At 38.7% G+C, this 57,671-nt stretch carries 48 protein-coding genes and 1 pseudogene (1 of these 49 running past the window's edge); 16 read left to right on the top strand and 33 right to left on the bottom strand.

The window, feature by feature from the left end; all coding sequences use genetic code 11:
• On the top strand, positions 1 to 172 hold the 3' end of the coding sequence (locus tag RFH42_RS13305) for an SWIM zinc finger family protein (RefSeq protein WP_308976197.1). Its footprint begins 1,991 nt before the window's first position; 172 of the gene's 2,163 nt are visible here — the last part of the coding sequence; its start codon lies off the left edge, out of view; it ends in the stop codon at positions 170 to 172.
• 98 nt (positions 173 to 270) lie between these two features.
• Positions 271 to 4,020 carry a DUF4132 domain-containing protein gene (locus tag RFH42_RS13300; RefSeq protein WP_308976196.1) on the top strand — a complete coding sequence of 1,250 codons (3,750 nt, stop codon included), beginning with the start codon at positions 271 to 273 and terminating at the stop codon, positions 4,018 to 4,020.
• Between the two features lie 72 nt (positions 4,021 to 4,092).
• Here RFH42_RS13300 and RFH42_RS13295 read toward each other — a convergent pair whose 3' ends face one another.
• Positions 4,093 to 5,235 (bottom strand): MFS transporter, encoded by a 1,143-nt coding sequence (locus tag RFH42_RS13295; protein WP_308976194.1) that lies wholly within the window; start codon positions 5,233 to 5,235, stop codon positions 4,093 to 4,095.
• Positions 5,236 to 5,338: 103 nt separating this feature from the next.
• On the opposite strand from RFH42_RS13295, the gene RFH42_RS13290 reads away from it, so the two are divergent.
• From RFH42_RS13290 to uca, 6 genes are all read left to right on the top strand, one after another.
• Positions 5,339 to 6,151, top strand: coding sequence for an AraC family transcriptional regulator (locus RFH42_RS13290; protein WP_308976193.1), 813 nt, complete (start codon positions 5,339 to 5,341; stop codon positions 6,149 to 6,151).
• Positions 6,152 to 6,327: 176 nt separating this feature from the next.
• On the top strand, positions 6,328 to 7,563 hold the full coding sequence (locus tag RFH42_RS13285) for a beta-ketoacyl synthase N-terminal-like domain-containing protein (protein ID WP_308976191.1): 1,236 nt from the start codon (positions 6,328 to 6,330) through the stop codon (positions 7,561 to 7,563).
• 29 nt (positions 7,564 to 7,592) lie between these two features.
• Positions 7,593 to 8,039: a protoporphyrinogen oxidase HemJ gene (gene hemJ / locus RFH42_RS13280; RefSeq protein ID WP_308976190.1), complete on the top strand. Its 447-nt coding sequence runs from the start codon at positions 7,593 to 7,595 to the stop codon at positions 8,037 to 8,039.
• A 213-nt stretch (positions 8,040 to 8,252) separates the two neighbouring features.
• Positions 8,253 to 9,863, top strand: a complete 1,611-nt coding sequence (locus RFH42_RS13275) for a purine-cytosine permease family protein (protein ID WP_308976189.1) — start codon at positions 8,253 to 8,255, stop codon at positions 9,861 to 9,863.
• A gap of 217 nt (positions 9,864 to 10,080) precedes the next feature.
• On the top strand, positions 10,081 to 11,919 hold the full coding sequence (atzF, locus tag RFH42_RS13270) for an allophanate hydrolase (RefSeq protein WP_308976188.1): 1,839 nt from the start codon (positions 10,081 to 10,083) through the stop codon (positions 11,917 to 11,919).
• Between the two features lie 2 nt (positions 11,920 to 11,921).
• Positions 11,922 to 15,527 (top strand): urea carboxylase, encoded by a 3,606-nt coding sequence (uca, locus tag RFH42_RS13265; protein WP_308976187.1) that lies wholly within the window; start codon positions 11,922 to 11,924, stop codon positions 15,525 to 15,527.
• A 214-nt stretch (positions 15,528 to 15,741) separates the two neighbouring features.
• On the opposite strand, the gene RFH42_RS13260 is transcribed toward uca, so the two are convergent.
• Positions 15,742 to 17,064, bottom strand: a complete 1,323-nt coding sequence (locus RFH42_RS13260) for an MFS transporter (protein WP_308976185.1) — start codon at positions 17,062 to 17,064, stop codon at positions 15,742 to 15,744.
• 454 nt (positions 17,065 to 17,518) lie between these two features.
• On the opposite strand from RFH42_RS13260, the gene RFH42_RS13255 reads away from it, so the two are divergent.
• Positions 17,519 to 18,253, top strand: a complete 735-nt coding sequence (locus RFH42_RS13255) for a hypothetical protein (RefSeq protein ID WP_308976184.1) — start codon at positions 17,519 to 17,521, stop codon at positions 18,251 to 18,253.
• 679 nt (positions 18,254 to 18,932) lie between these two features.
• Here the strand turns inward: RFH42_RS13255 and RFH42_RS13250 are convergent.
• From RFH42_RS13250 to RFH42_RS13240, 3 genes are all read right to left on the bottom strand, one after another.
• A complete protein-coding gene (locus RFH42_RS13250; protein ID WP_308976182.1) occupies positions 18,933 to 20,033 on the bottom strand; it encodes an acyltransferase family protein in 1,101 nt (366 codons plus the stop codon).
• 190 nt (positions 20,034 to 20,223) lie between these two features.
• Positions 20,224 to 20,694 (bottom strand): copper resistance protein NlpE N-terminal domain-containing protein, encoded by a 471-nt coding sequence (locus RFH42_RS13245; protein ID WP_308976181.1) that lies wholly within the window; start codon positions 20,692 to 20,694, stop codon positions 20,224 to 20,226.
• 199 nt (positions 20,695 to 20,893) lie between these two features.
• Entirely contained in the window at positions 20,894 to 21,547 is a 654-nt protein-coding gene (locus tag RFH42_RS13240; protein ID WP_308976180.1) for an HAD-IA family hydrolase, read from the bottom strand.
• A gap of 87 nt (positions 21,548 to 21,634) precedes the next feature.
• Between RFH42_RS13240 and RFH42_RS13235 the strand changes: the two genes are divergently transcribed.
• Positions 21,635 to 22,402 carry a hydroxymethylpyrimidine/phosphomethylpyrimidine kinase gene (locus RFH42_RS13235; protein WP_308976179.1) on the top strand — a complete coding sequence of 256 codons (768 nt, stop codon included), beginning with the start codon at positions 21,635 to 21,637 and terminating at the stop codon, positions 22,400 to 22,402.
• 58 nt (positions 22,403 to 22,460) lie between these two features.
• On the opposite strand, the gene RFH42_RS13230 is transcribed toward RFH42_RS13235, so the two are convergent.
• The 15 genes from RFH42_RS13230 to RFH42_RS13160 form a co-directional block, all read right to left on the bottom strand.
• Positions 22,461 to 22,943, bottom strand: coding sequence for a methylated-DNA--[protein]-cysteine S-methyltransferase (locus tag RFH42_RS13230; protein ID WP_308976178.1), 483 nt, complete (start codon positions 22,941 to 22,943; stop codon positions 22,461 to 22,463).
• Between the two features lie 29 nt (positions 22,944 to 22,972).
• Positions 22,973 to 23,290, bottom strand: a complete 318-nt coding sequence (gene sugE, locus RFH42_RS13225; protein ID WP_308976177.1) for a quaternary ammonium compound efflux SMR transporter SugE — start codon at positions 23,288 to 23,290, stop codon at positions 22,973 to 22,975.
• Positions 23,291 to 23,522: 232 nt separating this feature from the next.
• On the bottom strand, positions 23,523 to 24,320 hold the full coding sequence (locus RFH42_RS13220) for a copper resistance protein B (RefSeq protein WP_308976176.1): 798 nt from the start codon (positions 24,318 to 24,320) through the stop codon (positions 23,523 to 23,525).
• Complete coding sequence (locus RFH42_RS13215) at positions 24,310 to 26,265, bottom strand: multicopper oxidase domain-containing protein (RefSeq protein WP_308976175.1); 1,956 nt, start codon at positions 26,263 to 26,265, stop codon at positions 24,310 to 24,312. The genes RFH42_RS13220 and RFH42_RS13215 overlap by 11 nt, the downstream gene beginning before the upstream one ends.
• 48 nt (positions 26,266 to 26,313) lie before the next feature.
• Positions 26,314 to 26,778 carry a hypothetical protein gene (locus tag RFH42_RS13210; protein WP_308976174.1) on the bottom strand — a complete coding sequence of 155 codons (465 nt, stop codon included), beginning with the start codon at positions 26,776 to 26,778 and terminating at the stop codon, positions 26,314 to 26,316.
• A 336-nt stretch (positions 26,779 to 27,114) separates the two neighbouring features.
• Positions 27,115 to 27,801 (bottom strand): ribulose-phosphate 3-epimerase, encoded by a 687-nt coding sequence (gene rpe / locus RFH42_RS13205; protein WP_308976172.1) that lies wholly within the window; start codon positions 27,799 to 27,801, stop codon positions 27,115 to 27,117.
• Positions 27,802 to 27,905: 104 nt separating this feature from the next.
• Entirely contained in the window at positions 27,906 to 28,937 is a 1,032-nt protein-coding gene (locus RFH42_RS13200) for a M48 family metallopeptidase (RefSeq protein WP_308976171.1), read from the bottom strand.
• An 18-nt stretch (positions 28,938 to 28,955) separates the two neighbouring features.
• Complete coding sequence (locus RFH42_RS13195) at positions 28,956 to 30,056, bottom strand: YjgN family protein (RefSeq protein ID WP_308976170.1); 1,101 nt, start codon at positions 30,054 to 30,056, stop codon at positions 28,956 to 28,958.
• A 53-nt stretch (positions 30,057 to 30,109) separates the two neighbouring features.
• A complete protein-coding gene (gene fghA, locus RFH42_RS13190; protein WP_308976169.1) occupies positions 30,110 to 30,940 on the bottom strand; it encodes an S-formylglutathione hydrolase in 831 nt (276 codons plus the stop codon).
• Between the two features lie 12 nt (positions 30,941 to 30,952).
• Complete coding sequence (locus RFH42_RS13185; protein WP_308976168.1) at positions 30,953 to 32,377, bottom strand: C13 family peptidase; 1,425 nt, start codon at positions 32,375 to 32,377, stop codon at positions 30,953 to 30,955.
• Between the two features lie 130 nt (positions 32,378 to 32,507).
• On the bottom strand, positions 32,508 to 33,305 hold the full coding sequence (locus RFH42_RS13180) for a class I SAM-dependent methyltransferase (RefSeq protein WP_308976166.1): 798 nt from the start codon (positions 33,303 to 33,305) through the stop codon (positions 32,508 to 32,510).
• A complete protein-coding gene (locus tag RFH42_RS13175) occupies positions 33,299 to 34,123 on the bottom strand; it encodes an undecaprenyl-diphosphate phosphatase (RefSeq protein WP_308976165.1) in 825 nt (274 codons plus the stop codon). The genes RFH42_RS13180 and RFH42_RS13175 overlap by 7 nt, the downstream gene beginning before the upstream one ends.
• Positions 34,124 to 34,131: 8 nt before the next feature.
• On the bottom strand, positions 34,132 to 34,800 hold the full coding sequence (gene tsaB / locus RFH42_RS13170) for a tRNA (adenosine(37)-N6)-threonylcarbamoyltransferase complex dimerization subunit type 1 TsaB (RefSeq protein ID WP_308976163.1): 669 nt from the start codon (positions 34,798 to 34,800) through the stop codon (positions 34,132 to 34,134).
• A gap of 114 nt (positions 34,801 to 34,914) precedes the next feature.
• A complete protein-coding gene (locus RFH42_RS13165) occupies positions 34,915 to 35,466 on the bottom strand; it encodes a gamma carbonic anhydrase family protein (RefSeq protein ID WP_308976162.1) in 552 nt (183 codons plus the stop codon).
• A 37-nt stretch (positions 35,467 to 35,503) separates the two neighbouring features.
• Complete coding sequence (locus RFH42_RS13160; RefSeq protein ID WP_308976161.1) at positions 35,504 to 36,139, bottom strand: CoA pyrophosphatase; 636 nt, start codon at positions 36,137 to 36,139, stop codon at positions 35,504 to 35,506.
• 132 nt (positions 36,140 to 36,271) lie between these two features.
• Here RFH42_RS13160 and RFH42_RS13155 point away from each other — a divergent pair, with 132 nt between their 5' ends.
• On the top strand, positions 36,272 to 36,820 hold the full coding sequence (locus tag RFH42_RS13155) for an NUDIX hydrolase (RefSeq protein WP_308976159.1): 549 nt from the start codon (positions 36,272 to 36,274) through the stop codon (positions 36,818 to 36,820).
• Positions 36,821 to 36,892: 72 nt separating this feature from the next.
• Here RFH42_RS13155 and filF read toward each other — a convergent pair whose 3' ends face one another.
• The 6 genes and pseudogenes from filF to filA form a co-directional block, all read right to left on the bottom strand.
• Positions 36,893 to 38,797 carry a putative pilus system protein FilF gene (gene filF, locus RFH42_RS13150; protein ID WP_308976158.1) on the bottom strand — a complete coding sequence of 635 codons (1,905 nt, stop codon included), beginning with the start codon at positions 38,795 to 38,797 and terminating at the stop codon, positions 36,893 to 36,895.
• Positions 38,798 to 38,820: 23 nt separating this feature from the next.
• Complete coding sequence (gene filE, locus RFH42_RS13145) at positions 38,821 to 40,233, bottom strand: putative pilus assembly protein FilE (RefSeq protein WP_308976156.1); 1,413 nt, start codon at positions 40,231 to 40,233, stop codon at positions 38,821 to 38,823.
• Positions 40,234 to 40,235: 2 nt separating this feature from the next.
• Positions 40,236 to 41,900 carry a putative pilus system OmpP1/FadL family transporter FilD gene (gene filD, locus RFH42_RS13140; protein ID WP_308976154.1) on the bottom strand — a complete coding sequence of 555 codons (1,665 nt, stop codon included), beginning with the start codon at positions 41,898 to 41,900 and terminating at the stop codon, positions 40,236 to 40,238.
• Positions 41,901 to 41,912: 12 nt separating this feature from the next.
• A pseudogene (gene filC / locus RFH42_RS13135) lies at positions 41,913 to 42,975 on the bottom strand (putative pilus system protein FilC).
• 41 nt (positions 42,976 to 43,016) lie between these two features.
• Entirely contained in the window at positions 43,017 to 43,850 is an 834-nt protein-coding gene (gene filB / locus RFH42_RS13130; RefSeq protein ID WP_308976153.1) for a putative pilus system C39 family peptidase FilB, read from the bottom strand.
• A 264-nt stretch (positions 43,851 to 44,114) separates the two neighbouring features.
• On the bottom strand, positions 44,115 to 45,002 hold the full coding sequence (gene filA, locus RFH42_RS13125; protein WP_308976152.1) for a putative pilus system protein FilA: 888 nt from the start codon (positions 45,000 to 45,002) through the stop codon (positions 44,115 to 44,117).
• Positions 45,003 to 45,258: 256 nt separating this feature from the next.
• Between filA and RFH42_RS13120 the strand changes: the two genes are divergently transcribed.
• The gene (locus RFH42_RS13120) at positions 45,259 to 46,632 is read left to right on the top strand and encodes an anthranilate synthase component I family protein (RefSeq protein ID WP_308976151.1); all 1,374 of its coding nucleotides are present in this window, start codon (positions 45,259 to 45,261) and stop codon (positions 46,630 to 46,632) included.
• Here the strand turns inward: RFH42_RS13120 and hisC are convergent.
• The 7 genes from hisC to RFH42_RS13085 all read right to left on the bottom strand — a co-directional run bounded on the left by hisC (position 46,629) and on the right by RFH42_RS13085 (position 53,724).
• Entirely contained in the window at positions 46,629 to 47,720 is a 1,092-nt protein-coding gene (gene hisC, locus RFH42_RS13115; RefSeq protein ID WP_308976149.1) for a histidinol-phosphate transaminase, read from the bottom strand. The genes RFH42_RS13120 and hisC overlap by 4 nt on opposite strands.
• A 133-nt stretch (positions 47,721 to 47,853) precedes the next feature.
• A complete protein-coding gene (hisD, locus tag RFH42_RS13110) occupies positions 47,854 to 49,158 on the bottom strand; it encodes a histidinol dehydrogenase (protein ID WP_308976148.1) in 1,305 nt (434 codons plus the stop codon).
• Between the two features lie 211 nt (positions 49,159 to 49,369).
• Positions 49,370 to 50,074 (bottom strand): ATP phosphoribosyltransferase, encoded by a 705-nt coding sequence (hisG, locus tag RFH42_RS13105; protein WP_308976147.1) that lies wholly within the window; start codon positions 50,072 to 50,074, stop codon positions 49,370 to 49,372.
• Positions 50,071 to 51,330 (bottom strand): UDP-N-acetylglucosamine 1-carboxyvinyltransferase, encoded by a 1,260-nt coding sequence (murA, locus tag RFH42_RS13100; protein WP_308976146.1) that lies wholly within the window; start codon positions 51,328 to 51,330, stop codon positions 50,071 to 50,073. Before murA ends, hisG begins: the two co-directional genes overlap by 4 nt.
• A 6-nt stretch (positions 51,331 to 51,336) precedes the next feature.
• Positions 51,337 to 51,588 carry a BolA family iron metabolism protein IbaG gene (gene ibaG / locus RFH42_RS13095; protein WP_308976144.1) on the bottom strand — a complete coding sequence of 84 codons (252 nt, stop codon included), beginning with the start codon at positions 51,586 to 51,588 and terminating at the stop codon, positions 51,337 to 51,339.
• 221 nt (positions 51,589 to 51,809) lie between these two features.
• The gene (hpf, locus tag RFH42_RS13090) at positions 51,810 to 52,145 is read right to left on the bottom strand and encodes a ribosome hibernation-promoting factor, HPF/YfiA family (RefSeq protein ID WP_308976143.1); all 336 of its coding nucleotides are present in this window, start codon (positions 52,143 to 52,145) and stop codon (positions 51,810 to 51,812) included.
• A 127-nt stretch (positions 52,146 to 52,272) separates the two neighbouring features.
• Positions 52,273 to 53,724, bottom strand: a complete 1,452-nt coding sequence (locus RFH42_RS13085; RefSeq protein ID WP_308976142.1) for an RNA polymerase factor sigma-54 — start codon at positions 53,722 to 53,724, stop codon at positions 52,273 to 52,275.
• A 513-nt stretch (positions 53,725 to 54,237) separates the two neighbouring features.
• Here RFH42_RS13085 and RFH42_RS13080 point away from each other — a divergent pair.
• The 4 genes from RFH42_RS13080 (at position 54,238) to RFH42_RS13065 (ending at position 57,496) form a co-directional block, all read left to right on the top strand.
• Complete coding sequence (locus RFH42_RS13080) at positions 54,238 to 55,128, top strand: amino acid ABC transporter substrate-binding protein (protein WP_308976141.1); 891 nt, start codon at positions 54,238 to 54,240, stop codon at positions 55,126 to 55,128.
• Between the two features lie 89 nt (positions 55,129 to 55,217).
• Positions 55,218 to 56,060, top strand: a complete 843-nt coding sequence (locus tag RFH42_RS13075; protein WP_308976140.1) for an amino acid ABC transporter permease — start codon at positions 55,218 to 55,220, stop codon at positions 56,058 to 56,060.
• A 1-nt stretch (position 56,061) separates the two neighbouring features.
• Positions 56,062 to 56,739, top strand: a complete 678-nt coding sequence (locus RFH42_RS13070; protein ID WP_308976139.1) for an amino acid ABC transporter permease — start codon at positions 56,062 to 56,064, stop codon at positions 56,737 to 56,739.
• Positions 56,740 to 56,752: 13 nt separating this feature from the next.
• Positions 56,753 to 57,496 carry an amino acid ABC transporter ATP-binding protein gene (locus RFH42_RS13065; protein ID WP_308976138.1) on the top strand — a complete coding sequence of 248 codons (744 nt, stop codon included), beginning with the start codon at positions 56,753 to 56,755 and terminating at the stop codon, positions 57,494 to 57,496.
• Positions 57,497 to 57,671: the final 175 nt, after the last annotated feature.

Below are 57,671 nucleotides of genomic sequence, written 5' to 3'. Positions count from 1 at the left end.
CTATCGTCAACAATTTGAAGATTTAGGCTTACAGCTCATTGCTCAACAATTTGATCAATTGCTTAAAACCAATAACTTAGCACACGGTCTACTCCAAAGCCGACATTTGTTGATTCAATTACAACGGCTACAATATCGATTTGAGTTGGAGAGTCAAACTATGTCGTTCTAGGTGAATTCTGCCCTAGGCAATGACACGTATTCATTTAAAATTAATTTACTTTTTAAAAACTACAACGGCTTGCCCCAGCTGCTTATGAAGGATCTTATATGTCAAATACGTTATTTACATCGATTGTTAATTTGTTTAAAAATTTTACTGAACCTCAAGGCAAGTTGTTACAACAAATTGTTGAACCCTTGGCTAAGATAGATGAAAGCCTAGCTGAAGACAGTATGGCGTTTATTGTGAATGGTGAACATGTCGATGTATTAATGCGTTTACAGCAGCTACCTGATGACAAAGCAGGACTAATTTTAGGTAAACCTGGGACTTTTGGCTATTACTGGGGACAAGTCACTTTAACTAAAGCTGAGGAGGCACTAGCCAAAAGCTCAAGCCGTGCACGCAAAACTTTATATGAAAAAATTTTTGACACTCTGAGTAATGAGCAAATCATTCGCCTAGGCAAATGGATGGCTGCTGCGACCCAACAACGCAATTTAGACCAGATCTGCCCATCGCTTCCAGAATGGTTCCACTACTTTGCAATTGATGGCCTAGTGACTTCACTGGCAAACCGTTCTTTTAGTGAAAAAGATCAAAGAAAAACCTTATTGCAACACTGGAGCATAGCTAAATTAGAAGCATTACTCGCTGAAGAAGATTCAACACTTGTTCCTCATCTACTTGATTTTATTTTTGAACGTCGGAGTAGTCGTAGCTATTATAATGACGACCTAGAAGTCATCTATAAGCTGGCGGATTGTAAGGAATATATTCAAACGCATTTAACTCAACTACAGCAAGCAGCACCTAACTATGGTGTCGAAGGTCAAGAAAATGTCTTGCAATACCTACAAACAAATAAAGATCTTTTAGTCCAAAGTGCAGAAGTGATGGTGCAATTAAGTATTTGTAGTTCCAAAAGAACACGCGATACAGCAACCAGCATGTTAAGCCTGTTACCAGAAACCGAAACCCAGCATTACTTGGCCCACTACCTAAGCTCAGGCAACAGTAAGCAACGCAGCAATGCGGCTGACTTACTGGCACGTCTTTCACCAAGTAGTGTGAATATCTTAGAACAAGCGCATGCAGCAGAAAAACTAAAATCTGTACAACAAATCATCATGTCAGCCTTACAACGCTTGAAATCTGTAGATGCTGCATCTGGACAAGAAGAACTACACATTCCTGCATGCACTCCACTAATGACAACCACAATTCCGGAAAGTTTCTCTGAAACTGTTGCACAAAATTATCAACAAGTTTTAGAAAAATCTCGTGAATCTGCTGAAAGAGAAATCGAAGAAAATAAATTAGAGAAGAGCGGTTACAAATCAACTTGGGCGCAGCGTAACTATAAAGATTTACAGAAAGTTAAGCCCGAATCTTTGGCCCGTGTGGTCAGTTACTTAAATGGTGAACAAGGTCTGAAGTCTTTTGATAGCGACTTTAAAATCATTACCTATCAAAACTCACTAAAAAATTTAGAGCAGTTCAATCTTAACTATGCAGTACGTTTGTTCGCACTGAATGGTCGTCACTACATCAATTGGGATTCACTTTTCGCACTCATCAACCATGAGGAGCTTGCTCAACTTGAACTACGTCACATTGAACAAGCACTTGCAAACAACAACTTTACCAATAGTAAGCGAATGATTGCTGAAGGCATGTTAATGGAAGCCTGGAATGATCTAAATGATTATATTCAAGATGCTGACAAAATCTGGCCTTTCTTTGCTGAAAACATGGACTTTTTAACTGAGGCTATGGGACTTGCACCATCAAAATCAGATAATAAATATCGTGAGCTTGAACCAGCAAGTGCAATCAACGTACTTAATACATTCCCTGTACTCCCCCAACAGTTCGTACCACGTTTACTTGAACTTGCTTTAGGGGAAAATAAACGCCTACGTTTTGACGCACAGCGCGCGCTTGAACGTCTAACAGGTATTCACTTACGTGCAATAGAAGCCTTAGACTCAGGCAAACAAGAAATTCGTATTACTGCAATTGAATGGTTAGCGCGCCTACAAGTTCAAGATGCAATAAAACCCCTCAATGCACTACTCAAAAAAGAGAAAAAAGAAATTGTTCGCGCAGCTTTACTCACTGCACTTGAACAACTCGGCCAAGACATTAGTGCCCACCTTGCACCTAAAGTGTTACTCAAAGAAGCGGAACAAGGTTTAAAAGGACGTTTATCGGCAAGTTTTACTTGGTTTGATCTTAACGCTCTCCCTGCATGTACTTGGCAAGATGGTAAAGCAGTTAATCCAGAAATTATTCAATGGTGGTTAATCTTGGCTGAAAAGCTCAAAGATCCAAAACCAAATGCCTTACTACAACGCTACATGCAACTCTTGAGTGAAAAAAGCCAGCAACAATTGGCCAATCATGTATTGCAAAGCTTTATTCATCAAGACACCCGTGGACCTAGCCTAGAAGAAGCAACGGAAATTGCAGTGAAAGAAGGCCCAGGGCGCCTAAGCAACTATCAGGATTGGTATAAACGTTATCCTCAATATTATGCAGAATATGCAAATGTTACTTTAGAGCAAGTCGTTGATGAGTTAAAACGTCAGCATTTGGCCACTTACCTTGGTTCTGCAATCAAGAGTAAAGGAATGCTCGCATTAACTTTTGCAGCTCAAGGCAGCACAGCTGTAAAACAATTACAAGATTATATGAAACAGCATTATCAGCGCCGCGCTCAAATTGAGGCCATGATTCATGCACTCTCAATCAGTAATGATCCGCTTGTCATTCAATTGTTATTGTCCTTATCTCGTCGTTATCGTACTGCCTCAGTACAAACACTTGCTGGTGAGTTGGTTGCTGAGATCGCTGAACGTAATCATTGGAGTAGTGATGAACTCGCAGACCGTACAATTCCAACTGCGGGCCTTGATGACCAAGGTATCTTGCAGCTCGAATATGGCAGCCGTCATTTTACGGCCTACGTTGATGACAAAGATAAATTCGTCCTAAAAAATGAAGATGGCAAAGTCGTTAAGGCGCTACCCGCAGCACGTCAAAACGATGATGCAGCACTGATCAAAGAAGCAAAAGCACTATTGAGCAACAGTAAGAAGGAGTTAAAACAAGTTATTGACCTACAAACACTGCGTCTTTATGAGTCAATGTGTGGAGAACGCCAGTGGTCTGTAGCTGATTGGCAGGAATATTTGTTTGCTCACCCAATCATGAATCGTCTAATTCAACGTTTAGTTTGGTTAGAGATTGCAGCAGATGGTACAGCACAGCATTTCCGTCCAAGTGATGATGGTAGCCTACTAAACCTCGATGATGATGAAATTGAGTTAGCGAGTGACAGTCACATACAGATTTCCCATGCCGTTTTAGTTGGAGCTGAACAGGCTGAGCAATGGTCAGATCATTTCAAAGACTACAAAGTTAAACCACTGTTTGAGCAAATGAACCGTAGCTTACCTACATTTAATAACCCTAAAACAGATGTGATTGAAGACCGTAAAGGTTGGTTAACCGACACCTTTACCCTACGTGGTGTCGTCAACAAAATGGGCTATCAACGCACCTCTATTGAAGATGCAGGCTCTTTTGATAGTTACAGTAAAGCCTTTAAGTCACTTAACTTAGAAGTACAAATTGGCTTTAGTGGCAGTTATGTTCCTGAAGAAAATATTCCTGCTGTACTCTATGACCTTCGTTTTGCTCGACCTGGCCAAAGTTATTGGAATCGCACCGATATTCTCATAGAGGACGTACCTAAAATTTTACTGGCCGAATGCTATGCTGATTATCTTAAATTGGCCGATGCGTGTAGTGGTTTTGATCCAGAGTGGCAAAAGAAAACACCTTGGTAAAATTTTCTTTTAATCAATTTTTCTCAAGCCATCATGTTTATACATGATGGCTTTTTTATTACTTACTTTCATCTATGAATATTGATATTTAAAGCGTCGATATAACAACACAATAATCAATGCCACACTCAGCAACAAGGTCCAAGCTAAATGCTGTCCCCAGCCAGCAAAAATCAGGCTCACTCCCAATAAACTATAATAAAACAGTCCCAATAAGGCCCCTGCTCGTCCAGCAGAGTTTTGATATTGTGTTAAAGCACTTGCTAATAAGTTAGGAATTGCAATTGCATAACCCATTAATATTAAAAGTGCAGAAACTGAAAACCAAGCTTGTTGAATTTTAATCAAAATCAATGCCAATAGTGCTGCGACAACAGAAATCAGTGCGGCTAAACAAAGAAGCTTCTGCTCACTATAACCTTTCTTTAAGCCATATTGATTTAAGCCAGCCCCTGTAGCGACACCTAAACTTAAAAGTAACCCACTGTATCCAAAGTCTTGTACTGACAACTGCATTTGTTGAAAATGAAATGGTGCCAATTGATAATAGGCAAATACGTTTAGATTAAATAAAGCAATTAATATTGCTGTGTTCAATATATGTTTATCGCAGAGCATACGCCCAAGTAATGTAACAAATGGCATTGAATTTTGTTGTGCAGGACGAGTTTCAGGGAGCCCCCAAACACACCAAAACAGCAAAATAACAGCAACAATGCTCAAACAACTAAATACAGCACGATAATCATAAAGCAAAGTCAATTGAGCAGAAACCAGCATACCCAAAGCTGGGCTAATGGCCATGAATATTCCCACTACAGCAAAGAACTGAGCCAAAGCTTGGCCACTAAACCGATCACGTATAATCGTTTGTGTTGCAATAGATGCGACAGCAATAGCAAATGCTGCAATTAAGCGCACTATAAGCAACTGAATAAATTCAACACTATAGTAAGCTGCAATTGTCGCGAACAAATAAAGACTCATTCCAACCAAAACTGTTGGTCGCCTCCCGTAACGATCACAGCAATATCCCCAAAACACGATACCAAATGCAAAAGCGACAAAGTACAATGAGAGCGTTAAGCTACTCTGCTCTGCACTCACCTGATAATACGCCTGAATTTCAGTCAAAATTGGACTGTACATGGTCTCAACCCACTGTGGCATCATCAATAAAATACAAAGCAATATGCTGAATTTATTCCACAACATTCCCAGTTCTACTCCACATATCTTAATAAATGGCAGATTAGTAGAAGGAATATTGTATTCATATCATAATTAAGATCATTAAATATCAAAAAACGGACAAGTTATGGCATGGCTTGAAGCTGATGCAGTTTTTAATCCTGATCAAATCAGCAATAAAGTGATTGGTATTGCTGCAAAACTTTCTTCACATGATTCTGGTGTTCATCAGCACAGCAAAGGTCAATTGCTCTACGCTCAACATGGTTGTATAAAAATCACCTTAACCGAGCAATTATGTTTTCTTCCTGCTGGCTGTATTGCTTGGATTCCGCCACATACGCCGCATCGTGCTGAAATGCAAAAAGTCACTGGCTATCGCTCTATTTATTTAGACACTCAACAAATCACTTGCCTTCCAGCACAAATCTGTGTTTTTGTCGCAACAACTTTATTGACCGAACTACTCGAACGCATAGCTCATAGTGACTTTAACAGCGATTGGTCAGAAGGAGTTTTACACCATCTGCTCCAACTCTGTCTCCACGAATTAGTCCATGCTCAGAAAAAACCTGTCATTCTTAAGTTTCCTCAAGATCGTCGTCTTAGCCAACTTACAGAAGATGCCTATTTACTCACGCTAAAACAGCTAGCCTTACATGTAGGGGCAAGCGAAAAGACGCTCTCGCGCATTTTTTTAAAAGAAACGGGGCTAAGTTTTACGCAATGGAGAAATCAATGGCGTTATCTACGTGCTTTAGAACTTTTACCCCTCTATAAAAAAATTAGCCCTGTGAGCAAGGCATTGTGCTTTTCAAGTGATAGCGCTTTTATTCATTTTTTCAAATCAATTACAGGAATCACGCCTTCAGCTTATTTGCATGGAAGCATTTCACAAACTGTACTGCCTACAAATTTGGAAAAATATGCGCATATTTAGACAGTCAATTAATTGGGAATTTCGTGCTGTAATGCTGTGCTGTCTTTAGTTTGAGCTAAAACAATCACTGTTATTCATTGACCACAGAAACAATATCTTTCGCCATTGCGGTCAATGTCAAAACACGTTTAAATGGCATCAATTCTGTTATTAATTTTCAAAATAAAGGACTTTGCATGAATCGTCGTGTCGTTATTACAGGTATGGGTATTAACTCGTGTATCGGGAACTCACTTGAAGATGTGACCCACGCACTCAAAAATGGTATTTCTGGCACACGTCACAATCCGACTTATGCTGAGCTTAATTTTAAGAGTCATGTCAGTGCCGCAGCAGAACAAGATTTTGACCACATTGACCGTAAACTAAAACGCTTCATGGGCGTATGTGCAATGTATGCTTACAATGCGGCTGTTGCAGCTGTTGAGCATGCTGGTCTAAGTGCTGATCAACTTTCTGGTAACCCACGTTACGGTATTGCTGGGGGTTCTGGTGGTAACTCAACTGCTTCTGTAGCAGAAATGATCAAATTACTAGAAGAAAAAGGCGCACGCAAAGTTGGGCCTTTCTTTGTACCTCGTAATATGTCAAACACGATTACAGCTAACCTTGGTGTGGCATTTAAACTTCAAGGCGTTGCCCACTCAATTACCAGTGCTTGTGCGACCTCTGCTGATGCAATTGGTTATGCTTATAACTTGATCCAACTTGGCAAACAAGACCTAATGCTTGCTGGTGGTGGTGAAGAAGATCACTGGTCACAAAGTTTATTATTTGATGCCATGGGCGCTTTATGCTCAAAATATAATGATGCACCAGAAACAGCGTCGCGTCCTTATTCTGCTGACCGTGATGGTTTTGTTATTGCTGGTGGTGGCGGTTTTGTGGTTCTAGAGTCTTTAGAACATGCTCAAGCTCGTGGTGCAAACATTCTTGCAGAAGTTGTTGGCTATGCAGCAAATAGCGATGGTGCAGATATGGTTGCTCCAAGTGGTGAAGGTGCAACTCGTTGTGTACTCATGGCACTTGAAGAAGCCAAACAACATGGTGTGGACAAAATTGACTACGTCAACACACATGGTACATCAACACCAGCAGGTGACGTTACTGAGCTTAAAGCAATGGAGCGTGCATTTGGTGAAGGTCAAGTTCCACCTGTTAGCTCTACAAAATCAATGACTGGTCACAGTTTAGGCGCTGCTGGTGTACAAGAAGCGATCTATTCTGTTCTCATGATGCAAAATGACTTTATTGCACCAAATATTAACGTCACTGAACTTGATGAAGGCGCTAAAGGTTTTGACATTGTGCTTGAAAAACGTGATACAAAACTGAATACTGTAATGAGTAACAGTTTTGGTTTTGGCGGTGTAAACGCCTGTCTAGTTTTCAAAAAATGGGCGGATGCTTAAGGATGGGCTGAACCCCTAGAGGTTCATTCATGGTTTCTGAAGCCTTTCTTTGGGTTAAAGCTTTACATATTATTGCTGTGGTTTGTTGGTTTGCGGCATTATTCTACTTACCACGGCTTTATGTTTATCACGCAATGAGTGATGATCTTGTTAGCCACCAACATTTTGAAGTCATGGAGCGTAAGCTCTATCGCGGCATTATGTGGCCAGCAATGATTGCAACCCTCATTACTGCACACTTTTTAGTGGCTTGGGGTGACGCAACTCAGCATTATCATGAAGCGCCTTGGTTCTATATTAAAGTTGCTCTGGTTGGTTTACTTGTAATCTATCATTTGGTATGTGGTTACTACCGTAAAAAACTCATTGCTAATGCTCATTATAAGTCACACAAGTTTTGGCGCTTCTTTAACGAAATGCCAACTTTACTCTTGCTCGCAGTGGTTATCTTGGTCGTGGTCAAGCCACAATTTTGATCATGACATAACACGTGAAAGTCATCGAAAGTCCAAACAGTGTGTTTGGACTTTTTTTATGCTATATCCTAACCTGCATATCGTTTGACCTATGCAATACACACTCATAATTTAAAAAAAATAAATAATAAAGATGCTATAAGATCATTAAAAAATATAGTTTGGCATATAATTTGCTCATCTTGTATACGACTATCATTTTGGAAGATCGGCATGCAAGAGACTATTTTAAATCCACCAAATGAAAAAAATACAGATCAAGCAATCAAGGAAACACTTGAAGATTACACACTAAGATACACCCCACATAGTTTTCGACGCTGGAGCCCTGGAGTCGTTGCAATTACCGCATTGGGTGGTATTGCTTATTTGGCTGACTTTTCCATTGGTGCAATGATTGGTATGAGCTATGGTACAACCAATGCAATCTATTCAATTTTATTTGCAGCCTTAATTATCTTTATAACAGGCATTCCACTCTCCTACTACGCTGCTCGATATAACATAGACCTCGATCTGATTACTCGTGGTGCTGGCTTTGGTTATTGTGGGTCAATTATTACCAGTATTATCTTTGCAAGCTTTACCTTTATCTTCTTTGCGCTTGAAGGTTCAATTATGGCGCAAGGACTCTTACTTGGCTTAGCAATTCCCTTGTGGGCAGGTTATCTCATTTCTACTATTATCGTGATCCCACTAGTGATCTACGGTATGAAAGCACTGAGCAAATTGCAAGTCTGGACCACACCAGTCTGGTTACTTTTAATGATTGCTCCAGTTGCTTATCTTATTTATAAAGAACCTAATCTAGTCAGTGCCTTCGCAAATTATACTGGGCAAGAAGGTTATGCAGCCTTTGATATGGCAGCAATTATGCTTGGTGCAGGTGTATGTTTATCACTGATTATGCAAATTGGAGAACAAATCGACTACTTACGTTTTATGCCTGCAAAAACAAAAGCAAACAGTAAATCATGGTGGATTGCCGTTATTTCGGCTGGCCCAGGTTGGGTTATTCTTGGTGCTATTAAGCAAATTATTGGTGCATTTTTAGGCTTTTATTTATTTACCAAACTACCTGGGGTGAATGCCACCGAACCTGTACAACAATTCAATACTGCTTTTCATGAAATGTTTCCTGCATGGCTGGCCCTGAGTTTAGCGGTTATTCTCGTTGTTATTTCCCAAATCAAAATCAATGTTACCAATGCCTATTCAGGATCTCTAGCATGGACAAGTGCTTATACTCGTGTCACTAAGAAGTATCTGGGGCGAATCGTTTTTGTTCTATTCAACCTCCTTGTGGCATTGATTTTGATGGAAGGCAATATGTTTGCCATGTTAGGAAAAATATTGGGTTTTTATTCTAACTTTGCCATCGCTTGGATTGTTGTTGTAGCTACAGATATCAGCATTAATAAATATATATTAAAGCTTTCACCTAAATACCCAGAATATAGACGAGACATGCTTTATAACTTCAACCCAGTTGGATTAATCGCCTTTCTCTCTGCTGCGACTTTATCCATTGCTGCATTCTTTGGACTTCTTGGTGATTTTCTATCTTCGTATTCACCGTTAATTGCTTTAATCGTTGGCTTTATTTTAACGCCTATTCTCGGCATACTCACTAAGGGTAAGTATTATATTAGAAAAACAGATGATGGTATTGCAGAACCACGCTTTCATCATGAGGGAACCCCTGTTGCAACTGTTTATTCATGCGTTTCTTGCAATGAAAAATATGAACGTCCAGATGTCATGTTTTCAAAGCAACATAATGGCATTATTTGCTCTTTATGTAAGACTTTACAAGATGATTAATTCGAAAGCACTTACTCATTAAAGCGCGAAGTTTACATATAAAAAATATCACTTTTAGTGATATTTTTTATATGTAAACTTCGCTGATCTACCGCTAAAGAAAACCATACTATACATTCGCTCTATTTTTTAACTATTTTTAATAATCAATAAAACTCTATCTTGGTACGAATTATGCATTTAAGGATTCACATAGACATAATATTGGATTCCAAAAATGTTTCTAGAAAAAATTTATGCTTGGACAATTCAAGATTGGCAACAGGCTTATGAAAATAATGACATAGCAATAGAACAACTGATTGACTTGGTCAAAGAAATAGACCTTGAAGATACTGCTTGGATTTCAATTGCAAGTGTTGCACAGATTCAACAACAAATTGATCTACTCCATGCAAATTTAAAGCAATCACAGCATATCCAACAACAATATCCTTTGTATGGTATCCCTTTTGCAGTTAAAGATAATATTGATGTTAAAGGCTTTATTTCTACCGCTGCCTACAAATGCTTAAGCGAACCAGCAAAACAAGATGCAACACTGGTTCAACGCTTAAAACAGGCTGGTGCAATTGTTATTGGTAAAACCAACCTAGATCAATTTGCAACAGGATTGGTCGGAACACGTTCGCCTTATGGTGCGGTAAGAAACAGCTTTAATTCTGCATTTATTAGTGGTGGTTCAAGCGCTGGCTCAGCCAGTGTCGTTGCACGAGGTATCGTCCCTTTTTCTTTAGGTACAGATACAGCTGGATCTGGCCGTGTTCCAGCAGGCTTTAACAATATTGTTGGTCTTAAACCAACCCGAGGACGCTTTTCAAATTATGGTTTAATCCCAGCATGTAAAAGTCTCGATTGCATTTCAATTTTTGCTTTAACGGTTACTGATGCTGAATATATAGCTAATATTGCGGAAAAATATGATGGAAAGGACAGCTATTCGAGGAAGAATCCACATACAGCCCCTGCCCGTTTTTCATCTCAATTAAAATTTGCAGTGCCTTCAGTTTTAAACTTTTTTAATGATCAACAATCCGAAGATGCCTTTAATCAAGCGATAAAACAGTTACAAGAACTCTCAGTCACAATCACTGAAATAGACTTTAAGCCTTTTGAAATGTTGGCATCACAGCTTTATCAAAGTGCTTGGGTTGCAGAGAGAACTGCTGCAACCGAAACTTATCTCAAGCAAGATCTACAAGCATGGAATCCGACTGTTTTAGAGATTATTCAACAAGGTTATCAATACAGCGCAATAGATGCCTATAATGCTGAATATTTAAAACAAAATTTAAGCCGTGAAATTCAACAAATATTAGTAAATTTTGACGCATTGCTTGTACCTACTGCCCCAACTATTCATCGTATCGAAGAGATAGAGGCTAACCCAATTCAGCTAAATGCCCAATTGGGAATTTATACCAACTTTACCAATTTAGCTGATCTAAGTGCGCTCGCATTACCAGCTGGGTTTAGAACTGATGGATTACCCTTTGGCATTACGTTAATTGCACCTGCATGGCATGATGGTGCCTTAGCTCATTTTGGTCAGCTTTGGCAAAATTTTATTGACCTTCCTTTGGGTGCAACACATAAAAAAATACCGTTATCCCCAGTGCAATCATACCCATCAAAACATCATATTCGTGTTGCAGTTGTAGGAGCACATTTAACAGGTATGCCGCTTAATTTCCAACTATGTACACGTCAGGCGGTGCTTATTGAAACCACTAAAACTGCAGCTAAATATTCTCTATATGCACTAAATGGTACTCAACCAGCAAAACCTGGGTTGGCCCGTGATGAAATTCATGGACAAGCCATTATCGTAGAACTATGGGATATACCTACCGCACGTTTTGGTGAATTTGTCGCAGAGATTCCACCTCCCTTAGGCATGGGGAATATAGAACTACAGGATGGTCGCTGGGTAAAAGGTTTTATTTGTGAACCCTATGGGTTGGAAAATGCTGAGAATATCAGCCAATTTGGTGGATGGCGTGCATATATCCAGCAAAGTAATACACCAACACTTGCAACAAATACAGGAGAATAATCATGTTTAATACTGTACTTATTGCAAATCGTGGTGAAATTGCTGTTCGTGCAATACGCACATTAAAAAAAATGGGCATTACCAGTGTAGCGGTTTATTCAGATACAGACCGTTATGCACAACATGTCATTGATGCAGATTTAGCTGTCTCTCTCCACGGCATAAAACCAATAGAAACCTATTTAAGTATAGAAAAAATCATAGATGCTGCACTAAAAACAGGTGCTCAAGCTATTTTTCCTGGTTACGGTTTTCTATCAGAAAGTGCTGAATTTTCACGTCAATGTGCACAAAATAATATTGTTTTCATTGGTCCAACAGCAGAACAAATCACTGAATTTGGACTCAAGCATCGGGCCCGAGAGCTTGCAGCTTTAGCCAAAGTTCCCATGACACCTGGCACTGGTTTATTGCCTAATTTAGATGACGCTTTACATGCAGCAGAAAGCATTGGCTATCCAGTTATGCTCAAAAGTACCGCTGGTGGAGGAGGAATTGGTTTAACACGATGTGATAATCGTGCTGCATTAATCGAAGCATATGATCGTGTAAAACGCTTAGGTGAACAATTTTTTAAAGATGCTGGGGTGTTTATTGAGCGATTTATCGATAAAGCTCGACATGTTGAAGTTCAAATATTGGGTGACCAGCATGGTAGAGTCATTGCCTTAGGTGAGCGAGATTGTTCACTACAACGGCGTAATCAAAAAATTGTTGAAGAAACACCAGCTCCTCAATTACCCGAAACTACACGAAGAAAATTACACCAAGCCGCAGTTCAATTGGGGCAAATCGTAGGTTATCGCAGTGTAGGAACAGTTGAGTTTATTTATGATGCAGCATCTGATGAGTTTTATTTTTTAGAAGTAAATACACGGTTACAAGTTGAACATGCTGTCACTGAAATGGTCACAGGAATAGATCTCATTGAATGTATGCTCAAGGTTGCTGCAAATGAAGCTTTAGATTGGGAATATTTAACCAATATTCAGCTACAAGGCGTAGCCATTGAAGTTCGTATTTATGCAGAAGATCCCATCAAGAACTTTCAACCCAGTCCTGGTGTACTCACAGAAGTCTCTTTTCCCAAAGACATTCGAGTAGATACTTGGATAACAACTGGTACAGAAGTTTCACAATACTTCGATCCAATGCTCGCTAAGATTATTGTTCATGCTGAAAATAGAGAAAAAGCGATTGAAAAACTCGAAACAGCTTTAGCCGAAACTCGACTAGAGGGAATCAGTACCAATCTTGATTATGCAGCTAAAATTATCACAGCCCCACATTTTAAAAATATGCAGATCTGGACAAGGTTCTTAGATGATTTTAAATATATGCCAAGAGTGATTGAGGTTATTCAACCGGGTACATTAACCACTATTCAAGACTACCTTGGCCGCATTGGCTATTGGCATATTGGTGTCCCCCCTTCTGGCCCTATGGATGATCTTGCCTTTCAATTGGCCAATAAAATTGTGGCGAACCCCATTCAAGCAGCTGGTTTTGAATTTACGCTCATTGGACCAACATTAAAATTTCATGCTGATACATGCATTGCTTTGACTGGTGCACCTTGTTTAGCCTTACTAGATGGAAAAGCAATTGAGTTTTGGCAACCGATATCGGTTAAATCTGGTCAAACTCTTCAACTTGGTCAAGTACAATCGGGTTGCCGCACTTATATGGCTATACAACACGGCCTAAATGTACCGTTATATTTAGGCAGCCGTTCAACATTTGTTCTGGGGCATTTTGGAGGACATGCAGGGCGAATACTCCGTGCTGGAGATACAATTAAATTAACCAATCCTATTACGACAGCACCTCATACCGATACATCTACTCATAATACACCTCAAGCTTTGTCAGCAACCCTAATTCCAACCTATAGTAATAAATGGGAAATTGGTGTGTTATATGGCCCACATGGTGCACCGGACTTTTTTAAAGCAGAATATATCGAAGAATTTTTTGCTGCCGAATGGACTGTTCATTTTAATTCAAATCGTCTAGGCATTCGATTAACAGGGCCAGTACCTCGCTGGGCACGTGAAAATGGAGGTGAGGCAGGCTTACATCCTTCAAATATTCATGACTGTGAATATGCAATTGGAGCAATCAACTTTACTGGTGATTTTCCTGTCATTTTAGCCAAAGATGGCCCGAGTCTAGGTGGTTTTGTTTGCCCTGTAACTATCGCCAAAGCAGAACTATGGAAAATTGGCCAGCTAAAGGCCGATGACACGATTTCCTTTTACCCACTGAGTATTGAACAAGCCAATCAATTAGAACAAGAACAACTCAATTTAATAGAGAACTTTGCAACAGCTCGCCCTGAACCGATTCCACATTCACCTCAAAATCTTGAAACAGCCATACTGGCAGAAAAACCAGCAACAACACATGAGCCTAAAACGGTCTATCGTCAAGCAGGAGACAGTTATATTTTACTTGAATATGGCGATGATGTTCTTGATCTCTCACTTCGGATCCGCGTACATAAACTTATTGAACTGATTCGTAGTCATGACATACATGGCATTTTAGAGTTATCTCCTGGTGTCCGTTCACTGCAAATTAAATACGATACTTTAGTCATATCTCAAAAAAATCTAATAACTCAACTGCTTCAACTTGAGCAAAAACTAGGTGACCTCGGCCAAATTAAAATACCTTCTCGTATTATTCATTTACCCATGGCCTTTGAAGATAGTTCAACATTAAATGCAGTTCAGCGTTATCAAGAAAGTGTTTGTGCCAAAGCTCCGTGGCTCCCGAACAATGTTGATTTTATCCAAAAAATTAATGGGTTAAAGCATCGTGATGAGGTTAAAGATATCTTATTTAATGCCAATTATCTTGTTCTTGGACTAGGTGATGTTTATCTTACAGCCCCATGTGCAATCCCTCTTGATCCACGCCATCGCCTACTCAGCTCGAAATACAATCCTGCTCGAACATTCACTGCCGAAGGTACAGTTGGCATTGGGGGAATGTATATGTGCATTTATGGTATGGACTCGCCCGGTGGTTATCAATTAGTCGGTCGGACACTCCCTATTTGGAATAAGTTCAAAAAGAATCGACAATTTGGCAATAAACAATGGTTTTTAAATTTCTTTGATCAAATCAAATTTTTTGAAGTATCTGAATCAGAACTCGAACAGTTACGGCTAGATTTTGCTCATGGGCAAGCTGAGATTAAAATCGAAGAATCTGAATTTGATTACGCACAGTATTGCCAATTCTTAGAAGATGAAGCACAAAGTATTTTGGCGTTTAAACAGAAGCAACAACTTGCTTTTGAAACCGAGGTCAAACATTACCAAGAGGAGCAAGTAAGTGAGTATGAAAAAGTAGCACGTACTATAGAACAACCTACTTTAAATCATCGTGTCTCATTAAATGCCTCAATGACAGGTAATATCTGGAAAATTTTAGTTGAACAAAATCAAGTCGTAAAAAAAGGACAAACCATTGCCATTATTGAAGCAATGAAAATGGAATTACCAGTACAAGCCTCTGAGGATGGTATTGTCAAAGCAATTATTTGTCATGCTGGCCAAACAGTACATAGTGGACAACCTTTGGTTTACTTAAAATGACTGAGCCCCCCATTTTTTGATTCTCTACACTGCCCCTCATAGCTGATTTTTTGGGCTAAAACAGAAAAACCTAGTGAAGTTATTTTCTAGGTTCTTCTGTTTAAAATGTTTATTTTAGAATAAGCAGAAAATACGCTGTATGGAATTACCCTGTGTTTGAAATTTTTTAATGCCAATCATTCACTTCACATTTATTTAACATCCCCAGCTGATATTATTTTTCCACGGCGAGATGGCTATGAAAAACTTTGTCCTGTGGAGTTTCTCGAATACAAAGAAAAGCACATAAAGATAGTAGTGCCGCACCACATAAATAATAGCCAACTGCACCAATACCATAACTTTGAGCCAGAGTCGTAGCAATGAGAGGGGCAAAAGATGCGCCTAAAATACTCGCTAAGTTATATGCTAATGCTGATCCAGTATATCGTACCGAGATTGGGAAAATTTCAGACAAAATAGTGCCAATAGGACCATAGGTTAAGCCCATAATACTTAGTCCAAGACATAAAAAGATCAACACTGAAAGTGGATTGTTTGCTACAAATAATGAAGAATAAAAAAGGCCAAAAATAATCACAAGAATACAAATAAAAATGGATGTATTTTTACGACCAAATTTTTCAGCAAATTTAGCAGAAATTGGAATACAAAGAGCAAAACAAACTGTTGCAACCAACTGCATTTTTAAGAAGGCATCACGTGTATAACCCAGTGCAGTCGTTCCCCAGTTTAATGCAAATACAGTCATTAAATAAAATAGTACCAAGGTACAAACCGTTGCTAAAGTTCCCAATATTAGTTTTGGAATATGTAAAGAGATCACCTCTTTAAATGGTGCTTTAGAAACTTGTTCTTTTTCGAGTACCTTTTGAAATGCTGGTGACTCGTGTAGTTTTAAACGAATATATAAACCGAGGAATACCAATAAAGCACTTGCAATAAAAGGAATACGCCACCCCCATGACAAAAAGTCCTCATTAGACATAAAGGCGCCCAGTAAAAGAAAAGAACCCGCAGCTAAAATAAAACCAATTGGTGCACCAAGTTGTGGAAACATGCCGTACCAAGCACGTTTACCCTCAGGTGCATTTTCTGTTGCCAACAATACCGCTCCACTCCACTCACCACTCAACCCCAAACCTTGCCCTAAACGGCACAAAGCTAATAATAACGGGGCCAAAATACCAATTTGTGAATAAGTAGGTAATAAGCCAATACAAACAGTCGAAATACCCATTAATAACAGTGCTGCGACAAGCGTTGCTTTACGACCAATTCGATCACCTAAGTGTCCAAAGACTGCTGCACCAATAGGACGAGCAACAAAAGCTATTGAAAAGGTTGCTAGAGATTGTAGTAATGCAGCACTACCATTACTTTCTGGAAAAAATAAATGTGGGAAGATCAGTACTGCAGCAGTCGCATAAATATAAAAGTCAAAAAATTCGATTGTTGTACCAATCAGACTTGCCAATAAAACACGCGTTTTAGAGTTTGCTGGAGCAGAAACCGGAGCGCAGGGAGCATGTTGCATGGGGAAACCATAATACTTGAGTGAATAAGACTGCGACATGCCAAAAATAACGGATTAATTTTTAAAGCTTGTACTCGTTTCTTATCGAATAATTAAAAATATAATTTAGGCAGGTATAAACCATGACTAAAAGATGTTGAGATATGCTTGCAATTTAAACCTAAAGTCATATGTGAATAAAACGATCTTTCCTCATTAAAACATGAGCAATATTCATCATCACTACATATCAAATACAAGATGCTTTTGCTGTTTTCATCACTCCATTTTCGCTAAAACAATGCGTAAGCAAAAATGTTAATCGAGTATAACTTCGACCTATCCAGACTTAATTTTTCTCATATACCATTAACTTTTAAAGTTTTATATATGAAATTGCAGCTAAACTCTGATTTAATACTGAGCAAAAAAACCAATAAAGTTATTTTTTTAATGACTTAAGGAATTAAACAGCATGCAAAAGTGCAACAATTTTTTAACACCTAATCATTTTTTTAAGATTGCATTCGCCGTGTCATCCAGTTTGGCTTTAACCAGTTGTGCTACGGTATCTGTTATGGAAAGGCTAGATTATTCACCGCCAAAGATCTTGATCTCAGATTCATTAATTGCTTATGGTTATGCAAAAAACCCGATTCCTCAACATGAGAATGCATTGATTGTTGTCGGTAAACAATATAACTACTTAATTGAGGCGGATCAGCAAGAAGGCAACAACAACATCTTAAAAGACACAGTAACACAACTCGATTTAAAGGCACTTTCTATTACACCAGCAGGGATATCACGCTCTGGTGATTTTAGAATTCATCAAAAAGATGGATTTCATGAAACACTTGCAATTAATTTTAATAAAGCCCTTCCAGAAGTCAGCACAGCCGAAAAACAGCGCTTAGAACAACTTAATTTTAACTGTTTTGCAAATACAGCCACACAATCCTATGATTGTTCTCGTCGTGTTGAATATACGCTATCACCTATCAAAAAAACTAATCAAGATAGCCAGTTACAGCACACTTTCAAATCACCTATTCAGCTAGAGCTCAGCACTGATCGCTCTGCAGCCGTCAATGCGGTCAGCAAAGCACCTTATGTTTTACTCCTACCAATTACTACTGTCGTTGATGTCGTCACTTTACCGATTCAATACGCTTTATTTATGAAAGCCTTCAGTCATGGGCACCACTAATTCTTAATCGTAATAAAACCACAGACACAAAAAAGCCCAGGCTTCCTATCTGGGCTTTTTTGTATCTGTGGGTCTAAGCATGACTCCTGTCGTACTTCACATCCTGATGCTAAAACTTATTATTTTTGTTTTATGTTTTGGAACTTCCTGTTCCTGTATGTAACCATAATAAAAAAAACTAATTTAACTGCCAACCAGCAAAAACCACAAAGTCATGTAAGCCAAAGCCGACAAAGATTCACTGCATAATTGGATATCAACTTCCATATTAAATATAATTTATTTAAAATCAGTATATTAATAAAAAATCCCAATAAGCATTCAAGCAGGACTTGCCCTCAGTAAAATAATCCTTTCTACATTCCTATCCTTGGTCACTATTTATCTTTAAATACAAAAAGGCCCAGACTTCCTGTCTGGGCCTTTTTGTATTTGTGGGTCTAAGCATGACTCCTGTCGCGCCTCACGTCCTGATGCTAAAACTTATTATTGTTGTTTTATGTTTCGGAACTTCCTGTTCCTGTATGTGTTCATAATAAAAAATATGAATCATACAGCCAATCCGTTAAAGTCATCCATTCATGTAAGCCAAAACCGACAATGTAAATTTAACAGTAAATGTCTAACAAATAGTTTCCACACATTTACGGCTATGATGGACTGCATGATAAACAATACATTACTCCCAACGCTGTCTAATCCAACGGTTTAAAGGGCTGGAATAATACTTTTCAATCATCCAACTCAACATAATACTGGCAATAAAAAATAGCGGTAATAACAACAACTTTTCAGCTGGAACAGTCGTCTTTGGAAAGTAGAAAACCTTGATCAACCCAAGCACAATTAAATGAAATAAATATAGTTCATAACTACGTTGCCCCAACCATGCCCATGCAGCCTGTATTGCACCAGATGCATCTGAGACGGGTTGCTGTGCCAATGCAAAAATAACCACTGCTGACAATAGAGCAAAAACACTTACACCCCATGTACTTACCTCACTAATCGGAGCATATAGATACAACACAGTCATCATAATCGAACTGAAAATAATCAAATACTTTTGGGTCACAGCTGTGATTTTTATCCGCTGCATAAGTAACGCAGTTAAACAACCTATAGCAATACCATCAAAGCTTGAAAAATAGTGATAAAGATAGGCTCCACTTTCTTCAGCAAAGTGTAAATGACGAAAATAAGGTGCATAAATAATGATGGCGAGTAAGAATAAGACAAACCCTTTACCACGCCCTAATAACCAACAAATAATCGGAAATGCTAAATAAAAGACCTCTTCAACAGATAAAGACCAAAGTACGCCAAAAGCATAATTCACCCAACCATACTTAATGATCAGGATATTCATCCAAAAGGTCAGTGCTGAAAAAACAGTTAAAGCATACGAAACTTCAATATCATTTGGTGCTTGATTAATAAATGGCTTCAAGCCCAAACTTCCTAATATTGTCACCATTGCAATGAGCAATAATAGGCATGGTATGATGCGAGCAATACGTCGTATATAAAAAGGCTTGATCCGAATTTCAGCCAAATGCTCATCACGGCGCAAGCTATGTTGGGTGATGAGAAAACCAGAAATCACAAAAAATAGTGTTACGCCATAATTCCCATTACGTGCCAATAATGTCGTAATACTTTCACCAAATACCTGCACACCCAATAAAGTATCATGCAATTTATAAGGAATATTAAAATGGTGTAATAACACTAAAACAATTGCAATCCCGCGTAAAATATCAATCTTATAATTTCGCATAGAATTCGCTATCCATATTTACAGCAGCCATTAAATACGAAATCAAAGACGAGCAGCAACTGCTTTTTTAATAATGGTTTTTCAAATTGTTATACGACTAGACAATATATTTTCACTCTAAATTGACTAACTACACTTTATTTATAATTCATGGCAATACGTATTATTTAAATGATTTTTACTCCTTAAACTAACTACGTGTTAATAAGAACTCGTCATGACTCTCATACGCCTGCCCTGTTTCTTGATTATAAATTTCGGTGAAATCCCCCGATTTCACAAGTAAACCACGCTGCTCTGTTCCAACTAACTGAATTTTATTTTTAGTTGAATCAACAAAAATAAAACGTCCAGCTAAATGTTCTGCTGGTTCATCCTCAGCATTACGTTCACGAACTAAACGATAGCTTTGATCCGCATTCAAATATAAATCAACATGTGTCCCATCACATCCTTCGCAGCGTGTAATACAGGTTTTACATGGTGTATCAGCCTGATAATGCCCAACCCAATGCTGTACTTCTGGGCTTATGCTTATCTTCTGTACCGTCCTGCCATTCTGAGATTCTGTCTGCATTGCTTGACTAGACTCCGATGATTTAGAACAAGCAGTGTTCAGGCTGACACACAGTAATGAGGCCAATATTGGTTTTTTTTTCATTTAAATGAATACACTTAGATAAAATTTATTGTCAAGAAATGCTGTTATGTACTTAACACAACAATTTGCGCTGCACACTATACGACTTTTTAAAGAAATTTTATAATAAATATTATTCAACTGTTTGAACATATTCTATGTTCAAACAGTGCTTTCTCAAACACGCGATCTCACAAATCAGTAAATTTAATCACTGTACTTAATTTACAGAACAATACTCAAGAAGTTGAGCAAAGTTTTGGATTCGTGCCATGGGCTGAGCTTGGTCTAACTCTTGAGCAGAACCATAACCATATTCAACTGCAATCGTCTCAATACCATGACGCCTTGCACCCAAAATGTCATGCTCTCGATCACCAACCATTAGACATTCTGTAATATTAAGCTGTTGCTGCTCTAAAATATAAGCAATTAAATCACCTTTATTGGTTCGATCACCATTTAATTCACTGCCATATAATTCTGTAAAATACTGATCCAATTTAAAATGCTGCATAATTTGTCGAGCATAAATAATCGGTTTTGCTGTGGCTAAGAATAAACGAAAACCTTGCTGTTGTAGCACGGCTAATGTAGCTTCAACTTCTGGAAAAACGAAGTTTTCAAATAAGCCTGTAACAGAAAAACGTTCACGATATCCTAAAAGTGCTTGCTCAGCTAAATCATCATCTACAGCAACATTTAAAATTTTAGCAAATGAAGCTTTCAGTGGTGGTCCAATAATCCAATCAATATTGGCATCTTCAGGAACGACATACCCGACTTTATTTAAACCATAACGCGCCGAAGTGGTAATGCCCACTTTTGGGTCTGTTAGGGTGCCATCTAAATCAATCAGAATATTTTTAATCACTACAACATCCAAAAATAATGAATCACTCGAGTGTAAAGCAAACTTTGCTTATACTGCTACAAGTTAAATTAAGATAAGGATACCATGGTGCGTGCAACAGTACTTTGTTTTTCTGGTATGGACCCATCAGGTGGCGCAGGCATACAAGCAGATATTGAATCCATTGGACAAAGTGGTGCCCATGCTGCAATTGCCTGTACGGCTCTAACCATTCAAAACTCACAACAAGTTTTTGGCTTTGAAGCAGCATCAAGACAATTGCTTTTAGCACAAGCCAATGCGGTGGTAAAAGACCTACCTATCCGTTGTATTAAATCAGGTATGTTAGGTACAACAGATAATATCGCGGCATTAGCTGAGTTTTTAACAGAGCATCCTGATTATCAGTACGTACTTGACCCTGTCTTGGTAGCCAATAGTGGTGGATCATTGGGTAATCAAGCAACTCTTGTTAAAGCTTTTGCTGCACTTATACCGCTCGCCACAATTATTACTCCCAATACCGTAGAACTTCGTGCTTTAGCTGAAGAAAATGATTTAGAGTTAGCAACCAAAAAGCTTTTTGCTATGGGAGCTAAGGCCATTTTAGTTAAAGGAGGACACGAAGATACACCAGACTATATTCGCAACGCACTTTATGTTGCAGGTGAACTCGTTGCAGAATCACACTGTCCACGTTTACCTGGCGAATACCATGGTTCTGGCTGCTCTTTAGCCAGCTTTATTGCAGGTCGTTTGGCGCAAGGCGATGCACTGAAAACCGCAGTACAACATGCTGAAACTTGGTTGTTTGGTGTACTACAACAAGCAGAAAGCCCTGTAGAAAATGGTCAGAAAATGCCTAAACGCTTCTAATTTTTAAGCGGATAAGGCTATGTCTAACATGGCCTTATTCAAAATTGTACTCAAGCTATTATTTTGTGTTCTCAAGTTGCAATAAAGATTGTTTATAATCTAATCCCCCAGCGAAGCCTACTAACTGGCCACTCGCGCCAATGACACGATGACAAGGTACAATAATTGAGATTGGGTTTTTTCCATTCGCAGCCCCTACCGCACGCACAGCTTTAACATTACCAATTTGCTCAGCAATTTCTTTATAACTACGCGTTTGACCATAAGGAATATCTTGTAAAGCTCGCCAAACTTTCTGTTGAAACTCAGTTCCTGCCAAGTCTAAAGGCACATCAAAGACCTGACGCTGACTTCGAAAATACTCATCCAGCTGTTGTTCTACTTTTAATAAAATTGAATGTGTTTGGTGTTCAATTAAATTGGCTAAGCGTAAGCGCTTTGGATCCTCAGTATCCCACTTTATCGCAACCAATGCTTGATCATGGGCAACCAATTGTAGTTGTCCAACAGGTGAATCAATATATTTAAAATAGAGCTGCATGAGTATTCACTTTTACGGTTCGAATTAAACTACGATGAAGATAACTTCATTAAGAGTAAGCCTGAAATAATCAACACGGCTGCAAGCATACGCATTGCTGAAGCGGGCTCTCCCAAAATAAAAATACCTAACAAAAATGAACCAATCGCACCAATACCTGTCCAAATGGTATAAGCCGTGCCTAAGGGCAAGGTCTTCATTGCATAGGCCAATAGTACAAAGCTTAAAATCATAAATATAATGGTGATTATACTGGGCGTAAGTTTGGTAAAACCCTCTGAGAGCTTCATAGAATAAGCCCAAACGATTTCAAAAATACCAGCAAAAATAAGTATAATCCAGGCCATGATACCCTTCCTTCTATAAATGAAGTCAGGTCGTCCTGACGATTTTTCCCGGCTGGGGGAGGTCGTTCCTCCTAAAGAGAAAATTTACCCATTGAGTAAATTTTGATTCATTTTATGTTTGCAAGAAATATAAAACAAGTATTTTTTCAACTACTCTTATTTTGTGAATTTTCATCAAAAGTTAAATTGAATGAGGTCCTTCCCATCATGTGGAAAGTACCTCATTTAATGCTTAAAACTTCACTCGAAGTCCTGCACCATAGTACCAATCTCGATTGGAACCAGTTGCAACTTGCCATGGTGTTTCTTTAACACCCTTTTGATATTGATAAGAAACATCTATAAATGGCATCAATTTTTTACTGATTTCATAGCGAGATTCAAGTCCAAATTCAACTGAGTTTAAACCTGTCTTTGAGGCGTATTTCGATTCATCACTAAATACAACATTCGCTTCAACATACGGCTGTACAATCAACTTTTGGGTGAGTAAAAAGTCACGTTCACTATGTAAATTCATACTCCAACGCTGATTTTGTCCAGCATAAACATATGCTTCAGTTTCAAAAAAATACTGCGCCATTCCATAAAGACCAAACATAACATCAGTTTGATCTTTATCCTTGTCCTTTGCATCGTCATGACGATATCGCACACCTGCCTGTACATCCCAAAAATCAGAAATATTACGGCTATATAACAATTCAGCATGATAATTCGGTTGCTCAGATTCAACTTTTTCCTGTGCTAACCGTAAAAAAACCTTATGGGTATCACCACCAAACCAAGTCTCTAAGTCTGACTGTAATTGTCCTTGACCTGATTTATTTTGAGTCCACTTACTCTCAATTGTGGTTAATTGATAGCGCTGTCCGCCATGTTCTTTAGCGTGTTGCTGATCATCAAAAACCGCAGTTGTTGGCATATCGACCATTGCTGTATGTGATTGAGCATGTTCAGCACTTTGAGCTAAGCTCGTCATTAAACTTAAACTCATTGTCATGACAAAAGTTAAGGCGTTAATGCGCATGATGACCTCCTTGCTCTGTCATCACTTGAGCAGATGGAGCAGTAACTTGATCATTCACTTTAGCCACAATGAGTTTACTCATCATGCCTGCACTCATGTGATAGAGTAAATGACAGTGAATAGCCCATTCTCCAATCTCATCTGCAGTTAATAATGCTGTCATTGTTTTACCCGGTGGTACAACAATTGTATGTTTATTTGGCATATCCTGACTGGTCTGGCCATTTTCGAGTTGCATAAACATCCCATGTAAATGCATAGGGTGTGCCATCATACTGTCATTGACAAATTTAAGTCGTATGCGTTCACCATACTTCACCTGTAATGGTTCCATTTCGGTAAACTTTTTACCATTTATGGTCCAAATATAACGTTCCATGGTGCCACCTAGATGCACCACCAACTCACGCTCTGCAGTACGATTATCCTTTTGTGGATTTAATGATTTTAAATCACTATATGTCAGTGCCTTATAGCCTGATGGTGTCGAAGCATTGGCCCAACCTTGTGGTGGTTGTTCACTCTGTGCTTTATGCACATTGTCCATACCTGACATCTTCGAGTGATCCATTTCAGTCATTTTTGAATGGTCCATTTCAGACATTTTCGAGTGGTCCATCTCACTCATCCTCGAGTGGTCCATACCCGACATCTTTGAATGGTCCATACTAGACATTTTCGAGTGGTCCATACCCGACATCTTTGAATGGTCCATACCTGACATTTTCGAGTTGTCCATACCAGACATTTTTGAATGATCCATTTCAGTCATCTTCGAGTGGTCCATACCAGACATCTTCGAATGGTCCATACCAGACATCTTTGAATGGTCCATACCAGACATTTTTGAATGGTTCATACCTGCATGCCCTCCCATATCCTCCATGGTTAATACCGAACGTGGGCGTGCAACTGGCATTTCAATGGCTTGCTCTGTTTGAATTTTTTGATTTTGTAGTGTTCCTACGGCAAAACCACTTCGATCAATTGACTCTGCCTCAATCTGATAACGATCAGCAGTTGGCTCAACCATTACATCATAAGTTTCAGCAGTACCAATTCGAAATTCATCAACAGAAACAGGCTGTACAGGTTGTCCATCGGCAGCAACCACGGTCATTTTTAAATGCGGAATACGGACATCAAAAAATGACATTGCTGAAGCATTAATAAAACGCAGACGTATTTTCTCATTATTGGCAAAACGCCCCGTCCAGTTTTGTGCAGGCGTTTGACCATTCAATAAAAAGGTATATCCAGTTACATCAGACATATCCGTTTTAAGCATACGCATCTGGTTCCACATGCGACGATCTTGCCAAGCATTTTTAAAACCTTGCTGCTTAAATTGACGATACACATCTGCAACAGTTTCACGTTGGTCTTGGTAATACTCAGCAGATTTTTTCAGATTTTTCATAATCTGAGCACTTGTAGACTCATGAAAATCAGAAAGCATTACCACATAATCACGTTGAGCCGTTTCAGTTGCTGTAAGTGGCATTTTTCCTTTTGGATAGATAACCAATGGCCCATACAAACCATCTTGTTCTTGACCTTTAGAATGTGAGTGATACCAATAAGTACCACTTTGACGCACTTTAAACCGATAGATAAATTCTGACTGCGGTTTAATACCATGAAAACCATTAAATCCAGGAACACCATCCATGATCCCAGGCAACAGCAATCCATGCCAATGAACAGAAGTATCTTCATTTTTCAGATTATTTTTTACATGAATAACCGCTTCATCACCTTCCTCAAATTCAAGTAAAGGCGCAGGCATTTGACCATTCACAGTCATTCTAACCAGTGGTTTTCCAGTTACATTAACGATGTTCTTATCAATCGTCAGTTGATATTCACGTACAGCAGCAATGACCCAAGTCGAACTAAATAAACACACGCCCAAGGCAAGCGTCTTTGATATAGAGCTAAACATAACTTAATCCATAAATATTAAAAAAATTAAAAATATTAATTAATTGGATTAAGCACGTGGTGGACGTAGAATTCTTTGATGAAAACCAACAAGATGTTGAGCTTGGTAAAAACCAAGTAGAGGATTTATTGTAGGTGTGATGATGGGCTGACTAAAAATAATATCTTGCTGTATTACGGCTAAATTACCAACTTGGCAGTAAAGTGCACTACAGTCATTACAACCCTGCATTGTAGAGCTAGCGTGAGTTTCACTAGACTGGCAATGATCTAACTGCGCCATCGCCTGTTTAGCGTACATATGATCATGATGTTCAATTTGTTCATTCTTCCCATGGTCTTGCCCGTGTACTACTGAATCGGTCATTTGCACACAGTGTGCAGATTGATCCATTGTATTTTCCATCAGTGCATGCATGGGTTGGGAAAAAGCATATGACACAGCACTCCACCCTATGGCAAAGGCCATAAGCACAACAAACCAAATACGTTTGTAGCTTTGAGTGACAGTCATTAAGCTTCCAATGAAGTAAATTTAGATAAATCACGAAGATCTAGCCATATACTAAACAATACAATTTCAAGTCTCAACTTTTTTGAGAAAATGTAAAATAAAGCAAACAATAAATTAAGCATTAGACATTGTTCAGATTTTTTAGTTATACCACTTTCCCTAAAGTGTTCAAGTTATAAACAAGTTATACATAGGCTTATCAACACAGTTACCCACATAGTTATCTTCAAAGTTATCCACAGGTCACTATTTGTCTGTTTATTAAAAAAACACCCAAATTATTTGGGTGTTTTCCATATTTTTAGATAGGCTTGAGTATTTCTATACTTTCAACAATTAGGTAGTTAATGTGCCAACTTTTGCAAGTTCTTCGCGCATTTTATCAATCACCACCTGATAATCTGGTTGAGAGAAAATAGCAGAACCAGCAACAAACATATCAGCACCTGCTTCTGCAATTTCACGAATATTACCAGGCCCCACCCCACCATCAACCTCCAAACGAATATCACGTCCAGACATCTCAATCATTTGGCGTGCTTGACGTAATTTATCTAAAGTCGCAGGTATAAATTTCTGTCCACCAAACCCTGGGTTTACACTCATCAGTAAAATTTGATCAACCTTATCCATCACGTATTCTAAGTAATGTAGTGGTGTTGCTGGATTAAAAACTAAACCTGCTTGTGCACCACCTGATTTAATCAACTGTAAAGAACGATCAATATGTTGTGATGCTTCAGGATGAAAAGTAATAATATCTGCGCCCGCTTCTAAAAAATCACCAATTAAACGGTCAACAGGGCTCACCATCAAATGCACATCAATAGGTGCCTTAATCCCATAATTCTTTAGAGCCTTACACATATGTGCACCAAAGGTTAAGTTTGGTACATAATGATTATCCATAACATCAAAATGCACTACATCTGCACCAGCAGCAAGTACACGTTCTACATCTTCGCCTAAACGGGCAAAATCTGCAGATAAGATAGAAGGTGCAATCAGATAAGGCTTGGACATGATTTTCCTGGCAAATGAGTGAAGGATGCTCATTATAAACTTTTAAACTTATTTATGCAGTACAAGTCCCCAACAGGACTAAATACCAATTCAAACACGCTATATCAGCGTAAGTTCTGCTTAGCCTTAAAATCTAGCACCATTTGAATTCGATCTTGGGTAATGGGATGGCTAGCCAATAACTGTATCCAACTTTGGTTGCTCGACTTTTCTTCGGTTTCTTGTTCAAGACGCTTCAAAAAGTTAGCGTAGTATAAGACATCAATATTGTGCTCCTGCATTTGCTGTAAGGCATATAGGTCAGCATCTGCCTCAAAACTACGGGAGAATTTGGCACCTGCCAATATCATCGGAATGCTATTAATCAGATCAGAGCCGTCACCACTAATTGCCATAATCACTGCACCAACGCCTAAACCTGCGATCACTTGTTGCAAACTGTGGCGATGTTTTAAATGCCCATGTTCATGCGCTAAAACCCCTAGTATTTCCCGATCATCCTTAGCCAACAGAATTAATTCATCAGTCACAATAATGGTATTGTTAGGTAAGGCCAAAGCATTCGCAGATAAATGATTGCCTTGTCTAAAGTAAAGTTTTGCAGGTTGATCAGGTTGAACCAAATTCAAGTATGCTTGTCGAATTTGAGTTTGCCGTGCTGTCGAAAGCTGTGTTGGCGCTGTTGCCTCAAGAATCTGTTGCTCAGAACTTTTACCAATTTCAGCTAAGGTCGATTTAGGCAATTGCATCGCAACATGATAAGCAACAAACGGCACCCCCCAACGAACCAGCACAAAAATAAAGCCACACATGAAAAGTAAGCTGAATAAAATTAAGCTAGGGCTACGCTCTAAGCGCCAAATTTTTTGTTGGAGTTTTTGCTGTTTTAAGGCGAATACATCTGGAAGATCATGACTGAGAAATTCAATCCGCATGTCATTAGGAAGTTCAATAGCAGGATAATTCTGCGCAATTCCCCCTAATACATCCATCTCTTTACGAGAAAAACAATGAATCTTTTTATGCTCGTTAGCAGTGTAATGTACTTCAAATTGTTCAGCATCAATCATGAGTAGCTGCGCCTGATAGGGTTTAGCTATAATGCCGTCATAAAATCTTACTTCAACACTTTGCATATACTCACATCCTACAAGCTAAAGAGAAATATCCAAATCAAATACATCTGAAATTTCTTCAGCAATTGCATTATGATCTTTTTGTGCCATATTCCACATTTGATCAGGATCATCTGCCAGATATAAAGATAAAGACTCAACTTGATAGCGATGCAAACGTATAGCAGCCCAAGGTGTCAACAAACCAAAACTCACCATTCTGAGTATCCAATTTGTGAGTAAAATCCAACTATAACGCCACTGGTTACAGTCTGTTTTAAAATGGCTATTGCCCACACTTACATGATTCCACGTTGTGATATAAATCCGCGCTAAAGTTAGCGGCGCAACAATGACAATAAGAGCAAAATAAGCGATGCCAACTACCCCTAATATCTCTTGAGCAAAGTTTGTAAGAGTCGCACCAATACCTAAGAACACCGCAATTACACCCACAATAAATGCAATACCTATAGGAATATAAATCGCAGTCATGTAGTGGAACCAATCATTATTAAGCTTAAATGGTAGTTGTCCAACATAAAGATGATCGAAGCAATAACGCTTATATAGCCATACAACAACAGGTGCAAAAAGCCCCAATGTTGCAATCGTAATTAAAATAGCAAGAACAAACTGCCCATAAACACGTGCAGTTGTACCAGAAAAATAAAAACGACTATTAGCAAATTTACTATTACGTGCACTAAAACGCATTGTTGCACGCAATAACCAAGGCATAGCAAGGTATAGCAAAACAGCACCATAAGGTGCAACTTCAGGTGACCAATATCCGAGTGCCGAAATACCTAACCAAATACCAATGGCAATTAAACGTCCCAGTAAAATTTTTTGTGGCAAACCAGTAAAATCAAAACGTCGTTGAAAAAATTCAGTATTTTGATAGAAGTAGCGTAAACGACGCACTTTAGCCCATGGTGAGTAAAGCGTTAGGGTCAAAATCGTCAATATTATATTGATGATCCAAATACCAAAATACTCAGAGGCATTACCGTGAAATTTAAAGCGATATACAGGAGTATCAGCTACTGGAGGCAAAGGATTTGTTGTGTTTAAAGGTGGTGGTAGTGCATCGGGTAGCGTAGGCTGATGCTGTATCTGTTCTGATGTGTCTTGCATTTTTGTCCTGTATAAATCCAGTATCACAGTTGCTTAACAACACCTTACTGGACTTATCCCCATAATAAACGCGCATGAAAGTGAATATGACTTTCAATAAAGCTAGAAATAAAATAATAACTATGATCATAACCTTCACGCATATTAAGCGTGAGCGGATAGTCTTTTTCGATACAAGCCTGACGAATCAATTCAGGTTTTAATTGTTCTTGTAAAAAGCTATCTGCAGTCCCTTGATCAATTAAGATGGGCAATTGTACTTTACAAGTTTTTACGAGTTCAACTGCATCGTATTGTTTCCATTGCTGCATATCTTCACCAAGATATGCAGTAAAAGCGCGTATACCCCAAGGTACTTGGCTTGCAGCGACTATAGGAGCAAATGCAGAAATACTGTGATATAACTCAGGATTTTTCAATCCAATAGTCAATGCACCATGTCCCCCCATGCTGTGTCCCATAATGCTCTGTTTAGTATTGGTTGGAAAATGCTGATCAACGAGCTGACGTAACTCGCTCACGACATAATCATACATCTGATAATGCTTAGACCATGGAGCCTCTGTTGCATTGAGATAAAAACCTGCACCCTGCCCCAAATCATAAGCAGCATCATCGGCAACATCTCCCCCACGAGGGCTCGTATCTGGTGCAACAATAATAACTTTATATTCCGCAGCATATTTTTGAGCACCTGCCTTAGTGATGAAATTCTGTTCATTACAGGTAAGACCTGAAAGCCAATAAATAACAGGCAGTCTCTCACCTTCAGCATATGAAGGTATATAAATGGAAAAATTCATTGGGCACTGTAATACAACTGACTGATGTTGATACACAGCTTGTTCACCAGAAAAACAATAGTGTTGTTCTATTTTTTGCATGATGTTTCTCCTTTATTGGTGTGCTGCTTGCAGAGTTTGCACAGGTGCCACTTGTGGTTCTGCTGCCGCAGTTGTATTTTTCTGTGGGAATAACTGTTTTTCCAACTGAGGCAACATTAATTCCATATTTTTACCAATTACCCACTGTGGCTCAGAAGGTTCAAAGCCTTGTGCACTTTCCCATTTTGCCACGGTTTCCGAAGCTTGCTGGAAACTGGTTTTTAGAGTTGTGTTATCTCGCATTGCCATTTCAAACAGTGCTCGACCAAAATAGGTATAGTCAGCCTCATTTGAACAGCCAAAAGAAGCACGATCTGCGGCAGATGCTGTAATAATTAAGGTATCAGGTGACTGTAATGCAGGAATAAAACTTCCAGAATAACATGCTGAAATTACGATGACTTTCCAACGGATTCGTGATTTATCAAGAACATCACGCAACCATTTTGGATCTACATCGTCTAAATCAATTGGATCATTACTCAGTTCAAACTGATTCGCTAAGCCATGTGAAGTCATATATAAAAACAACACATCGCTTTCAGGATTCATTTGTTGTCCAATACGATTTAATGCCAGTTCTATACTGGTTTTTGATGCAATTGGAGTTTCTGTCAGCGTATCAGGATTGTTAATCAACTCTATCGAACGACCTAAAGTTGCAAAACGTGTATCAAACTGTTGTTTTATTCGTTCAATTTCTATTTTAAAAACATCTTGATAACCTGCTCCAGCTACACCTAAAAAGTACCATTTTGTTTGAGCAAATTCACCTAGTTGTACTTGTTCTAATTCAGTACTCAATAACTTACTTTGTGCATAAAAAGCTTTTTCAGAAATACTCGGCTGCGTTGCAACGACTTTAAAAATAGGTTGATCCCGCGCTGAGGTCTGCCACACCATTAAAGTGATCAATGTTCCGACCATAATCAATGCTCGTTCCCACCACGGCCACTTTAATTCACGTGCAAATACCCAAACAACAGCCAAACTCTGCCACACAAACAGCAGCATAAAGATGAGAGGTAGATAATCGTAAAAAAAATCAGGCAGTACATCTAAGACCAAGAGATACTGAATAATACTTTGTAGAATCGCGATATGCGTGTCGAGAACTAACCATAGAATTGCAGGTACAAGCATCAAACGTGCATTATTGACACGCTGTGATAAAAAAATCCCGACCACAAGTGCAATAAATGGCCACAGTGCATAACTGACTAAACCTTGTTGGTTAAAATAGCCTTGTGTTCCCGTCGACAACCAACTAAATAAGGTGTTTGCAGCACCACCTAAAATCCCCCAAAACAACAGCTGTACGATTGATGGACGTACAATTTGTAGTGATTTTCTGGAACCAAGAAATAACCATAAACCAGCACGTTGGTTACTGTTTAAATCATACCAAAAGTTAATTGAGGGTTTGAGATCGATCATATATTTTTCAGTTAATGCCTAAGGCTTCTCTTTATATTTGGACTCATGAAAACATGAGTCAAAACACACAGTGCACCTACTATATAACAATTTTTCAGAAAATTTTGAAGCATTTAATGACTTTTCTATTTTACTTAAAGTATGCATCAAATCGACAAGCATCGCCAAGCCACTGATGATCAGGTGTAACATCGTCCAAATGAACTGCTAAGCGTGGGCGTTTCACGACTACCCGCTTTGCAATTTGGCGTGCTGGTGCTAAAAGTTGCTCTCCTAAATCCATCTGTCCATCATCTGCCAATAGCAAATGTAGCAACTGCATCTGTTTTTTTACTAATGCCTGCTTTTTATTACTGTTTTGATCACGCTGTGGAAACATCGGATCAAGGTAGACCACGTCAACCTCTTGTTGCTCTCTTACTCGCTGTTCCAAATAGTCTTGAGAATCTGCATAGACCAAAGAAATGCGTTCAGCTGTATCTGCTAAAAAGGGATCAAGAGTGGCCTGTGCTTTGGCAGCCTCAAGCAAAGTCACCAAAATGGGATGACGCTCAACTAAAATAACCTCTGCACCCAAATGTGCCATCAATAAACTGTCATGTCCAAGACCTGCAGTAGCATCAATTAACTTTGGTTTTTCAGCAAGTTGACAGGCTCGAGCCAAAAGTTCTGATTTTAAACTGGCGCGTTTTAATCGTGAAATCTCACCTCGCCAATCGGGTTGCATCTTCATACCCTCTGCCGACAACCACAAACCATCCTGATCCAAACATAATGCCAATTCAGGATGTTGACGTAAAAATCGAGCATTCAGTTGCTCGATTTCAACCCATTCAACAGTTACACCACGACTAGCCAATAACTCCTGATAAAACTGTATTTGTGCCGCGTATTGCGCTGTAGCAAATAAGCGAATTTCGCTTACCATAATTTCCAGCCTGTTAATGCAAATAAAAGAATAACCAAACCAGACACTATACGATACCAAGCAAAAACCATGAAATCACGCTTAGCAACATATGCAACCAATACTCGAATCAAAATTAATGCTGAAACAAATGAAACTAAAGTCCCAAATGCCAATACCCACCAATCTTGTGCTGTCGTGAAAACATCATAACTTTGATAAAGATCAAGTAAACCTGCCCCAACAATTACAGGAATACCCAAGAAAAATGAAAATTCCGTTGCTGCCTTACGTGACACACCAAGCATCATGGCACCAATAATGGTTGCACCAGAACGCGAAGTTCCTGGAATCAAAGCAAGAATTTGAATGAGACCAATGTAAATCGCTTCTTTAATCGTAATATGATCGACATCTTCGGCATGTATTTCACGTGGGTTCTTTTCCACCCACCAAATAATTAACCCACCAACGATTAAACCAATGGCTACTGAAATGTCATTAAATAATAATGTTTTTACAGTTTGACCAAACGTTAGGCCAACCAACATGATGGGAATAGAGGCCAAAATCAGACTAATCCCAAGATGTCGCCCTTTTTTTTCACCAGTTACCAAACCAGTTGCAGCTCCCCAGAGCTTGGTCCAGTACTGATAAATAACTGCGGCAATTGCACCCACCTGAATGGCAACAACAAATACATCACTTTTTTCTTTATCCCAAAAATTCATTAATTCGGAAGCTAAAATTAAGTGTCCTGTACTTGAAATGGGTAAAAACTCAGTAATACCTTCAACGATGCCCATTACAGCGGCTTGAATGAACAATAAAAAGTCCATGATTTTTCCTATTTAGATGCTTTGCCTTGTTCTGAAATTTTTTTCCAAGCATTTTCACGTAAGTACACAGGTAATGCCTGTTCAGCATTCACCCATTGTTGTTTTTCTGCCATAACTCGCGCAATAGCTGCAATATCTAATGCGTCAGCATGAATAGCTTGATTTATATCTAGATCAGCTTGAATTAAATGTGCTCCAGAACCAATCACTGTATATTTTTTATAACTTGCCGCTTGTTCATAATCGAGTAAACGCTCATCATCGATTGCTTGCATGATGCCATTTTCAAGTTTAAAACTCGCGATATAGACTTCATTCATTCGAGCATCTAGAACAGCCGTCACTTCTGTTAAACCCAAAAGCCGATATGCAGCCTGTGCTAATGCCTGTAATGTTGACACACCAATAACAGGGGTATCATGTGCCCAAGCCAATGCTTGACAAACTGCAGCATTAATTCGAACACCACTAAATGAACCAGGTCCACGACTGAAAGCTATTGTGGTCAAATCAGCATTTTTTATCCCAGCCTGAGTTAAGGCCTGATCAATCATGGGAAGTATTGTCTGCGTTTGAGCCTTGGCACGCTGATCCAGTTGAGAAAATAATGTCTGCGTCGCATCAACCAATGCGACAGAACATTGCTCATTGGCGGTTTCCAATGCCAGCAATTTCATGCACAAGCTACCCTTTGTAAATTTGCGCCTATTCTACTCCACTGCCATGCAGATCGCGAGAGTAGATCTACAGTAAATCGAGCCCAAATAACAATTTATAATTAATCATCTCAATTATTCATTGCAATTGTTCTTAGCAAAAGAATACGGTTCTAATGCGACAAAATGAGGAAAATGTTCTGCATAATGTAAAGCACTTTGTTTCAGCTTCTGTTCAGCTTCTGCATCCAAAGTACGTATAATTTTTGCAGGAGAACCAACAACAAGAGAATTATCAGGAATAACTTTTCCTTCAGGCACTAAAGCATTCGCACCAATAATACAGTTTTTACCAATAACAGCATGATTCAACACCACTGCATTAATGCCAATTAGGCTATTGTCACCAATTGTGCATCCGTGAACCGTTGCTTGATGACCAATGGTGACATAATCACCAATGACGACATCAATTCCAGCATCGGTATGAATGACTGCATTCTCTTGCACATTACTATAGTCTCCAATTTTAATGAGACTATTGTCACCACGAATCACCGCCCCAAACCAAATACTCACCTTCTGCCCTAATTCTACTTGGCCAATGACTGTAGCATTGTCTGCAATCCAACCATTCCATGGTTGTAAGCGTGTGCGTGGAGAGTGCCCGTTAAATGTATACATCATGGTTATAACATCCTCATTATTTACCAGTTAAAACATATTACTTTTGAAATAAATCCATTTTCTTGATATCAGTCTGAGTATCATTACCTGTAGTTGCATCTATGAGTAAAGGCCACGATTTTTGCACATTAAACCCATATTGAAACAGCGAAATTAGAATACGTGCCGTTAAACCCCAAATGACTTCATTTTCAATTTGGAAACTTGGGAAATAAAATGACTGCTCTGCATATTGAACTTTATGCGGTTCTGGTTGAATCTGCATTAACTCTTGTAAAGAAGCAAAGAAAATACGATCAATCTCGGTAGGTTGGGGAATTAAGTTTAATTCTGTAGGAATAATACCAACAATCGGTTTGACAGTGAGTCCATTACGTACCTTCTCCATGGGTAGATCCCCGACCACCTTCACATCAAAAGGACTTAAGGCCGTTTCTTCCCATGCCTCACGTAAAGCCGCTGCAATATTACTTGTATCAGTAGGATCACGTTTTCCACCAGGAAAAGCCACTTCACCAGCATGAGAGTTCAAGCTCAATGCACGGCGTGTCAGTAATACTTTCGGATCTTCTTCTTGCGTAATCGCGATCAATACAGCTGCTTGCGCATCCTGATGACGTTTAGCAAAACGTAAACGCTGTTCGAGTTGCTGTATTAACATTGGGTTTTCCATTTTAATTCAATTATTTTCCTATTTGTTTTATCAATCTAATATATATGAAAAACTATACATAATGGGAGAATTGATGCGTCAAAGACAAAATTCAGTTATGCTCAAGTTCACCTCTCATTTCTATTGATACTTATGAGCTTCTGTACTGCCTGCGGCCATGAAACACAAGAACAAATCCCATTAGGTGATCACCAACTTAGAGCAGTGTGTAATCATTGTGGCACCATTCATTATGTGAACCCTAAAGTCATTTGTGGTGCTTTGGTTCTCTATCAGGATAAAGTTTTATTATGTCGCCGTGCTATTGAACCACGTTACGGTTTATGGACCTTACCTGCGGGTTATATGGAGCTCTTTGAGACCATGGAACAAGGTGCTGCACGTGAAACTCGAGAAGAAGCTGAGGCTGAGGTTGAAATCGAACAACTCTACTGCATGTACAATATTCCACGTATTGGACAAATTTATGTTTTGTTTAAAGCGCATCTTATTGAAGGCAAATTTGGTGCAGGACCCGAAACCATAGAATCTCGTCTATTCAGTGAAAATGAAATTCCTTGGGATCAATTAGCATTTCCAAGTGTTGAACGTACTCTACGTCATTACTTTAATGATCGTACACAACAAGATTTTCCAATGCATCTTGAAACCATTGGTACACGTTTGGATCATACTGGCTAAACCAAACATCACTCAAAAAAAAACGCTGAACAGTCTTTTCAGCGTTTTTTTATGGATGATTTTACAATCTAACTAACGTTTCTTCTTGATTGTATAGCAAGGTGCAAGTTCAATATCCAATGACCCACCCATATTTTTAACCAACTCTTTTTGCTCATTGGTAGTTTGATTTGGATTACTATCGTTGTATACCTTTTGCATGGTGGCGTACATATTGCCCCATGTTGCATCTATTGGCCCATATTTACCCCAACCACGAATTGTAATACCACGGTTTACATTTGAGTTAACCAATAGATTTTGTAGATTTATACGAATCCCACCCGATGTAAAGCCTACTGCTTGAGTCCCTTCTCCAGCCAAAACAAAAGTTTCGTTTAAACCTAATAATGCACCGTCCAGTGGAGCAAAACTTGGATCAGATAAAATAACTCTAAGGGTTAACGACTTATCTGTTTTGTCATAGTTCGCAGCTCCCGTTGTACCAATACGGTATTGTTGTACACTATAATCATCTCTATACGTCTGTGGATCAATATTTGGACATTGCTGTGAAGATAATGAATCAGCAGTACGATTACTGCGAATATCTCCATTTTCATCAATCACAATACCGACTTTAATTGGCTGGCGTGTTTTGTCTCCATCAAAAGAAAAAATCAAATTTGCATAAAGTGGGAAAATATATTCTTCGCCAGACTTAACTTTAGCCTCACTTTTAAAGACCCGTCGATCTAAAAAAGTAGCAGGATTGGTTTTAAAAATATCAAGCTGCCCACTAAAACGCTCACCATTAAATGACTGATCCCAAGCACCATAAACTTTAGGATCTTGTGGTGGATTATTGTCACCTGTAGAACGCTTATAAACAAAGGCATTACCTGGTACAGTATTACTGTTTACAAACTGTCCCTGATAAAGTCGTAAATAATCAGCGGGTTTATTGGGTTGAGTAAAACGTAATGCTTGAGTAATTTTATTGCTAAATGGATGTACCCAATCGAGCTGTGCCGCAGCGGTTAATTTTTCTGGCGCATATTGGCTAATCAGCCAAAGACGTTTAAATGTCACATCTATTTTTTGGTCAGGAAGCTTAGGCACACCTGTCCATTGAACGGTGTAACCTAAAGTATGCCCATCACGAGTGTTAATCAAGTATAGGTTGGCAAGCGCATCCTTTCCGCCCCCTCCTGTACCAAAGAAACCACCAATATCAACAGTTCCAAATTTATACGGCACCATTGTAGCTGAGTAAACATTCACTTTTGCTAAATTCATTAACTGTAGTGCAACTGCCTCGGCTTGTGCTTCATCAATTTGCTCAACATCTACCCATGGTCGTAACTTAGTTACATAGCTACCATCAAGAAAGTCATTAACGCCAACGGAGGCTGTTAACTCACTCAATTTTTTCTTGACTGCTGAATCTAGGGTGATTGGCTGAACATCGCCAATTTGATTGGCATCTTGATCTATCCCTAATGCTTGGAACATTCGAACCAGTGCAACCATGACTCTAAATGTATCATCGGTTTGATTGCTATTGACTAGATCTTTGCCCGTCATGGCAGCGGCTATATGCATTAAACCAATTTGGGTAGGTTGACCACTCACATAATTGGGATTGATCTTAGAAAGATCGACATTTCCTAGAAGGATTTTAGCTTGAGCAGCTGGTGTTTGTATTGCGAATTTAACGGTATCGCCGCGTCGGCATCCCCCTATGGCAACGTTTTTATCAATTTCAGTCATAAAATGATTTACTGTATCTTTTTGACATTCGAAATCGAGTCCAGCAATAGGATAGTCAACCACAAAGTTCTGGCAACGCTGATCATAGTCAGAACACCCATTAGTATAATTAACCAATTCAGGATCAGGCTGTTCGCTAATGGATGCACTATCTCCACCACAAGCGTTCAAAAGAGTGACTAAGCCTAGAGCCAACATACTTTGTATTAATCTTTTTTTCTGCACGTCCATATTCTCTTACTCACAATTTATTCAATTACACTAAGTTTAATCTGACCTTGATTAGACAATGTCATATCCTCAATATCTAATGCACTTTCAAGTGGGGTCATAAAAAGGTAAACCGCATTGTCAGGTTTACGTAGCACCCCTTCAATATGTGCTTGATGTATAGCACTTTCCTTGACTTGTGCCGTTTTAAAGCCACTTACCCCTTCGAGCACACAGCCCTTTTCATCAAGAAATACAACAAATGGCCAGTAATATTGCGGTGATTTCTTGGATGAAGCGTATGAGGTGACTAAAATGTTGTGTACTGTGGAATCAAGTTTGGCCACTTCATAGACAAACTTTTCTTTAAAAGGTGCAACTGGCCAAAAACCTAAATCACTATTTTTCCCACCCAATATTTTAGCCTTGGTGACTTTACTGTCTTGAAAACAACTTTGCTCTAAAGCTGTTGTCACCTCTTGTTGTTGTAAACGCTGATAGCTGGTAGATAAAACAACTGCTTCTGCAGGTTGATCTGATTTTTTCCATAGTCGATCTAATAACAACTTTGAAACACCTTTTTCACGCTCTACAGTATGTATATTATGCCCACCGCCAGAACCCACTTCGGGCATGACATAAAAGCGTTTCTTACCTTCTAAGTTAAACTCGCGCTCTTCCAAATATTCACTATTCACATACTGCACACCATCAATCTCAACCACATTCTGCTTCACAGCAGCAGGTATTGGTGTTGTTTCCGCCTTATTTTCTTTTGTTTCTGTATTAAAAGGCTGCTCTAATCTATGCACAGGCATTTTTGTTTCTGTAACAACTCTAGCTTCGCTTAACAGCGGTTCTGTTTTAACCACCTTTGGATTTATCTGAGTAGGTACTGGAGGAATAACTGTCTCAACTTGTTTTACTTCAGTTGCACTTCCCCCAACACGATTCACCTCATTTGAGCGTTTTTCTGCTTTCGGCTGTACTATTACTGGATGTACAACAGTCTGTGTAGGAACGACTGTGATTTGCCCTACTTGTTTTTCCATCACCCTAATTTTCGGCGCTGCAACATCACTCGACAGAGCTTGATGAGATGTAGGCTCTGAGTCTTTATTTTTATCAACCACGGGGAGTGGCTGAGTTTTAACTGTGATGGCTTGATTTGCTGTTGCAGAGCTTAGCGTTTGAGTAGCGGCAACTGGATTTGGATTTGCTACTGGAGTCTTTGGTGTTACGTCATTGACTTGACGATGTTGTTCTACTGCTGGTGGAGCTTTCACATTTGCTTTGTGTTGCTCAGGTTTTGCTTGAGTCTGAATCACAATAGGCCGACCATCTGGCCCAATCACTGTGTAGAAGTTGGCAAGACATGCTTGAGACCAAGCCCATAACCCCATTCCAGTAAATATCACTGTTTTTACGAAGTATGCTGTATCTTTACGCATCCCTACCACCGTTTTCTATAGTTCAAACCAACAATTGTCACTTTAGTGTTGGTTTTAATATCTAATCCAGCATAAGGATTTAAAATAATATTGCCCACACCAGTACCATTTGCCATATCACTGGTATTGGCTGGAATATTGTCACGACTTCTTAAAAAGCCTACCGATAAATCAATGTTGGTATCTTCATCCCAACGATACCCCAACCCAAAGCCAAACAACTGAGCATTATTAATTGGAATCATTGGGTTTCTTTTGCCATCTGGAATAGAACTGGTTCTTGGTTCATATCCCATCCGCAACTTTAAGCGATCTGTTGCAGAATATTCCAAACCAATTCCCCAGTTCCACGGCGACTGAAAACCTAGAGGTAAAGCAATAGAGTTGTCGGTTACATTGTTTGATAACAGCTTCGCAACCTGTAACATGGCAATCTGACGATCAAACTCAAAACGAAAATCTTCCCACGCTTTAAAATCCGTCCATCCCACATCCACATTAACTTGGAGCTTTGGCAAAACCTTATATTTAATACCTGCTTGTATATGTGCTGGATATTCTAAGTTCATTGACATCAAACCAGACTCACTCGATGGAATATAACCTGGAAAACCCATGATGGCCGCTAAAATTTGTCCTGATGCAGAAGAACTCATGCCTTTCATCAATTCACGGATGGCATTACCGTTATCGATGTAATATTTCCCTTTTAATCGCATCTTGGCGCCACTTTGGTAAACAATACCAAAGCCAAAATCGTCATTAGGCTCCCACATGAGGCCCAAGTTATAACTTGGCGATAAAGTCTGCTCCATCGCGACATCCATTGCGCCTTGTTTGGAAAACGGATTCATCCCCTCTTGGGTATTACATAAGCCAAATAAAAGCAGATCGGTAAAGAAGTTAGAATTGCCTCGGAATGGCTCACAAATTGCTTCATCAACCATGCGTAATACACCCACCATTTCATTTGGAAAGCGTAAATCGGTTTTCATGGCCATTGCTTGGTAAGACATCCCTATAGATGCACCAATAGAGAGTTCGTCATTGATTTGATAAGCAATTGATGGTGATAAATAGGTAATTCGTTCAATTGCAACCTTTTGTCCCATATAGTTGCCAGGATTACCATCGTTCGAACCAAAACCTGCCACCATTGGCGCATAAACTGCTGTTGCATAGGTGAGTTTAGAACCAGGTGGGTTATACGATACCCCACCTGCAGGGGCAATAACCGGAACCCCTTCACCAAAATCGACCATTTTCTTTACGAAAGGCAGGTATAAACTGGCATATTCAACATCCCCACGAACCGGCCCTTTAAAGTCAGTACATAAACCAGATGGATTATCTGGGCGGTCATTACACACTAAAGGGTCATCTGAATAACCAAATACGTTATACCCGGGCGGTGCTGAAAACTCCTTTTGAATATCAAAGTTTGCAACAATGCCTTGTACATCTGTTTGCAAGCCCTTTAACTTGGTCAAACCCGCAGGGTTAAAGTGAATCGCACTAATTCCAGGTGGATCGGCAGTGACAGCATTCCCCATGGTTAAAGAGCGAATATCAACCGATAAATTAAGGCCTAATTGCGCAAAAACAGAACCACTACTTCCGATACACACCAAGGCAGCAATGAGTGGTTTTAAAGCAATAAACTTCATTACACACCACCTTTATCTCGATTTTTTCTTACCTAAACCAATGATGTCTAGAGGGAAGGAAAGTCCAAGTGAAATATCTGGTGAATCTTCAGTTAAGCCAATTCCAACAGTTCCGTTAACAATCGTCTCAGGTGATACTCGCACCCCAAGTGCAATCGCCAGCATGGCACTACTCTGATCGGCTGCTTTATAATATTCGCCACTCTTATAGGTAAATTTAGTGTTGGTATTAAAGCTTTGTTGATAAGACATTGTCATAGATACATCGTAGTTAAACGATGTATGCAAAACCAAAAGAGAAACCACCTGTAATACCAGGTTCAAATGAATCTAATTCACGCTTACCACGTACTTGATTTAGCCCTGTTTCTTTAAAGCCATAATTGGCAGACATCGAAGCAAAGAGTACGACTGGATCAATATATTTACGCGTACTGGCACCAACCCCAACAGAATAATATCCCTTACCTGTAGACAGATCTTTTACAGGGTTAATTTCATAAGGGCTATCGCCTGTTTTGGTAGATAATGTTCCTGACAAAATTAAGGGTAAGCGCCCCGCTTTAAGAGGGAAAGGTTCCCAACGTGCCCCTAAGCTAAAATCACCTAAACCAGCTGCTGTAGTATCTTTTCGACTATCAGATTTTGCTACAAAAGGTAATGAGGCAGTTAAGGTTAAATTGTCTCTTAATCCATATTGGGCAGTAAAGGTGTTGGTAATGGTATGTGTGGCATCTTCTTCAACACGCAGCTGATAGAGTCTGCCTTCATCTATAGACATATCAATAACCGTATCACGATAATAGGTATAATCTAGATCATAATAAGTTGAAATATCGCCTTTTTTAATCAATGAATATTGTCTTTCATTTGATGTAAATACTTCTTGTAAATTGGTCTCTGCGGTTGCATCACCTTCTTGTTTATTCAGTGCTTGGCTCGCATCACCCACTTGTGAAGTCGTCTTTTCAGCTCCTGATGCTGCTTGCTGCTGTTCATCAGCTGCATGGACTATCGACATCACTGCACAAACATGAAGTGCGACTAAACTCTTTTTCATCCATTGATTCATCATTCACTTACTTCCATCTGATTAATTTCAAAACTATTTAGAAATCATTTACGTTTATAATAAAGGCGCATATAAGTTCGTACGGGTTGGTTATAGGTATCCGAATTTTTATCCTTATCTATAACCAAGCGCATGGTAGAAGCTCGATCTGCAATTTTATTGACATAATCTGTATTTAGCTGAGCATCAACGAAAGCAAAGCGGTTCACTGTTGCATCATCTACATGTCTTAGGTCTTTTTCATCTAGAGCTAAAAGTGTTTTTTCTTGTCCAAGCGGTACATTAATTAAAAATAATGTATTGTTTTCCCAAATGGCTTTAAAACGCTCTTCATCAAAACTAATATTGCCTAATGCTGGGTCGGCGACATAAACCCGACCATCTTTATAAGCCTTAAATACGACAAAATGCTTAAAACCTGCATAACTAATTGGCACAATTGCAGGCTGTGTTTGTTGAATTAGATCTTTAAATTCACCACGATATCCACCACTTTCAAAACCTAAAGCAGTGACAAATCTTTTCATGTCTAATAATGAGAAACTACGGCGCTCAACAATACGATCATATTCGCCGTAACGGAGTAAGCCTTCCATGGTTTGTAATTCAGTTAAATTGGTTCCAACATGACCATTTAATAACGTTGTTAATGCAGCAGAGCCACAACTATAGTCATAAGCTTGCCGAACAATACCTCGAAACTGGTCTTCTACTGCTGGTCTAATGCTCACTACTTCACGATGTTGTCGCCCAAAAGATTTATCTCTAGGGTCAGCAATTTCCGTGTAATGAACTGCATCAGTGGGCTGAGGCTTTACCTCAAGTGCATGACTTGCAAAATAATAAATTAATGCTGATCCCAAAGTTATTTCTATCATATAAATGCAATTCTACGACTGACGATGATTGTTTTAGTAAATGCTTCAGTTAATTTAGACTCTTAATCTCCCTAAGTCTGTTTTATCACTTTGTATGTGTTCCACACATTCCATATGTGTTGTAAATGGCTTCATATTTAATTTAATACATACAATTAAACTTTACTTAATGTACACAATTTGGTGATGAATACCATCGTTTTGTTTATTTTTTTTAATAGAAATAAAAACGCGTGTATTGCCACGCGCTTTTATTAGAGAAGATTAGTGACCTGAAACGGTAATAACCGCCCCAGCACCATTTGCATTGCTAATTTGTAGGCCGCTTACTTGGATGTCACCAATAGACTTAGATGCAACAGAACCTAACTTAACTGATTGTACATAAACATCAGTTTTATTTTGTAGTGCCGTCACTTTCAGACCATTAGTTGTTACAGCAACATCAGCTTTCAAACCAAGGTCTTCAGAGCCAGTATCATTGACTTTAATTTTACCCAAGATAATTGAACCACCGCCACCAGCAGAAGCATCTTTTAAACTTAAATTGTTAATCTCTAATCCACCAACCATAGAGCCATCAAGTTTGATCATAGCGCCTTGAGGTGTATTACCCAATTGAATATTTGCTGTAGTTGCGCCTGTTTTTAATGACAATTGGTCTAAAATTACGGCTTCACTTTCGCCAACTTTCATTAAGCCTGTCGTTGTATCTTTAGTTGCATTATTCACCTTAATACCATCAAGCTCGACATTTAAACCTGTCACAGCTGCGCCAATATTAATAAACGGTGATTTACCATCTTTACCACCATCAGTATCAATGGTGATGTCTGCAAAATTACCCGATGTCAGTGCAGAAGCAGCGTTAGTTGTTAATTTAAGATTTGAAATTGTAATTGCACCAGCACCATTTGTTCCACCCGTGATTGCTGTCGTTGAACCTGGCACTGTTGCCTTATCACTCAAACCATCGCTATCAAAAACATGGAGTTTATCGATTTTAATCTCAGAAATACCGATGCCTAGACTAATACCGTCTTGACCTGTTGTTGCACTGAGTGCAGCGTCATCCATTTGTTGTAACGCCATTGCCTGAGTACTGATTAATACAGCTGAAGCAACTAAAGTTAGATTCGAAAGCAATTTCATACGTTTTCTCCCAAAAACCCTTTTCATTGTTTACTACTATCCGTAGTGTCCTTGTCGCGGTTTTTTGTTTTTTAATTAAATACAATGCAAAAACTACTTTTTTTGCATAACATCTCAAGCTTTTACAAATTAACCTTTTGATGTTTTTTGTTCAACATTACAGATCAATAAATTAACCAAATCCCGATAAACGGTAAATGCACAACCCTATCACGAACTGTAGTAAAATAGCGTAACCTAAATATTATTGTTTGCAATGTCAACTAAACCAATTTTTAAAGAATTTTTTGCCAATTCTGACCTAAACGCCCCTATTATTTTACAAGCATTTAGTGATTTATATGGCTGTATTTATTTAAACGACAATAATCATCCCTGTATCGGCTTTTTACCTGACCATTACGTATTATTTAAAAATAAAAAATGGCAATATTTTCAAAAGAATGGCTTTAATCAATACAAAGAAACTAACGATAACGCATCTTTAAGTCATACATTTCCCATTCATCCAGATGAAGTCCAGAGCACTCAAACTGGCTTTGAGGGGGGGTATATGGGTTTTATTGACTATAATTTTGCAGCTTCCCAATTTATCTCCAGCCCAGGACTCAATCAGCCTCAAGTTTATTTAGGCTGTTACCACAGTTATTTAAAAAAGGAACAATCCGCTTGGTTTTTTTATAGCCACAATGATGCTATTACTGCACAGCAAGATTTGCTGTATTTAAAACAAAAATTGGAACAATACTTAAAAGATCCAGCACAGCAACTTGACAGGTTCTCTTTAAATCAAAAATGTGCAGCCAAATGGTCTAAAGCGCAATATCAACACGCCTTTCAACGCATTCAAGACTACATTATTGCGGGAGACTGTTATCAAATAAATCTTACTCAGGCCTTTACTGCTGAAGCAACTGGATCACTTATTCATACAGCAGAACAATTTTGGCAACTCACCCAAGCACCTTATTCAGGTTACTTAAAATTAGATGAATTTGAATTACTCAGTTGTTCACCTGAACTATTTATAGAGTTTTCAACACAACAAAAACTCATCACCAAACCTATTAAAGGCACGATGCCACGTGATGCCGACCCTGTACAAGATCAAATCAACAAACAGCAACTGATTAACTCTACAAAAGATCAGGCTGAGAACCTCATGATCGTGGATTTATTGCGTAATGATCTCAGTGTTTATGCTGAAATAGGCTCAGTAAAAACACCTCAATTGTTTGCTATTGAATCTTTTAATCAAGTCCATCATATGGTGAGTGAAATTCATGCCACATTAAAAGCAGATGTTAATCCACTCAATTTATTGCTCTCAGCTCTTCCTGGTGGGTCAATTACGGGAGCCCCTAAAATACGGGCAATGCAAATTATTGAAGAATTAGAGGCTGCACCACGTGGTGCCTACTGTGGCAGTATGGGCTATTTTAATTTTAATGGCACTGGTAGCTGGAATATTTTGATTCGTTCTATTCAAAAGTATCAAAATCAATTAAGTATATGGGCAGGAGGTGGCATTACGATTGCATCTGATTGTGATGCTGAATATCAAGAATGTTTGGACAAAGTATCTGCCATGCTTGAACTCATCAATACATGGCAGCGAGAAACACCTTAAACTAAAATCGCTTTTAGCGTATCCAATAAACGTTGATTTTGTTCATCAGTCCCGACTGTAATACGTAAGTGCTGATTAATACGTTCCTTATTAAAGTAACGTACAATAATCCCCTGCTCACGTAATTCCTGCGCTAATTGTGCTGCATCATGATTAGGCAATTGAGCAAAGACAAAATTAGCTTTTGATGGTAGAACATTGAAGCCTAAAGCAGTCAAACCAGTTGTTAATCGTTCACGACTCTGCATTACTTTTTCACACTGTTGCTCAAAGTAGGCTTGATCTTCAAAAGAAGCAACTGCCGCAGCTAAAGCAAAACGATCAATAGGATAAGAGTTAAAACTATTCTTTACTGCCTCTAACGCGCTGATCAAATGTGCTTGTGCAATTGCAAAACCAACCCGAAGTCCTGCTAAAGAGCGTGACTTAGAAGTGGTTTGACAAACCACTAAGTTTTGGTATTTATTCACCAAGGTCACAGCGGACTCAGCACCAAAATCAACATAAGCCTCATCAATGACTACGACTGAATGAGGATTCATCTGCAAAATTTGTTCAATTGCAGTTAAGCTTAATGCAATTCCTGTTGGTGCATTAGGATTTGCAATAATAATGCCGTCATTCTCTTGCTGGTAATCGCTAGGTTCAATTTCAAAAGCATCACTTAAAGCAACAACTTTTGTTTTAAGACCAAAGAACTGACTATAAACCGGATAAAAGCTATAACTAATATCTGGATATAAAATTGCTTTTTCTTTAACAAAGAAAGCTCTAAAAATATGTGCTAACACTTCATCAGAACCATTACCAACAAAAACTTGAGTTGCATCAACTTGTTGTTGTGTAGCAATTGCTTGTTTTAAAACACTTGCATCTGGATCTGGATATAAACGTAAAGCATCTGCACTATGTGCTAACACATCTTGTACTGCTTGTACTACAGCAGCTGATGGTGGATATGGATTTTCATTCGTATTTAATTTAAGTAAATTTTGAATCTTCGGTTGTTCACCTGGTACATACGGCTCTAAAGCACGTACTGAAGGACTCCAAAACTGCTTTTGTTCTGCACTGATTTGAGTAGACATCTTATTAACCTATGTCATTATTGCCTATATACACTGCTTTTTATGCGTTAATTAAAGCATAAGCAGCATAGTGTGATCAGACTGCGATGAAACAATCTGACCATCACAGTCCCTTCTAACTCATACTCAGCCTTTAAGGCTGATAACGATAACGGGCAGAGCGAGCATGCGCATCTAAATCTTCTTTTTGTGCAAGAAGATCGGCCGCTTTAGCCAAACTTTGAACACCCTCTGCTGAACACATAATCAGGCTTGAACGCTTTTGGAAGTCATAAACACCAAGAGGTGAAGAAAAACGCGCTGTACCTGATGTTGGAAGTACATGATTTGGGCCTGCACAGTAGTCACCAATCGCTTCTGGTGTATGACGTCCCATAAAAATTGCGCCAGCGTGACGTACGCTTTTTGCCATCTGTTCCGCTTCATCTAAGCACAGTTCTAGGTGTTCTGGTGCAACTTGATTAATTAAATCAATTGCCTCTTGACGATCTTTAACCAGAACTAACGCACCACGATTAGCAATAGATTCACGCGCAATCTCAGCCTTAGGCAAAGCTTGCAAATGCTGTTCAATTGCTGTGGCAACTTGATCCAACAACTGTTGATCCGGACTAATAAATATTGCTTGTGCTACAGTATCGTGTTCTGCTTGAGATAACACATCCATTGCTAACCATTCAGCATTGTTGTCACCCTCAGCATAGACCAAGATTTCAGAAGGGCCTGCAATCATGTCAATACCAACTTGACCGAATACCGCACGTTTTGCAGCAGCAACAAAACGGTTACCAGGGCCTGTAATTTTATCAACAGCAGGAATAGTCTCTGTTCCATAAGCTAAAGCTGCAACAGCCTGTGCACCACCAATGGTAAATACACGGTGTACTCCAGCCAAATGTGCCGCAGCAAGAACCAATGGATTTAACTCACCCTTTGGTGCTGGCACAACCATTACAATTTCAGGCACACCTGCAACATGTGCAGGAATGGCATTCATCAATACAGAAGAAGGATAAGATGCCAAACCACCAGGTACATAAATACCCACACGATCCAAAGGAGTAACTTTCTGCCCTAAAGTATTGCCCAAAGCGTCAACATATTGCCAACCTTCTTGTTTCTGAGCCTGATGAAATTCACGAATACGTTCTGCAGCCAACTGTAGGGCAGCACGAACGTCAGCATCTAAATCATCAAAGGCTGCTTTTAGTTGTGCTTGAGAAAGTTCCAGATCTGAAAACTGATGCGCAGGATGTCGATCGAACTGTTGTGTTAAATGCAATACATGTGAATCACCATGTTGACGTACTTCAGCAATGATTTGATCAACAGTTTTTAAAAGTTCAGGATCACTCACGGTTTCAAAAGCCAACAGGTCAGCAAAAACCTGTTTAAAATTTTGATCCTGAGTCGATAAACGTCGCATCAATTTACCCACCAGTTAAAGAAGAAAGCCCAAGTGTAACCTGTTTCAACGGTGATGTGCGCAAGATATTATGATGATTCTCTGTGCAAAGCATGTTTTTTTATCACAACAGCCAACATAAGAACGACCAATCTTCATTCCAACAAATAAATGACATGAAAAAAGGAAGATAAAGTATTATCTTCCTTTTTTTAAAGCTTACAACTTATGATTAAACAATATGTTACACCGCATCTTTCTCATGCTGACGGCGTTCAACTGCCTGCTCAAGTTGAGACAAGATCGGTCCAAGTAAAGCTTGTTTACGCTTAAAGCTTGCTTTGTTTACAATCAAACGAGAAGATACTTTACAAATTTCTTCTAGTGGCTCTAAACCATTTGCACGCAAAGTATTGCCTGTATCAACAACGTCAACAATATAATCACCGAGTCCTACTAAAGGCGCCAACTCCATTGAGCCATATAGTTTAATGACGTCAACTTGCTCCCCTAAACTCGCATAATACTCACGTGTAAGATTGACATACTTGGTTGCAATCTTTAAACGACCTTTAGGGCGTTGCATTCCAACCTTAGCAGCTGTCATTAACTTACAATTGGCTATTTTTAAATCTAGAGGCTCATAAACATTTTGTGCCCCATGTTCCATAAGCACATCTTTACCTGCAACACCTAAATCAGCAGCACCATTTTCTACGTATGTTGGTACATCTGAGGCACGAAGAATCAAAATACGCACATGTTTATGTGTGGTAGGAAAAATCAACTTACGTGATTTTTCTGGGTCCTCTAGTAAATTGATTCCTGCAGTTTCTAGCAAAGGTAAGGTTTCCTTTAAAATACGCCCCTTACTCAAAGCTAAAGTTAAACCATGATCAAAACTTCCCATTACATCAAAATTTGGATCATCGTTTCTTATGTCGCTCATGAACTTACTCGCTTAATATTTGCACCTAAACTTTGCAGTTTTGCCTCAATATTTTCGTATCCACGATCGATGTGGTAAATACGATCAATTAAGGTTTCACCATCAGCAGCTAGTGCTGCCAAGACCAATGAAAATGAAGCACGTAAATCAGTTGCCATTACTGGTGCGGCTGATAATTTTTCAACCCCTGTTACAACGGCATCATTACCTTCCACCTGAATATTGGCACCCATTCGTGATAATTCAGGGACATGCATAAATCGATTTTCAAATATTGTTTCAGAAATGGTCGCGAAACCACGACCAATGGCATTTACAGCCATAATCTGGGCTTGCATATCTGTAGGAAACTCTGGGTGTGGTAAAGTTCTAAAGCTCACAGCTTTAGGTCTTTTGCCCATCATATCCAATTCAATCCAGTCATCTCCACGAGTGACTTCTGCACCCATTTCTTCAAATTTTTCTAATACAGACTCTAATAAATTTGGATCGGTATGTGTCGTTTTCACACGACCGCCAGTAATTGCTGCAGCAGCCAAGTATGAACCCGTTTCAATTCGATCAGCAACAACTGCATACTCACAACCATGCAAACTTTCTACACCTGTCACGATTAGCGTATCAGTATCAATACCTTCAATTTTTGCTCCCATTTTAATGAGCAAATGAATTAAATCAGTAATTTCAGGTTCACGTGCTGCATTACGAATAGTCGTTACCCCTTCAGCCAATACAGCAGCTAAAAGAATATTTTCAGTTCCACCAACAGTCACCATATCAAAGATGACTTCACCACCTTTAAGACGACCATCAACTTTCGCATGTACATAACCTGCTTCAACTTCAATCTCAGCACCTAATGCTTCGAGTGCTTTTAAATGTTGATCTACTGGTCTTGAACCAATGGCACAACCACCTGGCAATGAAACCTGAGCTTGACCATAACGCGCTAACAATGGACCTAATACCAAAATTGAGGCACGCATGGTTTTCACCAATTCATAAGGTGCGAACTGGTTACTCAAAGTAGAAGCATCAGCAACTACTCGATCCCCTTCTCGTTCAACAGTAATTCCCAAACCTTCTATCAATTTAATCAGTGTACCTACATCTTTTAAATCAGGAACATTGGTTAAAGTCAGGGGGGAATTAGGCAAAATCATTGCTGCTAATAACGGTAATGCAGCATTTTTTGCACCCGAAATCTTGACCTCACCTTGAAGTTTTACGCCACCTGTAATTAAAAACTTATCCATGAACGCCTAAACTCCAAATAAACTTGCTTTACGCCATTCTTCTTTTGTCATTGCTTTAATCGTAACTGCATGCACTTCACCACTAGCAATATATGAATTTAATGGTGCATAAACCGCTTGTTGGCGTGCAACTTGTCTTTTTGACTCAAACTGATCATCAACAATACGAAGATCAAATTTACCTGCTTGCCCATTTACAGTCACTTGTGCCTCAGGAAAAGCTGTTTTTAGTATCTCAGTGAGTTGCTCACTATTCATTGCAAAGACCTCTCATAGGCGTGACAGTGTAAAAGTTGGCTATTTTACTAAACTCACCGCAACAATTCATTAATTCATACAAATATTATTAAGAAAAACAAATTTATCCTTTGTTTTATCTGTTGTCAGTGATTTTAGATCATAAAAGAGACAATAACGATAACTCATAAAAAGTAAATAGGTCATCAAATGAATGACCCATTTACTTTAAAACAAGAAAATTAATTAAGTGGAATCATTGAAATATTACTTTGCATTGCCCGATAACGCTGCAATTGTTTTTTGATTTTTTCAATGAGTTTACGAATAGACAGATACATATCATCGGCAGAGGCTTGAGCAAAGAATTCTACACCTGGTAGACGCACTATCGCTTCAGCAATATGATTATCACTCCCCTTTTTGGATCGCTGATCTACTTGATGATCTTTACTAAGTTTTATCTGCATACTACTTATCTGATCAATATGTTTGGTCATCTGTTGGAACTTTTGACGTACAGTTTCTTCAATAGCAGGAGTAATACTTAGATGATGCCCACGAATCGATATTTGCATAGTCCATCCCTCTTTTAAGCCTGGTCATTTCGGATTCAAAAAATAATGTCTTATCATTTAAACCTTTCCAAATTTACAGTTCATTATTTTGTCATAATGAACACTTAGGATAGTTTGATCTCAAAAGTTAGATCAAGATTTTTCTGTCAGATGATGATGCAATATGTAACGATTCGCGATACTTCGCAACTGTCCTACGAGCAACATCAATTCCCTGTTCTTTGAGTAATGCTGCAATACTATTATCAGACAATGGTTTACGTGGATTTTCTTCCGCAATCAATTTTTTAATCTTTGCTCGAATCGCAGTAGATGACATTTCTCCCCCTTCACTCATACCAACATGACTGGAAAAAAAGTATTTCAATTCAAAAAGCCCACGAGGTGTCAATAAATACTTATTCGTTGTTACACGCGAAACAGTTGACTCATGTAGGCCTACTTCCTCAGCAATATCACGCAAAATTAATGGAATCATTCCCTCAGCACCAATTTCAAGAAATTGGCGTTGGTGCTCTACAATACAACTCGCCACTCTCAATAATGTTTTATGTCGTTCATCGACACTTTTTATAAAATTCTTTGCTTCGAGTAAGTGATTTTTTAAATATTGATTGTCATGGCTACTATCTGCACGACGAATCATATTGGCATAAAAGTCATTCACTCTAAGTTTAGGTACAACATCAGGATTAAGCTGCACATGCCAAACTTGATTCTTCTTCGAAACAACTACATCGGGAATCTGATAATCGCTTTCTTGCTGAGAAAAAATTAAGCCAGGATAAGGTGTTAAACGCTTCATCAAAGCAACTGCTGCTTGCAATTGATCTGTAGTTAATTCGGCTTGACGCATTAATTTATTCAGGTCATTTGCTATCAACAATTCATAACAATCTATTAAACGTAATGCTTCAGTACGGTATGCTGTATCTGCTGGCAACATTTGTAATTGAATGGCTAAACATTCAGCCAAATGACGAGCCCCAATACCAATGGGTTCCAAACGCTGGATATGCTTAAGAACGACAATCACTTCTTCTGCTTCAAGTTCTTGATCACTCTGCATTTGAGCCAATAACGTTTGTACTGATACTACAATTTCATCAATGCTACTCTCTAAATAGCCTCTTTCATCTAAAGCATCCACAATACAATATGCAATGAGTCGATCAAGTTGAGAAAAATTCAACAGGTTAATTTGATCAAGCATGTGGTTTTTAAGTGTATTTTTCTCAGTTCGACTATCCTCTCTCTCCTCATACTCTGGGCGCTCTAAACCTGTTGGTTGATGGCTATATACATCATCCCAATGTGTATCCACAGGTAATTCATCTGGTAAATGATCTGCATTGAGTGTGTCTGAGAGCTCTTTTTCCACTTGCTCTTGTTGAAACTCTTCTAAGCTCACTTGAACACGCTCATCCTCAACACGTTCAAGGAGTGGATTTGTCTCAAGCTGTATTTCAATTTCCTGCTCGAGTTCTAAACTAGACAACTGCAATAAACGAATGGCTTGCTGAAGCTGAGGTGTTAGTGCTAGCGAGTTAGAAACTTTTAATCCTACTGACAATTTCATATCTACTCCCTCTATGCACTAAAATACTAGCAAAAATTATGCCGAACTATTTTTATAGCATAAGATTTTCAATAATGCATAAATTTAAAGTACATCCTTTGTTTTGAGGTTTTAAAACCACTAGATATTATTAAACATAACTTAAAAACATACCGAAATAAAATTGCAAGATGCTAATTAAACTTAATAATAAACACGTTATTCAAATACCACTTTCAGAAATTATTTTTAAAATTTATCCAAATTATGCTTGATTTACGCTTTTTTTCTACTAAAATCCAGTAAAAATAGCATATTTATCAAAAATACAATGCTAAAACTAAAAACTGTTTAAATGATGTGACGGATATTTTATTTAATTTATTTAAACAAAGTTACTTTCACAAAAAATCAAACATCATCAAAAGCCGTTTTAAACACCATCAATCTTTCCACGATGGTGTTGTAGTTTCAAATACAACAGAAACATGATGGATCATGTTCTGTTTCATACAAAATGAAGGAGTTACTTAAATGATAAAATCTATTACAAAAACCTGCAGCTTAAGTCTATTATTGATCGCTGCTCTTCCCCAAGCACATGCTGCTGACACACTCGCCAAAATCAAAAAAAATGAAAAAATCATTATTGGCTATCGCGAGTCTTCAGATCCTATTTCCTATATTGCTAATGGACAACCACTAGGCTACGCAATAGACATTTGCAACAACTTTGCTAATGCAGTTAAACAAGAATTAAAAATGCCGAAGCTTAAAGTTGAATATAAAGCAGTGACCTCCTCAACGCGTATTCCTGAAATGCTTGCAGGTAATATCGATATGGAATGCGGTACGACAACCAACTCTTTACAACGCCAACAGCAAGTCAGTTTCTCTACAAATTACTTTGTAGCTGAAATCCGTATGGCCGTAAAGGCCAATGCTGCTATTAACAGCATTGCAGATCTAAATGGCAAAGCAGTGGTCACAACTCAAGGAACCACCTCTGACAAACACATTAAACTTAATGCTAAAACGCAAAATATTCATCTAAACAATGTATACGGTAAAGATCATGCTGACTCTTTTGCCATGATGGCCTCTGGACGTGCAGCAGCTTTTGTCATGGATGACAACATACTCGCTGGTTTAATTGCAAAATCATCCAACCCCAAGGCATTTAAAGTTATAGGACCAGTCCTGTCCTCTGAACCTTATGGCATTATGCTCCCTAAAAACGATCCTAAATATAAAGCAATAGCCGATCGAGTGGTCACCGACATGTGGAAAAATGGACAGATGACTACACTCTACAAAAAATGGTTTCAATCACCAATCCCCCCACGCAACATCAATCTAAATATGCCTATGAGCAGCTCATATCTAAAATTAAAAGCCAACCCCAATGACCAAGGCATTAAATAATTAAGAATAAATCATTAACACCAATTAAAACCTACAACGTACCAAGGTTTTAATTGGTCAATGTTGTCATTAATCTCTAAGGAGCATCAATGTCTGTTGGCTCACTCAATTGGACTGCTTACTGTCTACCTTCAAATGAATATGCACTTGATAAAGCAGCGTGGGCAGAATCAGTCTGTCAAAGTATTGGCGGCTCAAGTTACTCTGCCTTTGCAGATGCACCCACATGGTTACAAATTTTGTCCTCTGGTGTATGGACTATGCTTTGGACAGCCTTACTTGCTTTTATTATTGCTTTTGTAATTGGTTCTCTCATTGGCATCATGCGTACTGTTCCCAATAAAACACTTAACTTTACTGGCACATGTTATGTTGAACTTTTTAGAAACATCCCATTAATTGTTCAACTCTTTTTCTGGGCATTTGTTTTCCCAGAATTATTACCTCCAAGCTATAGCACAGGAAGTGCAGAAATTGTTAATGGTGGTTGGTGGCAAAATCTTTTAAATGACCATCCAGCAAGTATAGGTGTTTTTGCACTAGGACTATATACAGCTGCTCGAGTTGCAGAACAAGTTCGTGCAGGTATAGAAACCATTCCTCGTGGACAAAAATATGCTGCATATGCTTTAGGTTTTACCCAAAGTCAAAGCTACCAATACGTCATACTTCCTGTGGCCTATCGTACTATCTGGCCTACGATCACCTCTGAATCTATGAATGTATTTAAGAATTCAGCTGTGCTCTATGCATTAAGTGTTCTGAATTTTTTTGCTTATACCAAGACAATGAGAGAAGAAACTTCACAAGATATTGTCATACTTGTGCTTTCAACACCCGTTTATCTCATCATTACTTATAGCATTAAATATGTAATGTCCTGGATAGAAAGACGCATGTCTGTACCTGGGCTTGGATCGGGAGTTAAATGAAATGGATTTTTCACTTTTAAATCATCCTGATGTAAGTATTACACTTTTAAATGGTTTTAAATTTACCTTGACTGTAACGATACTCTCTATCATGGGGGGAATATTACTTGGCACACCTCTAGCAATGATGCGCCTATCAAAAAATGTACTTGCAAGTAAATTTGCTAAATTCTATGTCGATTTTTTTCGTGGAGTTCCACTAATTCAAGTCATTTTTATTTTCTATTTTCTATTACCAAAATTTTTTGATTTCCAAACCGACACTTATTATGGCCCGTTATTTTCAAGTATTGTCACTTTTGCTGTATTTGAAGCTGCCTTTTTCTCTGAAATCGTACGTTCAGGAATTCAGTCCATTCCAACAGGACAAAGCCATGCAAGCTATGCTTTGGGCTTAACCTATAAACAAACCATGGCACACATTGTATTACCTCAAGCTTTTCGCAATATGCTACCAATTTTGCTTACTCAATCTATTGTTTTATTCCAAGACGTTTCACTTGTTTATGTGATAAGTGCGCCAGACCTACTTGGCAATGCCAATACACTAGCCAATACCTATGGTTCTGAAACAAAAGCAACGTTCTACCTTATCGTTGCAATAATTTATTTCGTTATCTCTTTTGGTTTATCTCGCCTCGTTAAACTATTAAACCCCAAAATAGCTATTATTCGTTAATCGGAGAATGAATATGTCCATGATTGAAATACAACACGTCTCAAAATGGTATGGAGATTTCCGAGTATTAACTGACTGTTCAGCTCAAATCGAAAAGGGTGAAGTAGTGGTTATTTGTGGGCCTTCTGGTTCTGGAAAATCAACACTCATTAAGACCATCAATGTACTTGAGCCCTTTCAACAAGGTAATATCATTGTAGATGGAAACTCATTAAACAATAACTCAACCGAACTTGCCCAATTCCGCTCTCGCGTTGGTATGGTATTTCAGCATTTCGAATTATTTCCGCATATGACTGTTTTAGATAACCTTACTATTGCTCAAATCAAAGTACTAAAACGTTCACGTGAAACTGCACAAAAGAAAGCCTTACAATATCTAGAACGAATAGGCTTACTTATACATAAAGATAAATTTCCAGCACAACTCTCTGGGGGACAACAACAACGTGTTGCCATTGCTCGTGGGCTTTGTATGGACCCGGTTTGTATGCTATTTGATGAACCGACTTCTGCACTCGATCCTGAAATGGTCGGTGAGGTCCTTGAAGTAATGACCCAATTAGCAAAAGAAGGCATGACGATGATGTGTGTTACTCATGAAATGGGGTTCGCCAAAAGAGTAGCAGACCGAGTTATCTTCATGGATCATGGAAAAATACTTGAGGACTGTTCAACTCAAGAGTTCTTTGAGCACTCAGAAAATCGACATGAACGCACACGTTACTTCCTAGAAAAAATATCCATAGCTAACTAAGTACATAGCACCTTCTTCCCCTCCACATACACATGTCGAGGGGATATTTTTAGCGTTATTTGAGAGATTATATTTTTTTATTGTATTTTCCCCCAATAAAAAAAATCCCCCAGCGTTAAGCTGGGGGATTTTAGAATAATGAGCTGGCGATGACTTACTCTCACATGGGTAACCC

The organism is Acinetobacter rudis, from assembly GCF_031157835.1.
Classification (GTDB): domain Bacteria; phylum Pseudomonadota; class Gammaproteobacteria; order Pseudomonadales; family Moraxellaceae; genus Acinetobacter; species Acinetobacter rudis_A.
The sequence above is the reverse complement of the archived record's forward strand: the minus strand, read 5'-3'. Positions and strand labels throughout refer to the sequence as shown.

What these genes read in the sequence shown, in the direction of transcription:
- RFH42_RS13300 (WP_308976196.1), top strand. Translation starts at nt 271, where the DNA reads ATGTCAAATACGTTATTTACATCGATTGTTAATTTGTTTAAAAATTTT.
- RFH42_RS13295 (WP_308976194.1), bottom strand. Translation starts at nt 5,235, where the DNA reads ATGTTGTGGAATAAATTCAGCATATTGCTTTGTATTTTATTGATGATG.
- RFH42_RS13290 (WP_308976193.1), top strand. Translation starts at nt 5,339, where the DNA reads ATGGCATGGCTTGAAGCTGATGCAGTTTTTAATCCTGATCAAATCAGC.
- RFH42_RS13285 (WP_308976191.1), top strand. Translation starts at nt 6,328, where the DNA reads ATGAATCGTCGTGTCGTTATTACAGGTATGGGTATTAACTCGTGTATC.
- hemJ (WP_308976190.1), top strand. Translation starts at nt 7,593, where the DNA reads ATGGTTTCTGAAGCCTTTCTTTGGGTTAAAGCTTTACATATTATTGCT.
- RFH42_RS13275 (WP_308976189.1), top strand. Translation starts at nt 8,253, where the DNA reads ATGCAAGAGACTATTTTAAATCCACCAAATGAAAAAAATACAGATCAA.
- atzF (WP_308976188.1), top strand. Translation starts at nt 10,081, where the DNA reads ATGTTTCTAGAAAAAATTTATGCTTGGACAATTCAAGATTGGCAACAG.
- uca (WP_308976187.1), top strand. Translation starts at nt 11,922, where the DNA reads ATGTTTAATACTGTACTTATTGCAAATCGTGGTGAAATTGCTGTTCGT.
- RFH42_RS13260 (WP_308976185.1), bottom strand. Translation starts at nt 17,064, where the DNA reads ATGCAACATGCTCCCTGCGCTCCGGTTTCTGCTCCAGCAAACTCTAAA.
- RFH42_RS13255 (WP_308976184.1), top strand. Translation starts at nt 17,519, where the DNA reads ATGCAAAAGTGCAACAATTTTTTAACACCTAATCATTTTTTTAAGATT.
- RFH42_RS13250 (WP_308976182.1), bottom strand. Translation starts at nt 20,033, where the DNA reads ATGCGAAATTATAAGATTGATATTTTACGCGGGATTGCAATTGTTTTA.
- RFH42_RS13245 (WP_308976181.1), bottom strand. Translation starts at nt 20,694, where the DNA reads ATGAAAAAAAAACCAATATTGGCCTCATTACTGTGTGTCAGCCTGAAC.
- RFH42_RS13230 (WP_308976178.1), bottom strand. Translation starts at nt 22,943, where the DNA reads ATGCAGCTCTATTTTAAATATATTGATTCACCTGTTGGACAACTACAA.
- sugE (WP_308976177.1), bottom strand. Translation starts at nt 23,290, where the DNA reads ATGGCCTGGATTATACTTATTTTTGCTGGTATTTTTGAAATCGTTTGG.
- RFH42_RS13220 (WP_308976176.1), bottom strand. Translation starts at nt 24,320, where the DNA reads ATGCGCATTAACGCCTTAACTTTTGTCATGACAATGAGTTTAAGTTTA.
- RFH42_RS13215 (WP_308976175.1), bottom strand. Translation starts at nt 26,265, where the DNA reads ATGTTTAGCTCTATATCAAAGACGCTTGCCTTGGGCGTGTGTTTATTT.
- RFH42_RS13210 (WP_308976174.1), bottom strand. Translation starts at nt 26,778, where the DNA reads ATGACTGTCACTCAAAGCTACAAACGTATTTGGTTTGTTGTGCTTATG.
- rpe (WP_308976172.1), bottom strand. Translation starts at nt 27,801, where the DNA reads ATGTCCAAGCCTTATCTGATTGCACCTTCTATCTTATCTGCAGATTTT.
- RFH42_RS13200 (WP_308976171.1), bottom strand. Translation starts at nt 28,937, where the DNA reads ATGCAAAGTGTTGAAGTAAGATTTTATGACGGCATTATAGCTAAACCC.
- RFH42_RS13195 (WP_308976170.1), bottom strand. Translation starts at nt 30,056, where the DNA reads ATGCAAGACACATCAGAACAGATACAGCATCAGCCTACGCTACCCGAT.
- fghA (WP_308976169.1), bottom strand. Translation starts at nt 30,940, where the DNA reads ATGCAAAAAATAGAACAACACTATTGTTTTTCTGGTGAACAAGCTGTG.
- RFH42_RS13185 (WP_308976168.1), bottom strand. Translation starts at nt 32,377, where the DNA reads ATGATCGATCTCAAACCCTCAATTAACTTTTGGTATGATTTAAACAGT.
- RFH42_RS13180 (WP_308976166.1), bottom strand. Translation starts at nt 33,305, where the DNA reads ATGGTAAGCGAAATTCGCTTATTTGCTACAGCGCAATACGCGGCACAA.
- RFH42_RS13175 (WP_308976165.1), bottom strand. Translation starts at nt 34,123, where the DNA reads ATGGACTTTTTATTGTTCATTCAAGCCGCTGTAATGGGCATCGTTGAA.
- tsaB (WP_308976163.1), bottom strand. Translation starts at nt 34,800, where the DNA reads ATGAAATTGCTGGCATTGGAAACCGCCAATGAGCAATGTTCTGTCGCA.
- RFH42_RS13165 (WP_308976162.1), bottom strand. Translation starts at nt 35,466, where the DNA reads ATGATGTATACATTTAACGGGCACTCTCCACGCACACGCTTACAACCA.
- RFH42_RS13160 (WP_308976161.1), bottom strand. Translation starts at nt 36,139, where the DNA reads ATGGAAAACCCAATGTTAATACAGCAACTCGAACAGCGTTTACGTTTT.
- RFH42_RS13155 (WP_308976159.1), top strand. Translation starts at nt 36,272, where the DNA reads ATGAGCTTCTGTACTGCCTGCGGCCATGAAACACAAGAACAAATCCCA.
- filE (WP_308976156.1), bottom strand. Translation starts at nt 40,233, where the DNA reads ATGCGTAAAGATACAGCATACTTCGTAAAAACAGTGATATTTACTGGA.
- filD (WP_308976154.1), bottom strand. Translation starts at nt 41,900, where the DNA reads ATGAAGTTTATTGCTTTAAAACCACTCATTGCTGCCTTGGTGTGTATC.
- filB (WP_308976153.1), bottom strand. Translation starts at nt 43,850, where the DNA reads ATGATAGAAATAACTTTGGGATCAGCATTAATTTATTATTTTGCAAGT.
- filA (WP_308976152.1), bottom strand. Translation starts at nt 45,002, where the DNA reads ATGAAATTGCTTTCGAATCTAACTTTAGTTGCTTCAGCTGTATTAATC.
- RFH42_RS13120 (WP_308976151.1), top strand. Translation starts at nt 45,259, where the DNA reads ATGTCAACTAAACCAATTTTTAAAGAATTTTTTGCCAATTCTGACCTA.
- hisC (WP_308976149.1), bottom strand. Translation starts at nt 47,720, where the DNA reads ATGTCTACTCAAATCAGTGCAGAACAAAAGCAGTTTTGGAGTCCTTCA.
- hisG (WP_308976147.1), bottom strand. Translation starts at nt 50,074, where the DNA reads ATGAGCGACATAAGAAACGATGATCCAAATTTTGATGTAATGGGAAGT.
- murA (WP_308976146.1), bottom strand. Translation starts at nt 51,330, where the DNA reads ATGGATAAGTTTTTAATTACAGGTGGCGTAAAACTTCAAGGTGAGGTC.
- ibaG (WP_308976144.1), bottom strand. Translation starts at nt 51,588, where the DNA reads ATGAATAGTGAGCAACTCACTGAGATACTAAAAACAGCTTTTCCTGAG.
- hpf (WP_308976143.1), bottom strand. Translation starts at nt 52,145, where the DNA reads ATGCAAATATCGATTCGTGGGCATCATCTAAGTATTACTCCTGCTATT.
- RFH42_RS13085 (WP_308976142.1), bottom strand. Translation starts at nt 53,724, where the DNA reads ATGAAATTGTCAGTAGGATTAAAAGTTTCTAACTCGCTAGCACTAACA.
- RFH42_RS13080 (WP_308976141.1), top strand. Translation starts at nt 54,238, where the DNA reads ATGATAAAATCTATTACAAAAACCTGCAGCTTAAGTCTATTATTGATC.
- RFH42_RS13075 (WP_308976140.1), top strand. Translation starts at nt 55,218, where the DNA reads ATGTCTGTTGGCTCACTCAATTGGACTGCTTACTGTCTACCTTCAAAT.
- RFH42_RS13070 (WP_308976139.1), top strand. Translation starts at nt 56,062, where the DNA reads ATGGATTTTTCACTTTTAAATCATCCTGATGTAAGTATTACACTTTTA.
- RFH42_RS13065 (WP_308976138.1), top strand. Translation starts at nt 56,753, where the DNA reads ATGTCCATGATTGAAATACAACACGTCTCAAAATGGTATGGAGATTTC.